Annotated in this window: 55 protein-coding genes (2 of these 55 only partly in view); 20 read left to right on the top strand and 35 right to left on the bottom strand. The window is 50.1% G+C overall.

Annotated elements, in window-relative coordinates:
- From JMI88_RS08520 to JMI88_RS08505, 4 genes are all read right to left on the bottom strand, one after another.
- Window positions 1-137, bottom strand: the beginning of a protein-coding gene (locus JMI88_RS08520; RefSeq protein ID WP_201361385.1) for a DUF8189 domain-containing protein. 2470 nt of this gene lie to the left of the window's left edge; 137 of the gene's 2607 nt are visible here — the first part of the coding sequence; it begins with the start codon at window positions 135-137; its stop codon lies off the left edge, out of view.
- Window positions 138-347: 210 nt separating this feature from the next.
- Window positions 348-1292: a VWA domain-containing protein gene (locus tag JMI88_RS08515; RefSeq protein WP_201361384.1), complete on the bottom strand. Its 945-nt coding sequence runs from the start codon at window positions 1290-1292 to the stop codon at window positions 348-350.
- Complete coding sequence (locus JMI88_RS08510; protein WP_201361383.1) at window positions 1289-2398, bottom strand: DUF58 domain-containing protein; 1110 nt, start codon at window positions 2396-2398, stop codon at window positions 1289-1291. The genes JMI88_RS08515 and JMI88_RS08510 overlap by 4 nt, the downstream gene beginning before the upstream one ends.
- On the bottom strand, window positions 2310-3329 hold the full coding sequence (locus JMI88_RS08505; protein WP_373323784.1) for an AAA family ATPase: 1020 nt from the start codon (window positions 3327-3329) through the stop codon (window positions 2310-2312). The genes JMI88_RS08510 and JMI88_RS08505 overlap by 89 nt, the downstream gene beginning before the upstream one ends.
- Window positions 3330-4053: 724 nt before the next feature.
- On the opposite strand from JMI88_RS08505, the gene JMI88_RS08500 reads away from it, so the two are divergent.
- Both JMI88_RS08500 and JMI88_RS08495 read left to right on the top strand, forming a co-directional pair.
- Entirely contained in the window at window positions 4054-5337 is a 1284-nt protein-coding gene (locus JMI88_RS08500) for an NAD(P)/FAD-dependent oxidoreductase (RefSeq protein WP_201361381.1), read from the top strand.
- 471 nt (window positions 5338-5808) lie between these two features.
- Entirely contained in the window at window positions 5809-6987 is a 1179-nt protein-coding gene (locus JMI88_RS08495) for a D-glucuronyl C5-epimerase family protein (protein WP_201361380.1), read from the top strand.
- A 64-nt stretch (window positions 6988-7051) separates the two neighbouring features.
- Here JMI88_RS08495 and JMI88_RS08490 read toward each other — a convergent pair whose 3' ends face one another.
- Together JMI88_RS08490 and JMI88_RS08485 are read right to left on the bottom strand one after the other, a co-directional pair.
- Window positions 7052-7267, bottom strand: a complete 216-nt coding sequence (locus tag JMI88_RS08490; RefSeq protein ID WP_201361379.1) for a hypothetical protein — start codon at window positions 7265-7267, stop codon at window positions 7052-7054.
- Between the two features lie 211 nt (window positions 7268-7478).
- Window positions 7479-8744 (bottom strand): acyl-CoA thioesterase/bile acid-CoA:amino acid N-acyltransferase family protein, encoded by a 1266-nt coding sequence (locus JMI88_RS08485; protein WP_201361378.1) that lies wholly within the window; start codon window positions 8742-8744, stop codon window positions 7479-7481.
- Window positions 8745-9393: 649 nt separating this feature from the next.
- On the opposite strand from JMI88_RS08485, the gene JMI88_RS08480 reads away from it, so the two are divergent.
- A complete protein-coding gene (locus tag JMI88_RS08480) occupies window positions 9394-10146 on the top strand; it encodes a 3'-5' exonuclease (protein WP_201361377.1) in 753 nt (250 codons plus the stop codon).
- A gap of 105 nt (window positions 10147-10251) precedes the next feature.
- Here the strand turns inward: JMI88_RS08480 and JMI88_RS08475 are convergent, their stop codons facing one another.
- Window positions 10252-10599 (bottom strand): hypothetical protein, encoded by a 348-nt coding sequence (locus JMI88_RS08475; RefSeq protein ID WP_201361376.1) that lies wholly within the window; start codon window positions 10597-10599, stop codon window positions 10252-10254.
- A gap of 421 nt (window positions 10600-11020) precedes the next feature.
- Here JMI88_RS08475 and JMI88_RS08470 point away from each other — a divergent pair, with 421 nt between their 5' ends.
- Genes JMI88_RS08470 through JMI88_RS08460 form a run of 3 tightly spaced genes read left to right on the top strand, consistent with a single transcriptional unit; the run spans window position 11021 to window position 14301 of the window.
- Complete coding sequence (locus tag JMI88_RS08470) at window positions 11021-12424, top strand: ABC transporter substrate-binding protein (RefSeq protein ID WP_236022865.1); 1404 nt, start codon at window positions 11021-11023, stop codon at window positions 12422-12424.
- A gap of 41 nt (window positions 12425-12465) precedes the next feature.
- Complete coding sequence (locus JMI88_RS08465) at window positions 12466-13392, top strand: carbohydrate ABC transporter permease (protein WP_236022864.1); 927 nt, start codon at window positions 12466-12468, stop codon at window positions 13390-13392.
- 3 nt (window positions 13393-13395) lie between these two features.
- Window positions 13396-14301, top strand: a complete 906-nt coding sequence (locus JMI88_RS08460; protein ID WP_201361375.1) for a carbohydrate ABC transporter permease — start codon at window positions 13396-13398, stop codon at window positions 14299-14301.
- A 385-nt stretch (window positions 14302-14686) separates the two neighbouring features.
- Here the strand turns inward: JMI88_RS08460 and JMI88_RS08455 are convergent, their stop codons facing one another.
- The 13 genes from JMI88_RS08455 to JMI88_RS08395 form a co-directional block, all read right to left on the bottom strand.
- Window positions 14687-16039: a transposase gene (locus JMI88_RS08455; RefSeq protein WP_201361374.1), complete on the bottom strand. Its 1353-nt coding sequence runs from the start codon at window positions 16037-16039 to the stop codon at window positions 14687-14689.
- A gap of 297 nt (window positions 16040-16336) precedes the next feature.
- The gene (locus JMI88_RS08450) at window positions 16337-17050 is read right to left on the bottom strand and encodes a DsbA family oxidoreductase (protein WP_201361373.1); all 714 of its coding nucleotides are present in this window, start codon (window positions 17048-17050) and stop codon (window positions 16337-16339) included.
- A 927-nt stretch (window positions 17051-17977) separates the two neighbouring features.
- On the bottom strand, window positions 17978-18424 hold the full coding sequence (locus JMI88_RS08445) for a hypothetical protein (protein WP_201361372.1): 447 nt from the start codon (window positions 18422-18424) through the stop codon (window positions 17978-17980).
- 80 nt (window positions 18425-18504) lie between these two features.
- Window positions 18505-19500 carry a tetratricopeptide repeat protein gene (locus JMI88_RS08440; protein WP_201361371.1) on the bottom strand — a complete coding sequence of 332 codons (996 nt, stop codon included), beginning with the start codon at window positions 19498-19500 and terminating at the stop codon, window positions 18505-18507.
- Window positions 19501-19663: 163 nt separating this feature from the next.
- Complete coding sequence (locus JMI88_RS08435; protein WP_201361370.1) at window positions 19664-20536, bottom strand: NAD(+)/NADH kinase; 873 nt, start codon at window positions 20534-20536, stop codon at window positions 19664-19666.
- 24 nt (window positions 20537-20560) lie between these two features.
- A complete protein-coding gene (locus JMI88_RS08430; RefSeq protein WP_201361369.1) occupies window positions 20561-21175 on the bottom strand; it encodes a hypothetical protein in 615 nt (204 codons plus the stop codon).
- A gap of 8 nt (window positions 21176-21183) precedes the next feature.
- Complete coding sequence (locus JMI88_RS08425; protein ID WP_201361368.1) at window positions 21184-21636, bottom strand: CoA-binding protein; 453 nt, start codon at window positions 21634-21636, stop codon at window positions 21184-21186.
- A gap of 87 nt (window positions 21637-21723) precedes the next feature.
- On the bottom strand, window positions 21724-22221 hold the full coding sequence (locus JMI88_RS08420; protein WP_201361367.1) for a CoA-binding protein: 498 nt from the start codon (window positions 22219-22221) through the stop codon (window positions 21724-21726).
- A 23-nt stretch (window positions 22222-22244) separates the two neighbouring features.
- Window positions 22245-23561 (bottom strand): O-acetylhomoserine aminocarboxypropyltransferase/cysteine synthase family protein, encoded by a 1317-nt coding sequence (locus JMI88_RS08415; protein ID WP_201361366.1) that lies wholly within the window; start codon window positions 23559-23561, stop codon window positions 22245-22247.
- 311 nt (window positions 23562-23872) lie between these two features.
- A complete protein-coding gene (locus tag JMI88_RS08410) occupies window positions 23873-24109 on the bottom strand; it encodes a DUF2795 domain-containing protein (RefSeq protein ID WP_201361365.1) in 237 nt (78 codons plus the stop codon).
- Window positions 24110-24387: 278 nt separating this feature from the next.
- A complete protein-coding gene (gene melA, locus JMI88_RS08405; RefSeq protein WP_201361364.1) occupies window positions 24388-25689 on the bottom strand; it encodes an alpha-galactosidase in 1302 nt (433 codons plus the stop codon).
- A 102-nt stretch (window positions 25690-25791) separates the two neighbouring features.
- The gene (locus JMI88_RS08400; protein WP_201361363.1) at window positions 25792-26850 is read right to left on the bottom strand and encodes a LacI family DNA-binding transcriptional regulator; all 1059 of its coding nucleotides are present in this window, start codon (window positions 26848-26850) and stop codon (window positions 25792-25794) included.
- A 286-nt stretch (window positions 26851-27136) separates the two neighbouring features.
- Window positions 27137-27868 (bottom strand): YczE/YyaS/YitT family protein, encoded by a 732-nt coding sequence (locus tag JMI88_RS08395; protein WP_201361362.1) that lies wholly within the window; start codon window positions 27866-27868, stop codon window positions 27137-27139.
- A gap of 202 nt (window positions 27869-28070) precedes the next feature.
- Between JMI88_RS08395 and JMI88_RS08390 the strand changes: the two genes are divergently transcribed.
- Window positions 28071-28562 carry a hypothetical protein gene (locus tag JMI88_RS08390; RefSeq protein ID WP_201361361.1) on the top strand — a complete coding sequence of 164 codons (492 nt, stop codon included), beginning with the start codon at window positions 28071-28073 and terminating at the stop codon, window positions 28560-28562.
- Between the two features lie 161 nt (window positions 28563-28723).
- Here JMI88_RS08390 and JMI88_RS08385 read toward each other — a convergent pair whose 3' ends face one another.
- The 4 genes from JMI88_RS08385 to JMI88_RS08370 form a co-directional block, all read right to left on the bottom strand.
- Complete coding sequence (locus tag JMI88_RS08385; protein WP_201361360.1) at window positions 28724-29188, bottom strand: SRPBCC family protein; 465 nt, start codon at window positions 29186-29188, stop codon at window positions 28724-28726.
- 184 nt (window positions 29189-29372) lie between these two features.
- Complete coding sequence (locus JMI88_RS08380; RefSeq protein WP_201361359.1) at window positions 29373-30350, bottom strand: DUF929 family protein; 978 nt, start codon at window positions 30348-30350, stop codon at window positions 29373-29375.
- Between the two features lie 113 nt (window positions 30351-30463).
- A complete protein-coding gene (locus tag JMI88_RS08375; protein ID WP_201361358.1) occupies window positions 30464-30991 on the bottom strand; it encodes a GNAT family N-acetyltransferase in 528 nt (175 codons plus the stop codon).
- Between the two features lie 130 nt (window positions 30992-31121).
- A complete protein-coding gene (locus JMI88_RS08370) occupies window positions 31122-31931 on the bottom strand; it encodes an AraC family transcriptional regulator (protein WP_201361357.1) in 810 nt (269 codons plus the stop codon).
- Between the two features lie 295 nt (window positions 31932-32226).
- Between JMI88_RS08370 and JMI88_RS08365 the strand changes: the two genes are divergently transcribed.
- Together JMI88_RS08365 and JMI88_RS08360 are read left to right on the top strand one after the other, a co-directional pair.
- Window positions 32227-32517, top strand: a complete 291-nt coding sequence (locus tag JMI88_RS08365) for a hypothetical protein (RefSeq protein WP_201361356.1) — start codon at window positions 32227-32229, stop codon at window positions 32515-32517.
- Entirely contained in the window at window positions 32510-33304 is a 795-nt protein-coding gene (locus JMI88_RS08360) for a phytanoyl-CoA dioxygenase family protein (RefSeq protein ID WP_201361355.1), read from the top strand. Before JMI88_RS08365 ends, JMI88_RS08360 begins: the two co-directional genes overlap by 8 nt.
- Before the next feature lie 81 nt (window positions 33305-33385).
- On the opposite strand, the gene JMI88_RS08355 is transcribed toward JMI88_RS08360, so the two are convergent.
- The gene (locus JMI88_RS08355; protein WP_201361354.1) at window positions 33386-34300 is read right to left on the bottom strand and encodes a DUF4352 domain-containing protein; all 915 of its coding nucleotides are present in this window, start codon (window positions 34298-34300) and stop codon (window positions 33386-33388) included.
- A 256-nt stretch (window positions 34301-34556) separates the two neighbouring features.
- Here JMI88_RS08355 and JMI88_RS08350 point away from each other — a divergent pair, with 256 nt between their 5' ends.
- Entirely contained in the window at window positions 34557-35768 is a 1212-nt protein-coding gene (locus JMI88_RS08350) for a class I SAM-dependent methyltransferase (protein ID WP_201361353.1), read from the top strand.
- Window positions 35769-35843: 75 nt separating this feature from the next.
- Here JMI88_RS08350 and JMI88_RS08345 read toward each other — a convergent pair whose 3' ends face one another.
- Window positions 35844-36656 carry a carbon-nitrogen hydrolase family protein gene (locus tag JMI88_RS08345; protein ID WP_201361352.1) on the bottom strand — a complete coding sequence of 271 codons (813 nt, stop codon included), beginning with the start codon at window positions 36654-36656 and terminating at the stop codon, window positions 35844-35846.
- Window positions 36657-36719: 63 nt separating this feature from the next.
- The gene (locus JMI88_RS08340; RefSeq protein WP_201361351.1) at window positions 36720-37733 is read right to left on the bottom strand and encodes a zinc-dependent alcohol dehydrogenase; all 1014 of its coding nucleotides are present in this window, start codon (window positions 37731-37733) and stop codon (window positions 36720-36722) included.
- A gap of 716 nt (window positions 37734-38449) precedes the next feature.
- On the opposite strand from JMI88_RS08340, the gene JMI88_RS08335 reads away from it, so the two are divergent.
- Genes JMI88_RS08335 through JMI88_RS08325 form a run of 3 tightly spaced genes read left to right on the top strand, consistent with a single transcriptional unit; the run spans window position 38450 to window position 41632 of the window.
- A complete protein-coding gene (locus JMI88_RS08335) occupies window positions 38450-39775 on the top strand; it encodes an extracellular solute-binding protein (protein WP_201361350.1) in 1326 nt (441 codons plus the stop codon).
- A 40-nt stretch (window positions 39776-39815) separates the two neighbouring features.
- Complete coding sequence (locus JMI88_RS08330; RefSeq protein WP_201361349.1) at window positions 39816-40757, top strand: carbohydrate ABC transporter permease; 942 nt, start codon at window positions 39816-39818, stop codon at window positions 40755-40757.
- The gene (locus JMI88_RS08325; protein WP_201361348.1) at window positions 40757-41632 is read left to right on the top strand and encodes a carbohydrate ABC transporter permease; all 876 of its coding nucleotides are present in this window, start codon (window positions 40757-40759) and stop codon (window positions 41630-41632) included. Before JMI88_RS08330 ends, JMI88_RS08325 begins: the two co-directional genes overlap by 1 nt.
- A 110-nt stretch (window positions 41633-41742) precedes the next feature.
- On the opposite strand, the gene JMI88_RS08320 is transcribed toward JMI88_RS08325, so the two are convergent.
- Window positions 41743-43137: a peroxidase family protein gene (locus JMI88_RS08320; RefSeq protein ID WP_201361347.1), complete on the bottom strand. Its 1395-nt coding sequence runs from the start codon at window positions 43135-43137 to the stop codon at window positions 41743-41745.
- 177 nt (window positions 43138-43314) lie between these two features.
- Window positions 43315-44322: an aldo/keto reductase gene (locus JMI88_RS08315; RefSeq protein WP_201361346.1), complete on the bottom strand. Its 1008-nt coding sequence runs from the start codon at window positions 44320-44322 to the stop codon at window positions 43315-43317.
- A gap of 543 nt (window positions 44323-44865) precedes the next feature.
- Between JMI88_RS08315 and JMI88_RS08310 the strand changes: the two genes are divergently transcribed.
- Both JMI88_RS08310 and JMI88_RS08305 read left to right on the top strand, forming a co-directional pair.
- Entirely contained in the window at window positions 44866-45228 is a 363-nt protein-coding gene (locus JMI88_RS08310) for an RDD family protein (RefSeq protein WP_201361345.1), read from the top strand.
- 295 nt (window positions 45229-45523) lie between these two features.
- Window positions 45524-46633, top strand: coding sequence for a CHAT domain-containing protein (locus tag JMI88_RS08305; protein ID WP_201361344.1), 1110 nt, complete (start codon window positions 45524-45526; stop codon window positions 46631-46633).
- Window positions 46634-46960: 327 nt separating this feature from the next.
- Here JMI88_RS08305 and JMI88_RS08300 read toward each other — a convergent pair whose 3' ends face one another.
- Both JMI88_RS08300 and JMI88_RS08295 read right to left on the bottom strand, forming a co-directional pair.
- Window positions 46961-47200, bottom strand: coding sequence for a hypothetical protein (locus JMI88_RS08300; RefSeq protein ID WP_201361343.1), 240 nt, complete (start codon window positions 47198-47200; stop codon window positions 46961-46963).
- Window positions 47201-47344: 144 nt separating this feature from the next.
- On the bottom strand, window positions 47345-49102 hold the full coding sequence (locus JMI88_RS08295; protein ID WP_201361342.1) for an MptA/MptB family glycosyltransferase: 1758 nt from the start codon (window positions 49100-49102) through the stop codon (window positions 47345-47347).
- A gap of 890 nt (window positions 49103-49992) precedes the next feature.
- On the opposite strand from JMI88_RS08295, the gene JMI88_RS08290 reads away from it, so the two are divergent.
- The 3 genes from JMI88_RS08290 (at window position 49993) to JMI88_RS08280 (ending at window position 51860) form a co-directional block, all read left to right on the top strand.
- Entirely contained in the window at window positions 49993-50385 is a 393-nt protein-coding gene (locus JMI88_RS08290; RefSeq protein ID WP_201361341.1) for a response regulator, read from the top strand.
- Window positions 50386-50477: 92 nt separating this feature from the next.
- Window positions 50478-50879 carry a response regulator gene (locus JMI88_RS08285; RefSeq protein ID WP_201361340.1) on the top strand — a complete coding sequence of 134 codons (402 nt, stop codon included), beginning with the start codon at window positions 50478-50480 and terminating at the stop codon, window positions 50877-50879.
- Between the two features lie 456 nt (window positions 50880-51335).
- Window positions 51336-51860 carry a zinc ribbon domain-containing protein gene (locus tag JMI88_RS08280; RefSeq protein WP_201361339.1) on the top strand — a complete coding sequence of 175 codons (525 nt, stop codon included), beginning with the start codon at window positions 51336-51338 and terminating at the stop codon, window positions 51858-51860.
- Between the two features lie 78 nt (window positions 51861-51938).
- Here the strand turns inward: JMI88_RS08280 and JMI88_RS08275 are convergent, their stop codons facing one another.
- Window positions 51939-53309 carry a cytochrome P450 gene (locus tag JMI88_RS08275; RefSeq protein ID WP_201361338.1) on the bottom strand — a complete coding sequence of 457 codons (1371 nt, stop codon included), beginning with the start codon at window positions 53307-53309 and terminating at the stop codon, window positions 51939-51941.
- A 19-nt stretch (window positions 53310-53328) separates the two neighbouring features.
- On the bottom strand, window positions 53329-53871 hold the full coding sequence (locus tag JMI88_RS08270; protein ID WP_201361337.1) for a PadR family transcriptional regulator: 543 nt from the start codon (window positions 53869-53871) through the stop codon (window positions 53329-53331).
- A gap of 277 nt (window positions 53872-54148) precedes the next feature.
- On the opposite strand from JMI88_RS08270, the gene JMI88_RS08265 reads away from it, so the two are divergent.
- Both JMI88_RS08265 and JMI88_RS08260 read left to right on the top strand, forming a co-directional pair.
- The gene (locus JMI88_RS08265; RefSeq protein WP_201361336.1) at window positions 54149-54457 is read left to right on the top strand and encodes a hypothetical protein; all 309 of its coding nucleotides are present in this window, start codon (window positions 54149-54151) and stop codon (window positions 54455-54457) included.
- Between the two features lie 297 nt (window positions 54458-54754).
- Complete coding sequence (locus JMI88_RS08260) at window positions 54755-55345, top strand: HdeD family acid-resistance protein (protein ID WP_201361335.1); 591 nt, start codon at window positions 54755-54757, stop codon at window positions 55343-55345.
- A gap of 232 nt (window positions 55346-55577) precedes the next feature.
- Here the strand turns inward: JMI88_RS08260 and JMI88_RS08255 are convergent, their stop codons facing one another.
- Window positions 55578-56600, bottom strand: a complete 1023-nt coding sequence (locus JMI88_RS08255; RefSeq protein ID WP_201361334.1) for a DUF4349 domain-containing protein — start codon at window positions 56598-56600, stop codon at window positions 55578-55580.
- A gap of 329 nt (window positions 56601-56929) precedes the next feature.
- Window positions 56930-57671, bottom strand: the 3' portion of a protein-coding gene (locus JMI88_RS08250) for a LacI family DNA-binding transcriptional regulator (protein ID WP_201361333.1). 305 nt of this gene lie beyond the right edge of the window; 742 of the gene's 1047 nt are visible here — the last part of the coding sequence; its start codon lies beyond the right edge, outside the window; it ends in the stop codon at window positions 56930-56932.

Here is a 57671-nt window from a genome sequence, read left to right as displayed (position 1 = left end):
TGCAGGCGCAACACTTTGATAGCCGCCGGTGTCTTCAGATAAACATGCTCACCCAGGTATACATCGGCGAAACCACCCTGCCCGAGCAATTCCATCAACCGATAATTCCCAAGCTTCTTACTTACATCGTAGGCCATCGCGCATCTCCTCTTGCCCATACAAGTGCGTTCTCATGCCTTTGACTATAAAAGCTAATCCTGAGTAAGGACGGCATAATGGACCGAATATCTGAATTACACAGGCAAATTCAATAATACATGAGCAATACTATCTTACCATGAAGAGACGCTGACACGACTATGCTATAAGAAAATCGGGGCATAAAGTACTATGGCCAGTCAGCTTCTTTAAGGGAAACGCTGGAACCAGCGCAGGCTAAGACAGCCGGCGAGCAGGAAAAGGACAACCCCGATGGCGCTGAGCAAGGCTGAAATCTCGATGGTTTCGGTCATCCAGCTAATCTGCGTGCTTAGATCGGTATAGATTTGCCGCAGCGTTTTAGTGGCACCAGCGTAGAAGTAGCGTCCACCAGTCTGGCTGGCAATAGCCTTCATGGTGGCTTCATCTACTCTAGATGACGGTCGGCCCTCATTGGCTGGCAATGTATTTCGCAGGCCCATCCCAACCGTATTTACTTTGATATGTTGCTGGCGCGCATGCAGAGCAGCCTGCATTGGATCAGAACCTGCGTTGTTTGCTCCATCGGAGAGCAACACAATCGTGGCCGGGATAGAGTTCCCATTGTTATCCTTTGCTTGCTGCTGCAGTTGGTCCAGCGCTGCATTCAGACCATCACCAATGGCGGTGCCACCACCGGGCAGCAAGGTATCAATAGAGCGTTGGATCAGGCCGTGGTCACTTGTGAGAGGAGCCCGTACCACCGCCTCATTATTAAAGCTGACCACGCCGATCTGTACACTGGCAGGTAAAGCATTGACAAACAGATGGGCAGCTTGCCGGGCGGCCATAATACGGCTGGGAGCCATATCAGTCGAACCCATGGAGCCTGATACATCGAACACCAGGATGACATTGGCGCGATCGAGTGGCAAGGTGATGACAGCCATTGGGCGCGCCATTCCTATAATCAGAGCAATCAGGGCGAACACAAAGATGAGGGGTGGAATATGACGCCGCATGCCGGGTCTTTTACCAGCCACGCGCTTAAGCAGGGCCAGATTGGTAAAGCGCACAGCATAGGCGCGCCGCCGCTTCTGGGCGGCCAGGTAGAGCCAGGTAAGCAATGGAATGATACCCAGAGCTATAAGACAGAGGGGCCATTGAAAGGTCATCGCACATCCCCTTTCGCGCTAGCGGCCAGCGTCACTTGTGACCGAGATTTATGCAGTTTGCACGTGCGCCTCGCCTGCAAAAAACGTATCAGACTACCAATCGCCTCTTCATCGGTACTGATCTGAAGCAGTTCGGCTCCGCACTTCACCAGGTCAGCGCGTAGCTGCTCGGTCTGCTGCCGTGCCGCCTGCATAAAACGGTCGCGCAACCGGGCGTCGGTCGTATCCACAAACAACTGCTGACCCGTTTCCGGATCTTCCAGGGTCACCAGTCCTACATCAGGTAAACAGCCTTCGCGTGGGTCAAGCAGGCGCACAGCTATTACTTCATGGCGCTGAGTCAATTTGCCGAGTGCACCCTGCCAGCCTGCGGCCGCCAGAAAATCAGAGATGATGATCACCAACGCACGACGGCGCATTACGGCCTGAGCCTTCGTCAGGGCCGCCACCAGATCGGTAGTACCTGCACCAGGTTGCTCATCCAGCTGCTGTAGCTGGCGCACACGAACCAACAACCGCTGCAGGTGCAGTTGTCCCACGGCGGGAGGAATGATGGCCACAGGCTTCACCGCAAACAGTAGCGCTCCCAGACGATTGCCAGCACGATTTAATAGCTGACCGGCCAGGGTCATAAACTCAAGTGCGCGATCCAGTTTGAGGCAGTCGGCCGTTCCCCAGCGCGTTGAGGCGCTCAAATCCAGCAAAAACCATACGTCGGCTGCTCTCTCAACATACGCCTCTCGTAGCATCGGCTGCTCAGAACGCGCCGAGATATTCCAATCGATGAAACGAATATCATCGCCGGGCTGGTAAGCGCGAATCTCTGAAAACTCAACCCCTGGACCCAGAAACGGCGAGCGCTCACTACCACCCAGAGAGCTGGCCAGTGGACGCAACAAATGCCAGTCCAGGCGGCGCAGCAGTTGGTGAGAAGGCGCAGACTGTGGTAGGGATGGCTGAACGTCCTCCTCCTCATCATCCAGCAGCAACGACTTGAAGAGATTGAAGAAGGGATGGTCAGGCCACATATCGATCTCCCAGGTCAATATGTGGTGGAGGGAAGCGCCGCAGCAGGTCTCCCACAATAACGTCGGTGGAAACGCCATCAGCCACCGCCTCATAGCTCAGCACCAGGCGGTGGCGCAACACATCTACCGCCAGGTCCGCTACATCCCGGGGCAGTGCATACGGCCGACTACGCATAAAAGCCAGCGCCCGCGCACCGGCAACTAAATTAATAGAGGCACGAGGGCTAGCGCCATAGAGCAACATATGCTGCAAATGATGCATCCCATGCAACGCCGGTTCGCGCGTTGCATGCACCAGGGTCGCCGCGTAAAACACCACATGTGGATCCACATAAATCTGATCCACCTGCTGCTGAAAGGCCCGCAGATGTTCTGGATTCAACAAGGTCTTCAGTACAATATTCGTGCCCGTCACACGCTCTACAATTACAATCTCATCCTCATAGGAGGGATAATCGACCAGCACTTTAAACATAAAGCGATCTAATTGCGCTTCAGGAAGAGGATAAGTGCCATCCGATTCGATTGGATTCTGGGTCGCCAGCACTAAAAATGGATCTGGGACAAAGTGGGTCTGCTTCCCGATCGTGACCTGGCGCTCTTGCATCACTTCCAACAGGGCCGACTGTACTTTGGCGGGCGCGCGATTGATCTCATCAGCCAGCAGGAGGTGGACAAAAATGGGGCCTAACTCCGTCACAAATTCAGCACTTTTGGCATTATAGATACGCGTCCCCACCAGGTCAGCCGGCACCAGATCCGGGGTAAACTGTACGCGCCCAAAACTCCCTCCGACAACCTGGGCCAGCGCCTTGATGGTCGCCGTCTTTGCCAGTCCTGGCACCCCTTCCAGCAGCACATGACCACGCGCCAATAAAGCTACCAGCAAACGCTCCAAAAGATGATCCTGTCCAACAATCAAACGCTTTACTTCGAACAATAGCGGCTCAATCAATGAAGGCTGAGTTGACGGAGGCGCAAAAGACCGTTGAGCGTGAGTCATAAGCATTATCCTTTTTCCCATTCTTAAAGAAAGTAAGAAAGTGTCTAACTCCCCCCATGCGGATGCGATGGCTTGCCAACCTGGGGCGCTGACGCCCTTACAGGTGTAGGTTTTTCAGGGGCGTAGCCCTTGAGGCCCCTGATGCCGCCCTGCGGGCGGCACGGGGAAGGGAAGAGTTGGGGCACAGCTTGATCATGCCCCCGGCATGCTCGCCAAACCCCCAGTCAAGGGGCTGGCCGCCCCTTGCATCCCCGCTTTCCTGGCGTGAATCCAAAAAACCTATACCTGTAAGGCGCTGACGCCCCCACTCTTTTTTTATGAGTTGTTGCAGCAAGCGCGCAATGCGCGCTTGCTGCAACAACTCATAAACATTTTTGAGCGCCGTAGGCGCGTAGCGTCATAGGTGCTGACGAGGCTGTCAGGGACATCATCTCCTCGCCTCAGCTTGAAGGCACGACAGCAAGCTTTTCAAAAAATGCGCATAGCGCATTTTTTGCCCCCAACGGGGATATCCCTCAAGCTGTTATACAACTAACATCGACAATAAATGCGCTTTATACAATTATTCTGTACATAGAAGAACAAATACATAAAATGGCAATTATGGAAACTGTGGAGCAAATAATAATGTATATATGTCAGGGATAAAGATCTCCCGCGCGACTTCATCGGAAGCAGATTCGCTAGTCCAGGTATACAGGTAGAATAGTGAAAAGAGAGGATCATTAGCATGGTAATGCAAGATTCTGAGCGCGTCATCGATTATTTATTAGTTGGTGGCGGATTAGCAGCGGCCACGGCGGCCGAAGAAATTCGTAAACAGGATAGTAAGGGTAGCATTGTACTGGTAACACAGGAAGATCATATTCCTTATCATCGACCTCCGCTTTCAAAAGAATATCTACGCGGCGAAATAAATGAAGATGGGGTCTATGGTGAGGGGGGCGTCTACGTACAGCAACCAGCATGGTATAAAGAGCAGCACATCGAGCTGCTGGAAAAAACTGAGGCAACCGCCCTGGATACTCGAGCGCGTACGGTGCAACTAAGCAATGGGCAGACCCTCAAATTCCGCACGCTACTACTGGCCACCGGCGGTCGGCCACGTCAGTTAAACCTGCCGGGAGCAGATTTACCAGGAGTATACCTGCTGCGCACACTGGATGATTCGAAGGCCATTCGCGAAAATATCAGTAAAGGAAAGCAGGTTGTCGTCATAGGTTCAGGTTTCATTGGCCTGGAAGGTGCAGCCAGCGCGCTGACCAAAGGAGCCAAAGTCACGATCGTTGAGCCTCAGGAGCGTATCTGGCCCACAATGGTCTCACCCGAAGTGTCACAATTCTTCCAGCAAAAATTCGAGCAGCAAGGAGCCACGCTGCGCTATGGTTATAGCGCGGTCGAATTTGTAGCTGGCAACAATGGTCAGATAGCCAAAGTACGCATCGCCTCTGTCAACGACAAAAGTAAAACCGAAGAAATTCCCTGCGATTTTGTGATTGCTGGCATCGGCATTCAACTCAATACCGAATTAGCCGCCTCCGGTGGATTAGAGATAGACAAGAAACATGGCATCATTGTCGATCAACACCTGGAAACACAGGTCGAGGACATCTTTGCCGCCGGCGATGTGGCAGCCTATCCAGATCCTTTCGTGGACATCATGCATTTTGAGCACTGGGATAATGCAATGGCATCGGGCCAGGTCGTCGGCGCCAATATGGTTGGAGGAGATACCCCCTATCGCCACATCCCATATTTCTTCTCCGACCAGTTCGACCTCTCCATTAACATGCTAGGCTATCCATCCAATCAGGCCCAGAGCGTCATTCGCGGCGACATGTCTAAAGGCACCTTTACCGCCCTCTATGTGGAGAAGGGCGTTCTGCGCGCCGCCTTCATGGTCAACGACGATGCCCAGATGGATCTCCTACGTGAGCTGATTGCCTCCGAGGCAAAAGTACAAAATCCACAGCAATTGGCAGATCCCCATTTTGATCTTGCCACCCTCAAATAAACGGGCCATCCCCGAGGGGCGGAATCGCTCGTCATGGGTGCAAATCGGGCGCAAAGCCCGAACCTATGGGTGCCATTTTCCTTGATGTGTTTCGATGGCCCATGTGATGGAACCTTCAAGAAGCATGATCCCAATAGGTTCGGGCCTTGCGCCCGATTTCTCGCTCCACACATGAATATGTTCAAAAAAAACGATGTCATGTTTCCATTCATCAATCAGCAGAACAACAAAAACCTCTACTTGAAACGGCGGCCGACACCCGCAAGCCAGATTATCACATTTCTTCTTACCTTTTATGGCACCCAGTACAATACAAGTAGATATAATAACCTCAGATAAAGAAGTGGTAGGTGGCTGATGCGGAAAAGGTGTAAAGCATCCCTGGTTGCTCTATTCATATTGTCTTATATTGTAAGTAGTATGCTATTCAGCATACAAACCCATGCAGCTCATGGCAAGCTAAAGAGCGGCGTGCTAGATCCAGGCATTGATCAGGTAACCAGAGAGGTCCTGCTCAATATCACCGCCAACGGCTTTAATCCCAACGCAAAAACCAAATCGCTCACGACTGGTGGCCTCTATATCAACTGGATGATGAATGATCCAACACAGATCAATAGAGTCAATCCCAACACCAACAACAATCCGCCCACCAGTCACGACATACAAACGGACCTCTTCTATCTCAACGCGCTGGCAGAATACAAATATCTGCACCCTGACGACACCCGCTACGACCTGGAGATTCAGAAGATGTCTCCCATCGTCCACTACGAGTTCTTCAACTACAATCTGCCAAAAGGGTGGGTCTACTTCTATTTATTGCGCGATGGGTTCTTCTTGAATGATCCAGTGCTCACCGAAGAAGCCAGTATGGCGGCCAGCAACTACTATACCCACTGGTATGATACAAACCTGAATCTGCTCTACAATAAGTCGCATATACCCGGTGTATACAGCGTCGAACATTCTATTACCGCCGGGGCGGCACTGATGGATGCAGGTACACGCTTGAATCAGCCAGCCTGGTTTCAGGCGGGCAAATCTACCCTGGAAATCGCTGTGGCAGCCTCATACAATTTACAATCGCACCTTTTCTATAACAACATGTCGGTGAACAGCGACGGTACCGAGGTCGTAACCAATGATCAAGCGAAACCCAGCACCCAGGGCAGCGTTGTCGAGGCCTTGATGGAAGCCTATATGCTGGTCCATGATCAGCAGTATCTGGATATAGCCAACCAGGTGTTGCAAAGTATGTTGATCGATAGCGGGCTCTGGGATCATACCAATAGAGGACTCTACTTCGCCCTGGATTTGAACGGTGGCAAGCTAGAACAGAAATATAAAGAGACCAGAGCGCAGGCCCATGCCCTGATCGGGCTCTACCGCTTTAATCAGGTTATGCGGACCTTTGGCAAGCCACAAATGTATCTGGATAAGCAGCAGCAGTTGATCTCTTTGTTGGCCAACAAGTTCTATGAGCCAACGTATCATGGCTACTTCTATCGGATGACGCCAGATTTCCAGATTTACGTCTCAAACGATGCCAATGGGCAGCCACAATCTGAGAACTACTTCACGACCGAAGCGATGGGATTAGCCCTGGATGCGCTGCAACAAACTGAAATGCCCACAGTGCCCTTCTAAACACCTCATGAGCGGACGTGTATTGCTTCTACCTCAGGAATACACGTCCACTCATCATCAAACATTACAATCGTTTGGTGACATCCTGCTGAAAAAATCCCACTACCCCCATCACAAAACCGATCACCACCAGAAACGCCTCTATACCAGGAAATAGCTTCAAGATAAAAGGAGGATTGCTGGCTGACATATTAAAGAGAGCCTGCGAAATGCTGGTGGCCAGACATACAGCCAGTAGCATCAGCAAAATGCCCATCAGCATCAGCTTGGTTGATTTCATAGTGGAATAGACCTTTCTATAAGAAATAGATGATAAAACGATAAAAAAATGGCCCAGAATCAGAGAAGTGCTCTATATGCAAGCACATCCTCATATACATATAACAACTTATATAGCAGCCTGGTCAACACTAGAATGAACCATTCGTGCTAGTAGCAGCCAACCGTTCTGTCGTATTAAGAAACAGAGTGCTATTCTGAGCAGAAAGAAACTATAAATTCTGCGCAAAAAAAGCCAGGATCTTTTCCCATGAATCTTTGAGCGCGACAGCATTGGCGGCGGCGCTCCCTCCAAAGGCCATGCCATTCTGGGGGAGATATGCCGGAGGAAAGTGAGGATAACCATAAGGAAAACAGACAAAGTGGCCGGCACCAGCATAGAGCAGGTGCTCATAGGCATAGGGGAACTGCTGCTCGCGCAGGCGCTGGACTACCATCTCGGAAAACAAGCTGGCCGGCCACATCTGATCCTCATCGCCAGAAATGAGCAAAATGGGTCCCCGGGTCTTTTCCACCGGAATGGTCGCCCTGGCCACGTTTTCTTGATCTTGCAGCGACAACATGAAGATGCTCTTGAGCTCAAAAGCGCGTCCTTTCAACCAGTTGGTCATCCAGGAGAGCCATGACCAGAAAGTGAAGCGCGGCCTGGGATAAGGAAAAGGCTCATCATGATATGTCCAGGTGGCCACGTTGCGTCCCAGACCAGCATGGGTGATACCGCTCGGCGAGCCCGCGACAACAGCTTTGATAGCCGGAAACATTGCTCCTAATAAAAGGGACAGTTCACCACCGCGCGACAGGCCAATGACGCCAATCTTTTCCGCATTCACAAAAGGCTGCGCCTGCAACCAGGCAATAGCTTTTTCAAAATATTCAAGCGGTATATTTGCCAGCGTATTGGGCAGTCCCGGGGCATTGAAATAGACCAGCGATAAAGCGGCATAGCCATGAGATGCCAGTACGGCGGCCTGATTGGGACGCAATGAGCCATCGGAACCACTTAGAATAAGCACGCCAGGATAGCATTCCGCCGCCTTAGGATGATACAGGGTACCAACGAGTCCTTGCTCGCTCAATATCACCTTCTCCACATCTGGTGAGACAAAGACACGCTCTATATCGGCCTGCGCCACCGTTTGGCTGGCAATCTCAGCCGTTAGCTGCACATGCAGTGGCTCTTCATCGCGCCAGACAAAGGTGGGCGGTATATGCCTTTTTCTCTTCACTTGCATCGACCAGAACAATCCCATCGCATCAACGCCACGATAGGTGCCGGACAGCGCCTCCTGAAGTCCGGGACGCACCTCGCCCTGCTCATCAGCCTGATAGGTAGCGTACCCATCCCACGATTGCTGATTACTATCCTGCGCCTTTGTGCGCAGCGTCACCATTTGTCCAGGTTGACAACCCGAGCAAACAATCTCTACCGGGATATCAACCAAAGCCTGCTGAGGCGTCACCTGCAATTGAACAACCATCTACTTTATATTCCTCTATCCAATGAAGTCATAGCATTATCATACAATTTGACCCGTAGCAGAGTGAAATCTATCCATAAATGAATGCTGTGCATCCTTCACAGAAAATGTATTTATATACATCTACTTGGAAAGTATTTGAAGTCCATGACGCTGGAAAGTAAAGCGCCCCCATACGGGCGGGCGCATACGCGCCCGAGCCCTTTTAGAGCGTCCCTGGGCCTGGGGAACGCAGGCGTCCCCAATCTCTTTTTTATGTTGGTGCAAAACGCGCGCTGTGCGCGCATTTTGCACCAACATAAAAACCTCTTTTGAGCTCCGCAGGAGCGTAGCGTGAGGCAAAGAGACCACGATAGGCGTGGGAATCAGACACGCTGTTATATGTTGGTGCAGCAGTCGCGCAAAGCGCGACTGCTGCACCAACATATAAAAGACTTTTTGAGCGCTGTAAGCGCGTAGCGTCAGGAGCCGAAGGCGCGAAACATATGGCTTTCAGACACTCTCTTAATAGAGACGCTGAGCCAGAACATAAATAACGCTATCGATGCGGACAAGTAGCGTTTTCACGGAATTTCTGTTTATTGCCCTGAAAAGAAGAGTATGGTATATTTCACCTAGATCATCGATTGCTTGAGAGGAGGAGAGTAAAATGGCGCTGGATAATGAGGAAAGAACCCAACAGAATGCGACGCTCAAACGCCATGGCTATCGTTGGGCAAAAGAAAATAATCAGTGGATTTTAAAAGATCCACAGGGCAAAACGACCACGCCAGAAAAAGCTATTCAGGCAATACGCAACAGAAAAGCACAACCGCTTCCTCCTCCTCCGCCAGTACAGCCAGTCAATGCCGTCGAACGACCAGCGGTACTACGATGGGCGCAACAAATTATCAGGCGCCGCCCTCTGATTCTTGCCAGCAAAACGCTTAATATCACAGGCAGCGATGAAATCATTGAACTGGCCATCGTAGATATTTATGGACAGATGGTCTTTAATTCACTCATCAAGCCGAGTCAACCTATAACAGCTATGGATGGAAATCAGCAAGGGATCGCCACCAACATGTTGGCGCAGGCGCCGACCTTTCCAGACATCTGGCCTCAGATCTATCCGCTATTGATTCAAAATGAGCTGATTATTTATAATGCGGCCTTCTATCTACGTAGCTTACGCCAGGCTGCGGCGCGTTACCAACTGGCTCTACCAGCCATTGTCTCGCACTGCATGATGGCCAAATATGCAGTATATGCCGGAGAAAAAGTTTCGGAGCGTGAATATAAGATCTATGATCTTAACGAGGCATGTGCTGAGTTTGGAATTGGGACCGGAAGCCAGCAGGCCAGCGAAAATGCTGAAGCGGTCAGGCAGTTGCTGCTGGTCCTGGCCAGCCTGGAATCCTGATAGAGAGCAGCGCAAAAAACAAGCATTCCAGCAGCGAGTGTGTTGCACCCAACCGCCGGAATGCCAGCCTATATTACAACAGCTTGCGCAACAAAGTGCCTGCAACTAACTGGGAGGAGGTTCCTCCTTTTTGCGCTTCCCAAACAACCCTCCGAGAAAACCACTGGCGCTATTTACAACACCACCCAATCGGTTCCCCGCCCCTCTCTCCAGCGTATTCAGCACTCCCGCCGCGGCTTCCTTGGCCTGGCTGGCAAACTGCTCGCCACCGGGAATCTTGGATGCATACTGGTCGATCGCTTGACGAATCTTCTGTTCAGCTGTATCGCGGGCCGCCTGAAGATGCTCTGGATTCTGCGGCTGCTGTTCAGCTGTATCGCGGGCCGCCTGAAACTGCTCTGGATTCTGCGGCTGCTCATTTGCATCTGGCGCTCTGTTCACTTCCTCTGGCATGATTCTGAAACCTCCGCTTTTATGATGGTTATCTCATCAGCGACAAAAAAAGAAATAAGCTGTACAAGACATTTTCAGATCATTTTTCACGCCACAAGCATAACATATATGATAACCATTGCGCTGTCAAGGGTCATACAATTTACAGGCAATTTTCAGCTCTCCTCCCTGCTCGAGGGCAGGGAGGAGAGCTGAAAATTGCCTGTAAATTTCATTTGGTTTTATCTAGATTTCTATTAATTATGATTATGTTCTGTTTATAGGAATTTATACAACAAATATGATAGTAAAATGAAACTTTTGTAAAATCAAAGAAATTGCTTAAGAAATATGTTAAAACCATATGCTCAAGATCGTCATATTATATGTAACCCGGTTGCCTGGCTAAGAGAGTTTGTCTGTTACCTCAAAGGAGAAGGCATTGACCAACAATCTTCAGCGCAATTTGGCACGTCGGCTCAGCCGCCGTACGGCCTTAAAAACAATAGGGTTGGGGACGACCGCCCTCACGCTCTCGGGCTGTGGCGTCATCATGGGAGCGCCCTCACCCACTCTATCTGCGCAAGGTAAAGAGGCTGCGCAGGGACGAAAAACGGTTATCGAACTCTATAATGTGTTCGGTGGCGTTGACAACGATCATTGGGTCAACCTGGCACGCAAGTTCGAGGAGGCCCAATCTGAGATCGGCATCAAAATCACCTACGCGCCCGCCGGTGGTGGTGGCGGCGGTGATAATCCCAAGCTGCTAACAGCCATCGCCGGTGGAAATCCACCCGACCTGGCACAATTAACCCCGTTCAGTACCCCGCAATGGGCCGCCCTGGGCGTAATGACCGACCTGACCCCCTATATCAAGGCAGCAGGCATAACTGGAGATGATTTCTGGCCCGCCGCCTGGAACGATATGAACTGGCAAGGGAAGGTCTGGCAGGTACAATGGGATGCCGACGCTAATTTCCCTTTCTTCTGGAACAAGCAGGTTTTTGAAGAGGTCGGGCTTGATCCCGACAAAGGCCCACAAACCATTGATGAGGTTAATGAATTCTCAAAGAAGATCAATAAGACCACCAATGGTAATATTTCCCGCATCGGCATGATACCCTGGGATAATTATGGGGCCAGCAATTCCCTGTTTACCTGGGGCTGGGCCTTTGGTGGCGAGTTCTACGATCGCGAGAAGCAGATGGTAACACCCGATAATGAGTACATTGTGAAGGCGCTGGAATGGATCGTGCAGTATGCCAAAAGCGTTGGGGGCGCTGACCATGTAGCGGTCAGTCCACCTAACCTGCAATTACATCCATTCTCGACTGGCAATGTGGGGATGGCCCCCCTGGTGGCTACCAATTATCGCGACATCGTGAAAGCCCTCCCTAACATGAAGATCGGTGCCGGGCTCTTGCCATCTCAGGGACCAGGAGCCACGCAGCCAGGCGCAGGAGGCTGGCTGGGTGGATGGAGCTTATTTATCCCCACCGGTGCGAAAAATCCCGATGCGGCCTGGGAATTCATTAAGTGGGTAAGCATCAGCGATGAAGGTACAAAAGCCCAATGGGACACGGTTGGCTTCCCACCTGGCTATAACAAAGCTCCGGTGCTACAAGAAATCAAGAATGACCCAGTAATGGCTCCATTCTATACTACTCTTATCAATGCCAAACATTCCCGGCCCGCGATTCCGGTTGGATCATTCTATGCTGGAATCCTCAACGACCTGGTTGGAGAGGCCGTATATGGCAAGATGACCCCCTTAGAGGCCCTCAGGGAAGTCAAAAAACGCACGACAAAAGAGTGGGATGATTTCAACCGCGAGCATGGCCTGTAGCCCGTAACGATGCACAGATATAGCACAACAAGGAGGTTCTGGTGTCTACAATACATGTGCAGAGTGTCCAGAAAAGAAAATGGAGTCCCCAAAAGCGCCGAAATTTCCTGTGGGGTCTCTTCTTTACCTCACCGGCCATTATCGGCCTCCTTTTATTTACTGCTTATCCGTTGATCATGTCCTTTTATTATAGTTTCACCTCGTACTCGATGTTCGGGCCATTTAAGTTTATTGGTCTGACTAACTATATCGATCTTTTTAGTGATGACAACTGGTGGAATTCACTCTACAACACTGTCTACATCCTCATTTTTTCGGTGCCGCTGGGCATCCTTGTTGCGCTTACGCTGGCGCTATTACTCAATGTCAGAACGAAAGGCATCGCCGTTTATCGCACAATCTTTTACCTGCCAAGTATTGTGCCGATCGTGGCCTCCGCCGTCGTTTTTGGCTATGTATTTAACCCTCAGTATGGTATCCTCAACAACATCTTGCAGCTATTCGGTATTACCGGACCTGGCTGGCTGTCCAGTCCCGATTGGGCCAAACCAACCCTGATCATTCTCAGCCTGTGGGGCGTTGGAAACCTGATGATCATTCTGCTGGCTGGATTGCAGGATGTACCACGCGATTTACAGGATGCAGCGCAGGTCGATGGGGCCACCGCCTGGAATCGCTTCCGCCATGTTACGCTACCATTTCTGAGTCCGCATCTGTTCTTTGCGCTGATCACAGGCTTGATCGCTGGTTTTCAATACTTCTCGCCGGTCTTTGTGCTCACCAACGGCAATGGTGATCCGGCAGGCTCCACCCTTATCGCGGCACTGTACCTCTATCAGAATGCCTTCCGCTATTTTAAGGTCGGCTATGCCAACGCGATGGGCTGGGTCCTCTTCATCATCATTTTAATCTGTACAGCAATTACCTTCCGAGTAGTTGCCAGGCGTGTCTATTATGGAGGAGCATAAATCATGGCCGTACAAGAAAATCTCTATTCAGAAGATTTAGAAGTTATCAGACCAGCCACGGCACAGCGCGATGAATCCAACCTCAAGGCTAAGCCAAGAACACAGATGCTGGCGCACATCGCTTTGATTGTGCTGAGCATTCTCTTCATCATCCCGTTTTTCTGGATGGTGACCGGATCATTAAAGATCAACGCGCAACTGAGCGCCTTCCCGATTGTCTGGTTTCCTGATCCAGTGACGCTGGAACACTATATCTATGGACTACAGGCGGTTCCTTTCGGATCTTATGTGCTCAATACATTAGTCATCTGTCTGTTCGCCGTTATCGGAGCAGTCTTCTCCTGCTCATTTGTGGCCTATGGACTATCAAGGATCGACTGGCCATTGCGCACACCGCTGTTTATCACCATCCTGGCTACCACCATGATTCCTTTTTACGTCACGATGGTACCCCTCTTCACGTTGTTCAAAGCCTGGGGATGGGTTAATACCTACCTACCATTGATCATCCCCACCTATTGCGGCATACCCATCTACATCTTCCTGCTGCGGCAGTTCTTCATGACGATTCCCAAAGAATTGTCCGAAGCGGCGCGCATCGATGGAGCTAACGAGCTGGCCATCTACTGGCAGCTGATCCTGCCACTATCCAAACCAGCCCTCGCCACAGTTGCGCTCTTCCAATTCCTGGGATCGTGGAGCGATTTCCTGGGACCCCTGATCTATCTCAGCGACTCTCAGCGCTACACTGTCTCCCTGGGCCTCTCTTTCTTCCAGGGACAGTACAGTACTGAGTTCGGCGCCTTAATGGCGGCCAGTACCGTCATGTTAATTCCTGTGATTGTGCTATTCTTTTTTGCCCAGAAAACCTTTATTCAGGGCATCACATTGACAGGTGTTAAGGGCTAGTCAGAACATAACAACCGGGTGAACAAAAAGGCCAGCGTGAAGTAAATTCAGCACTGGCCTTTTTGACTGGCCTTTTTGCATACTCATGAATAGAGCGTGTTGGGAAAGCATACTTTTGTGCCTTCGGCCCCTGACGCTACGCGCCTTCGGCGCTCAAAAGGTTTTTTATGTGTTAATGCAAAAAATGCGCACTGCGCATTTTTTGCATTAACACATAAAAAAGAGATTGGGGCGTCCGCGCCTTACAGGTATAGGTTTTTTGGATTCGCGCCAGGCAAGCAGGGATGCAAGGGGCGGTCAGCCCCTTGACTGGGGGGGTGGGGGCTGTGCCCCCATAGGTGCGAACGTAAGCAGTACATGAACAATTGAATCAACGAAAGAGACCTCATAAGGATGAGAGATACAGCGTCTGGGCCAGTTGCGTGACCGTCTCTGATTCCTGATGTACGCGGTTTTGTGGATGATACATCAGCACAGGGTGCAACTGTGACAGTGACGCTCGAATCTGCGACCACGTCCAAGTGCCCACGATCATTGTGCGTAGGCTTTGAGCGAGCAGAGCACATATCGCCCAGGTACTCACTGGTCCGGCTGCGTGCTTTGTCGGCTTGCTTGGCAATGCACGACGCACTTGGCTGACTTGCTGTTCCAGTAAGATCCAGCCTACCATCATGGCAGCCAAGACCGCTTGATTGCTTTGGAAGTGTTCACTGCGCAATCGGTGCAAACGCACCAGTTGCTTGATGCGCTTGAAGAGCAGTTCTATCTGCCAGCGCGTGCGATACAGCATCAGCACCTGCTCTGCTGACCAATGATCTGCGGGCAGAGACGTGAGCACCACCAACCAATCAGCGATCTGGATCGTCAATGCCTGGTTGGTGCTCCCATTCTTGCGTGCCTTGGCCTTGCGCTTGCTGTGCGCTCGTTTGGCCGCCTCAGGGCTCAGATGAACCGCCAGCAGGCGCATAGGCTGCTGACGCTTCCGCACCTGGAACACGACGCTGGCTTCTCCCTTGCCGGTTGGCTCCAATTGGCTCAGCCAGCCAGAGAGATCAAATGGCGTCTGGCCGTCGGCCTCAAGCAACGGCATCGTGGACCAATGCAAACGGGTCACGACATCGACCCCTTCATCCAGTTGATCGAGGATCGCTTGGCGACGACAATAGGCACTGTCACCGACAAAGATGTCTCCACGATGTCCATGGAAGTGTTTGAGCCCTTCGCCTACATGGTGATCCGTCAACAGAACCTGGTCTAACCGTTTGCCAAGCAGATCATAACTGCAGTGCAAACGGCGACTTTCTCCCGAGCGTTTCCAGGTGCGGAGATGGGTGGCATCTACCAGACGGATTCGTCCGGTGAAGTCCTTGGGCAGATCCAGTACCTCCTCTGGCTGAGTGGACACCAACAGCGTTTGCACGATCGCAAGCAACCAACTGGAGGATTGACGTGTCCGTTTGGCCCACGAACGGGCTCCATTGGTACTGAGTCCCGTGCTCACTGACCAGGTTCCGACCTCACGGAAAGAACCCAGGCAAAACACATAGGCAAAAATGCCACGCAGCAAATCGGTTGGGCACCGCAATCCATTGGCGCGTGTAAAAGCGTGATGGATGAAGGCTTGCTCATTGACGTCCGGCGGTAAAAGGGCAATGATCTCTTGCCATTGGGCATCATCCATCTGGCCCAGGGATTGCTCTGTCAGACATTTTTGCGTATGATGGGGTCGGCTTGACATGGTTTTTCTCCTTCGTCACGTTTTGGTTTTTGTAACGATACCAGAGAAAGACCGTGTTTGGCCTCTTTTTTTCGTTGTTCAAGTACTATTGTGCTTACGTTCGCACCTATGGGGCTGTGCCCCCAACTCCTCCTCTCCTCGTGCCGCCCGCAGGGCGGCATCAAGGGGCCTCAGGGGCGTAGCCCCTGAAAAACCTATACCTGTAAGGGCGTCAGCGCCCCCAGGCTGGCGAGCCATCGCATCCCGGCAGGGATGAGAATAAAACACGCGCTCTTAATGATTTTTTTGTTTTTGGTGTTATTGTTGAGGGATAACGCAGTTATCGCCTTCGCAGTAGCCGCTATCGGCGTCCGCGCTTTTGACTTTGATCAAGGGGTGGGACTCAGCCCAGGCCTGATCCAGTGCCTGTTTGAAAACCTCGGTTGGTTGTGCGCCTGAAATGCCATACTTCTCGTCAACCGCAAAGAAGGGGACGCCCTCGATGCCAAACATACGTGCGCGCTCAATGTCAGCCTTCACGTCATCAGTATAAGCATTTCCCGCCAGCACTGAACGCGCCTCTTCAGCATCGATGCCAACTTCGGAAGCAAGCTTTACCAGCGTTTCCGTGTCACCGATCGAGGCGCCCTCGGTAAAATATGCCTTTAGCAAACGCTCTTTCGCGGCATCCTGTACATTATGGCTGGCAGCCAGGTGGATCAAGCGATGAGCGTCAAAGGTATTGCTATGGCGGATATCATCCATGTGATAATCAAGGCCCACTTCAGCGGCCAGCGTGCTCACGCGCTCATTCATAGCCGCAGCCTGCTGCACGCTCACACCATATTTCTGCGCCAGCACATCTGTCATTTTCGTATCGGATGTGCGTGGAGCCGACGGATCGAGCTGATAACTGCGCCAGATTACCTCAACCTGATCTTTATGCTTAAACTCGGCCAGAGCTGCTTCAAAACGGCGTTTCCCAATATAACACCAGGGACAGGCCACATCGGACCAGATCTCTACTTTCATGTGTTCCTCCTTTCTGCTTATCACAACAATGAAGGTCCACATTTTATTCTCACCCTGACAGATATGTCACAACCACGCGATGACATATCTGTCCATAAAGGCAACCAATTTATTCTCCAATTTCATCCTGACATAGATGTCACAACCCACGCGATGACATATCTGTCTATGAAGGTCCAAACTTCATTTGCAAACTTCATCCTGACATAGATGTCACAACTATCTGATAAGACTAACAGAGCTTCTCATTATAAACATTTCTACGTACAAATCAGGACGCAAAATACTTATTTCAGGGCTTGTACCATGAGCTGGAGGCAAGTATGATAAAAAGAAATTTTTCTATGATAACACAGATTTATAAAGAATATAAGAAAACCTTTTAGCATTAGATCTGCTGCATTTACCAAACCGGACGTGTGGCAAGGGGTAAAGCGGTCAGAAATGACAGAACTCAATCAAAGAGGTCTGAGGAATCGCCGATAACATCTATGTCATACATGCCAAAGCGACTATCTGGCATGTATGACATAGATGTCAAAAAACGCTCTCTACAGAGCAATAGATTACGATATATTACAATATTGTTACAATCTATTAATGCAAAATATGTAAAAAAATACAAATCGAGCTTGAAATGAAAATTTTTGGCATTAAAAAGACATGAATGACATTTAATATCTTTTTGCCCGCTACTTCGAATTCGAATTAATAATTTAATTTATTAATCTTTAAGAGTATAAGTAACGAATTCGAATTCGAAATGACAACAATGACAAATTAAAAAACGACACCTATGTCAATCAATCAAAAATGACGGATACTTCCAACGACCACTCAGAAAAAAATCAACGTCCCATCACGCCAAAGCAACCTCGAACCTATATAATCGCCGTTATTGTCGCTTTTACATAATAGAATGAGGGTCTATCGGGAGAAGAGCTTTTTGAAGATGAAATTCAGGCTGCCGAGTACAATTACTCCGATTACAAATACTTTTAGCAATGTGCCTTTGAATAGAACTGCAATGAGTAAGGCTAGCAAGATCAGGAGCAATGGATTGCGGTACCAGAGTTGAGCAGCCCGCTTGCTCATAAAATAGATTCCGATCAGTAGGGCCAGATAGAGGGGAAGCAAGAACACGATTGGAACGTGAAATAACACTACTGGACTGATAAAAAGAACTGTCGCCGGGAGGAGGAACCAGGCATTACTATGCCATGGTGCGCTATTTCTTTTGCTGTAAGCAATCCAGCAGGCACCGATGAAGCCAGCTAGTAGTGCCACGGCGGAAACAAGCAATCTAAGTGATCCACTCCACAGAGCTGGCAGGCTGAAGGAAGATAGAACGAGCAGACCGGTAATGCTATGCATAAAGTTTTCCTTTGAATCACATGTATAATGCTATACTATACAAGCTCTTCAAGTGAAAATGCAAGCAGCTCGAAGAAATTTTAGCGTTTGGCTGCATCCAGGGCACGAAAATGCTTGATTGCTTCTACAATCGGTAGTGTACCCTGCTCAATTTCTTGTTCTTGAACTTCAAACATCAATGCGGTACTCTGTCCGGCTGCGCTCAGATGTATCCTGCATTCGAAGATTGCCGTATCCCAGTCTTGTTTGCGGGGTTGCTCGATTAACTGTGGAACAGTCGTGCTGGCCAGCGTAAATAGAGTATTGCACATGTCGGGCTCGATTTTCTGGAGCGTGGTGTGGCGCGCTAGCTGCTGGCGTCGATCCTCCCGCTCTAGCCTGGCATAACCGTCGCCGGAGAGGGCATATTTTTCATCCACCCATTTTTCAGGACTGCCACCGCGAAAGAGCTGAATACCCAATTCGATAGTGTTGTCCAGTTGGCCTGCCTCAACACGTTGTCGGAAGTGTGTTATCACATATGTCCGCCTGTGCTGGGCTGCATTTGCCCCGGCCTCAAAAGCGGCATGCGCCTCTTCAAACCGAGCCAGATCACGCAACACATTATTTTGCATATAATAAGGATCTGGCTCATCTGGATCTAATTGAATAGCCTGCTCAAAAGCCGCCAGGGCCTCGGTTTCTTGATACATTTCTGCCAGACAGAGTCCTTTATAATAATAAGCCCTGGCATTGTGTGGATCATGTAGAATGGCTTGTTCGGCGGCCTCCAGCGCCTCTGCATGAAGCTTTAATTGCCAGAGAGCGTGGCTCTTGTCTTTCCATGTAGTGGCATTGTCTGGCTTTAACTGTAGTGCCAGCTCAAATGCTTCAAGCGCGCCAACCGGATTGTCGAAACGCTGAGCCAGCAGTTCTCCTTTGAGCTGATAGAGTTGTGCGTTGTCCGGTTCTAGTTGTAGTGCTTGCTCACAGGCCGCCAGCGCCTCTTCATAATGCTTTTGTTGGATCAGGGTAGATAGAAATTTGAAGTTCTCTGGTAGGGCTGACTGGTCGTTTGAATAATTTTCACCTGTCATCGTAGCTGATCTCCTGAAATGCAAGGCAGAGACGTCTTCAAAGACACTAGATAGATCATAACATCCATCTGCAAAGTCATCAATATCTATTTACCTGCTATAATAGCTTGATAAGTAAATGCAGGTAAACAGGTGAAAAAAGCAAGGGGGCTAAACAGCCCTCTTATACTTCTGGCTGTCCTGCATGTGGCTCATCGATCACCTGTTGCGGATTGTGAATCACGCGATAAAAATGCACCGGAGGTTTGCGCCGAATAAAACGTGTGATCTGATCACTTTTTTGAATGGTCACGGTCGTGCCATCCCGCACCTCGCAGTTCCATTGTCCATCGGCTGAGAAGATTCCGTTCTGGTCATTGGTAGAGATTTGAAACTGAATGGTGGCTTGCAGTGGAACGACCAGTGCGCGATTAGACGCCAGGTGAGGCGCAATCGGATTCAGGATGCACGCTTCGACCCTGGGATGCATAATCGGGCCTCCGACAGAGAGATTGTAGGCTGTGGAGCCGGTCGCTGTTGAGAAGATGATGCCATCACCATAGAATGTGTCGAGAAATTGACCATCGATCCAGGTCTTTACATAGACACCACGGGGCCAGGTGCCGCGCGCGATCATCATATCATTCAGCGCGATAAACTCCTGTTGTCGCTCGCCTTGCTTTACCGTGGCATGGAGCATGGTTCGCTCGTCTAGCCAGATAGATTTGTCGCCATTGAGATAATACGGTAGCTCTTGTCCCAGTTCTTGCGGCTCCAACTCGGTCAGATAGCCGACGCGACCAAAATTGATACCCAGTATTGGTGTGCTCTGTGATGCACAGAGATGGGCGGCCTGCAAGATTGAACCATCGCCACCCAGGACTATTAGCATCTGGCAATGTTGTAGGTCTGGATCAGTGCATTCAAGCCCTTCCTGGTTGAGATTGATGATCACGGTTTCATAGTCATGCTGTTGCAATAGCGTAGTTAACTCAGGCACAAACTGCAGCGTCTCGGACTGAGATTCTTCGTAAAGCAGGGCAATTTTCTTCATCATATTTTCCTTTACATTCTCAAGATCTTACATACATGTAAGTATAATCCGTTCGGCCAGGGTTTCCCAAGGACGCGCTTCTAATACCGGCAGGTGCAGTCTGGTCGCGTCTGCCGTCAACCACTGGCTGTATAGCCACTTGGCCCTGGCTTCAGTTTGAAGCTCCTGTGGAGAAAATTGTGCCGTGCCCCGCGCACGTGCCTCGATATTGGCCCGTAGCCTGTCCGCGTCGGTTTCTTGCAGAAAAACCATTTGCAGTTGTCCGTGTGCCACATAGGGTTGCAACAGTGGACGCTCTACCAGTTCGGGGAGGATATTATCGCCCTCTATAATCAGCGGCGCATCGGTATCGATATGGTTAGCAACCACAATTTCAAGCGCGGGCAGCAGGGTCCGGCTACTGGCGATCAAGCCATCGCGCAACGTTTCCGCCGCCTGACGCCAGACGTGGGTGGTCTCGGCGAAGAAATATAGATCGCGTGTCGCCTGCGGGTCTGGCAGCACGACCTGGCTGTGCTGGAACGCCAGGCGCAGATCATCGACCTGCAGCCAGGGGAGTCCCAGGCGTAGCCCTGCCTGACGGGCCGCCATGGTTTTGCCTGAACCCGAGGCTCCCCCGATCAACAACACCTTCCACTTCATTGTCTTTTTCAAATGAGGGATAAGCCGCCGAAGAGGCGGGCATGTTCAACTTTGATACATCTATTCTCTACATAGAGGAGTCCGGCTGCCAGGGCGCGCCGTTTCGTCTCGTCATTGGCGATGCCCAGCTGGAGCCAGAGCGCCCTGGCACCTACGCTGGCCGCTTCATCAGCAAAAGGAGGGGTCTGTTCAGGGCGGCGAAATACATTGACGATCTCGATCTGCTCGCCCGCGGCTGCCGCATCCGCCAGCGTAGCATAGACGCGCTGGCCCAGAATCTGCTGACCTGCGTAGAGGGGATTAATCGGGATAATGTTATAGCCCGCTTCTTGCATATACGCTGACACCTCCCGGCTGGGGCGGCGCGGCTTCGCCGACAGGCCAACCACAGCAATATGGTGATAATCACCCAGAATCTTTATAAGCACATCCGGCATCACATCATAAGCCTCGTCAAACATAATCCCTCCTCGCAAAAATCCCAAAGACATCCCTATCGTAGGTGCGACCCTTGCGTCACTTGCTGCCTCTCGTATTCTCCACCATCCCTAAAGCTTACGCGACAGAATCACACCCGTATTAAGGCCGATTGTATGCAAGCCACCAAAGAAGCGCGCATGTTCCATCTTGATGCAGCGATCCTGAATAAAGACCAGTCCAGCCTCACGGGCCGTTTGGCCAGTCTCTTCATTGCGCACACCAAGCTGAAGCCAGAGTACTTTGGCGCCAATCTCAACGGCCTCAGCGACAAAAGGAGGTGTATCTTCGGCTTTGCGGAATATATCGACGATCTCGATCTGTTCACCGGCCGCTTTGGCCTCGTTTAATGAGGCATACACACGTTTGCCCAGAATGGTTTTGCCCGCATAGCGTGGATTGATGGGGATAATGTCGTAACCTTCGGCCTGCAGATAGATGCCTACAAAATGGCTTGGCCGATATGGATCGGCAGAGAGCCCCACAATCGCGACATGCCGATACTGCTTTAAAAGCTTTAAGCGCTCGTACATGTCGGGCGTAAGCGAATAAGTTGTGCTATCAGCCATTAATCTGCTCCTTTCTCTGCCCATTATGCGTTTGCTTGCGTACTGGCTGTTGCCTTACGCAGCGCTTGATCCAGATCCCAGAGGATGTCTTCGATGTTTTCCAGGCCGATCGAAAGGCGAATCAGGTCTGGCGTCACACCGCCAGCGATCAAATCTTCTTCCGATAGTTGCTGGTGCGTGGTGCTGGCCGGATGAATGATCAGGCTGCGCGCATCGCCAACGTTGGCCAGGTGGGCAAAGAGCCGGACATTATTGATGACGGCTTTGCCTGCTTCATAGCCACCTTTGACGCCAAAGGTGAAGATCGCGCCACCGCCACGGGGCAGGTAGCGTTTGGCCAGTTCATGTGAGCGGTCCTCGGGCAAACCTGAATAGCGTACCCAGTTGACGGCTGGATGCTCCTGCAAGAATTTAGCCACCTGCAATGCATTCTGGCAGTGGCGATCCATGCGCAGCGAGAGCGTCTCTAATCCCTGGAGGAAGAGAAATGAGTTGAATGGACTCAGGCTGGGACCCGTGTCGCGTACCGTTTCTACACGTGCCTTCATCACAAAGCAGAAATCGCCAAAGGTCTCGTAAAAACGTACTCCATGATAGCCGGGTGATGGATCGACGATATGGGCGAATTTCCCATTGTCCCAGGGGAATTTGCCGTTTTCGATCAAGACGCCGCCGATAGATGTGCCATGACCACCAATGAATTTAGTGGCCGAATGCACCACGATATCTGCACCATGCTCAAAGGGACGACAGAGGTAGGGGGTGGCAAAGGTATTGTCAATGACGAGTGGCACTCCCGCTTCATGAGCGATATCTGCAACGGCCCGTATATCCAGCACGTCACCACCAGGATTGCCGATGGTCTCTCCATAGAAAGCTCGCGTCTTCGGCGTGAGTGCACGCCGAAAATTTTCTGGATCGGTGCTATCGACAAAAATAGTATTGATACCCCACGTGCGCAGCGTCAGATCAAACTGCGTATGGGTACCGCCATAAAGATTGCTGGCCGCTACAAGTTCATCGCCTGGCCGTAGGAGCGTCATCATCACAGCCATTTGGGCCGCCATTCCGGATGCTGTGGCTACAGCGCCCGTGCCACCTTCGAGGGCGGCAATCCGTTCCTCAAACGCAGCGGTGGTGGGATTCATGATGCGCGTATAGATGTTGCCAAAACGCTGCAGCGCAAAGAGGTGGGCTGCATGGTCGGTATCATCAAAGATATACGACGTTGTCTGGTAGATAGGCACTGCCTGGGCCCCGGTCGTTGGATCAGGTCGTTGTCCCGCATGCAGGGCCAGCGTATCAAAACCAAAGACGTGATCACCATCGATTTCTGGCATTGTTCTATGTTCTCCTGCCGAATATATAGATATTTGCTCTACATAGCATATGAATTTTAGCGGACAAATAGCAAGTCTACACCGGATCGCAAACGACTATTTGATTGGACTATCCCGGCGCATTCTGTACTATATCATACAACCAGTTCGGGCGCGGATGTGCACGTCCGCCAGCGAGCAACACACGTCCCACGGAGGACAACTTATATCTCGGGCCAACAATAAAGCGTTATATTGCAGACAAACAATAAAAAGTAGGGGAAAAGGTGAAGTAAATATCACCTTTTCCCCTACTTAGTACCAGTGGAGAATTAGAAGTCGCGTTTGCCACCCTGAGCTTTGTTCTGATCAAATGAACCAGAATTGAGAGCCTTGCTGACCTCGCTGACAGAGTTGTACTGCTGCTGAGCATTGAGCTGACGTAGAGCATTACAAACCTGCTCATCAGCGCCCTGCTGTCGAGCAAAAGCAATGATTTCCTCGCGCTTGGCCGGGAAATGCATATTTTTCAAATGCTTCTCAATATTGAGTGATTCTGCTGTAGCCATGTGATTTCTCCTTAAAACGTTCGAAAAGATACGAACTTAACTTGCGAAATACTCCAAATTTGTAATGCAACAAATTTGGATAACTTCTGTTATTAGACTACCCCCACATAGAAGACACGCATGTTCATCCGTAAATATTTTTAAGTGATACCAGAAAGAAGTTATCAGGCATAATGCCAGAAACGTCATGCGTCACCGTCCCATAACGCAAAAAGGGGAAGGATCCCACAAAAGACACGTTCTTTTGTGGGATCCTTCCCCTTGCAGGGTTGTTGGGATTAGGAGAATGTTGGCAGGTATTCGCGCTGGGCTTCCCAGAGCTCGTCGAAAAGGGCGCTGATCTCGGCTGGCGAGCAGACAGCAGCCGTCAGGGGATCAATCATCAATGCGTAACGGGCCGCTTCTTTGTCATGGGTGAATAAGGCTTCAGTCACCAGCGAATGTACGCTCATGTGGGCTTTATTCAGGGCAGCCAGTTGCTCGGGCAGCTTGCCAAAGTGGGTTGGCTGGATACCATTGCGATCAACCAGACAGGCAACCTCGACACAACCATCAGGCAGGTTATCAATCAAGCCTTCGTTGCGCACATTACCGTAGATAACCTTGGTGCGATTCTGGGTTACCGCCTCGATAATGTCTGAACCATACTCGTGGCTACGCTTGAAGGGCAACTCTTTGGTGCCGTCTAGCAGATCTTTGATGTATTGTTCGTTATTGGCGCGCCAGGTTGGCCAGTTATTGGCATAGAAGCCTGTCTCACCAAGATAGCCAGGGCGACAATATTTTTCGATCAGCTCAGGGCGCTTGCGGAAGTAGGGCACATATTCTGAAAAGTGGCCGCTACTCTCGGTCACAAAGGCACCCAGGTGCAGCATGATTTCCAGGCGCACAGGATCTTTTTCGTAGACCTCGGGATCCTTCATGCGTTCGCGCAGGCGGGGATACATGTCTTCGCCATTATGACGCAAAACGGTAAACCAGGCATTGTGGTTGATGCCCGCGCAACGCCATTCCAGCTCTTCATATGGCACACCCAGGTAGCCAGCCAGTTGCTTAGAAGTACCCTGCACGCTATGGCACAGGCCAACGGTCTTCATGGCAGTGCCAGTCAAGGCGGCATAGGTCAGGATAGACATTGGATTGGTATAGTTCAACACCAGGGCGTCCGGACACAACTCCTCGGCATCATGCAGGATTTCCAACCATGCAGGACCTGTACGCAAAGCCTTGAAGATACCACCTGGTCCAATGGTGTCGCCAATACACTGATCAACACCGTACTTCATGGGAATATCAAAGTCGTGGCGCACATTGGCCATGCCAGCAACTTCAATCGTGTTGATGAGGAAGTTGGTGCCGGGCAGCACCTCACGCCGCTTCGTCGAAGACTCAACCTTCCAATTGCGACCACTATGCGCGACCAGCTTCTCCGCAATCTGGTGGGCCAATTCCAGACGTGCAGCATCGATATCCACCAGGGCGAATGTACCTTCCTGCAAGCCGTCGATATGCAAAATATCGGTCATCAGCTGGCGTGCAAAGACCGTACTACCCGCACCCATAAAAGTAATTTTCGTCATTGTTGAAAACTCCTTGCTCCCCTGGAGCTAGTTCATTCCATTGAACGTATTAAATTTTGCTACCCAACCATCATCATTGACCAGCCAGGCCATAAGCGTACTTTACTCAGGTAATGCGGCAGAGCCGGTGGAGGCGCGCGTAATCAGTTGGGTAGGAATAATGATTGGTGATAGCACGGGCGCATCGTGCTCGTCCTCAGACTCAATCATGCTGATGAGCCGTTGGATAGCACCTTGCACCATCGCAGAGCGATCCTGGCGAATCGTTGTCAGGGGTGGCTCGGTATAGCGGCAAAGATCCACATCGTCGAATCCAACCACAGACACATCGCCCGGCACATGTAATCCATGCTGGTGTAAAGCGCGCAAAACGCCGATTGCCATCAAATCACTGCCCGCCACAATGGCGGTAAAGTCTCGTGGCTGCCGCTCTTGCAGCAAGGTCAAGGTCGTCTGATACGCTTCCTCGGTATTCCAGCCCGACGCATATACCAGTTGTTCATCAACCGGCAAGCCAGCCTGCTGCAGAGCCTGGCGATAGCCGGTCAGACGCGCAGATCCAATCGGGCCATCCGTTCCCGATATGAGCGTCACAATGCGCTGATGCCCCAGTTGAATCAGATGCTCGGTAGCTTGCCTTGACCCATCCAGGTTATCAGAAGTCACATACGTAGAATTCCGTCCCTGGCTGAGGCTATCAATAAACACGGTCGGAATCTCTGCCTCCAACAACGCTTTAACGCGCTCATCGGCAGGATTCATCGCGATAGCAAGGATGCCAGCCACATGGCGCATCTGCAAACTACGGATATAGTTTTTCGCTGCATACGGTGAAGAAGGAAGAAGCAAATCATAGCGAGCGGCAGCGATCTCTTGCTCGACATCACGCAGCAAATCCAGATAAAAATAATGCTGCGTCTCGCCAAAGCTGGAGAACACGGTCGATTTCTGGTCGCCATAGAAAAGACAGAGCGCGATCGTCCGTGAGCGCTGTCGCACCAGGCTCTGGGCCACCACATCAGGCTCATAGCCAAGCGAGATAATCGCCTCTTGAATGCGCTTTCTCGCTTCCGCGCTAACACGTGGAGACCCGTTAAGTGCTCGCGAAACTGTGGCTCGCGACACACCAGCCATCCGAGCAACCTGCTCACTTGTAACCATTCACTCTACCTCCATGAACCAGTGTACACGTGTACATGTACACGTGTACACAGAATGACATAAAAAAGCCTTTCTGTCAAGCCTTTCGAGAATTTTAAAAAAAATCAGGGAATAGCACCAGTTCTGCCAGTTTCTTCTTTGAACGGACTGGCAGAACACAGTTGAAAGTAGCTACACGGTATCTGGTTTCAGCAGAGCAGCTAATGGATACGGTGTCACTCTATACTGATAACTATAAAACAAATTTACGAGTAGTGTATCCCTATATTTATGTATTTTTTGTGCACTAAGCTGGATTGCCGTATGAAGGCTGCAGGGCGTCATCATCGGCGGGTGGCAGGATAATTTCGGTCTTTACGGGCGTGGCCGCCAGCCGTTCCAACCAGTTGGTAAAATGCAGCTTTTTAAGCAACGTAAGGCTCAACTCAAAGGCAGGTCCGATGCCCAGGGCAAAGATCAATGTTCCCAGGCCGACGGTGCCACCTAACAAAAAGCCGATCAGCAAGACGGTGCATTCAATGGCGGTACGCACTATAGATACGCGCAACTTCGTCAACGCGTGCAGGCGCAACATCAAACCATCGCGTGGACCAGCCCCCATGCGAGGAGCAATATAGAGCGCGGTTCCCATACCAATAATAGCCACACCCAGCACATTTACAACCACCCTCAATACCCAGGATGTGTGCCCAAGGTCCGGCAGCCAGCCCAATCTGATATTTAAATCCGTAAATGCGCCGATCAAGAGCATATTTAAGACTGTACCAACGCCGGGCATCACCTTCAGGCATAGACCCAGGATAATAATAGCGGCCCCCACCACAATACTCGCCGTTCCAAAGGAAAGAGGCGTATGGAAGCTAATGCCCTGGTGAAATACATCCCAGGGATCCAGACCAAAATCTGAGCGATACAGAAATACAATTCCAGTTGAATAAAAAAACAGACCAACGACAAGCACCACGAAGCGCACCAGATACTGCCAGCAAAGAAATGTGCGCCAGGAAAACCTATGCATGAAAAAACATCCTTTTTGATAAGCAGGGTTGCATCAATAAAAATACGACTTATATTCAACTATAGAAAACTCGACACCAGGATACAACAGCCAAACAGGAACTCAGGCAACAGCCAATCCAAAATATTATCCCTTCCATTTTTGGGCCATATAGATGATAATAGATACAACGAGCAAATAACAAAGGAAGGTCGTATTGCAGATGTCTACAAAAGTGCGGGCAAACTTGAGCGGAGCACTCTATTCCCTTACACTGGTCATCCTGGCGATTGTTACAACAGTGATCGCACTTTATGTTTCCAACCGCAACTTCAACAATGTCCTGATCAATATCAGTGCCTTTGCTGGGGCCATCATAGCAACCATGATCCATACATTTCTCTGGTTATTTGCTATTCTGAGTCCACGCAAACCAACGCGCCCCAGAGGAATCTTGATTGGCCTCGGCACCGGTTTGTTGATTTATCCCATCATCACAAGCACGCTAGCCCTGATTTTCTCGCACCAGGGCAATCTGGCTACCTGGGCCTGGGTAGCGCTGATCATGATGCTCTCCAGCGGCTGGCTGATCGCCGTCATCTATGCCGTTGTGGATTACATCATGGTCTCACGTCTCCAAAAAATGATGGAGGACGCCCAGATTTCTGCTACCGCTCCAAACGATGCCGAAGAGCACGAAACATCCATCAACTAAATTGCTTTTTGGATGCGTTTTCGGGTGTAAGGATTCAATCGAGCGCAAGGCTCCAATCGGGCGCAAGGCCCGAACCTATGGGGGGAATATTTTCGGGCCTCGGGCGAGAAATCGGGCGCAAGGCCCGAACCTATGGAGGTGCGTTTTCGGGCGGTGAGGGATCAGGAGACACGAGCATCCATGTAGCTTTTCATTGCCGACAGGATACGCTCATTCTCGGCACGAATAAGTCGTAGCAGCGTCGCTTGCAGCAAAAAGAACAGGCCATGCGCGTGCAAGATAAGCTCCCGCGTGACGCGCGTACCTTCCGCCACCGGCTGTAACGTGTAGCGAATGGTAATATCCAATCCGCTGGCCAGCCAGGAACGCCGCTGTGGATTGGTGACCTGATGGAAGACAATACGTTTTGCTGGCTCCAACTCAACAATTTCACCCTGCATCACACTGGATTGACCACGATCAACGTAGGTTGTACCTGGCCGAACAGGATAATCTGAGGTCAGTACGGTCTCTGCATACATATTCGAGGAGGGCAGCCAGACTTTATAACCGGGCAGGTCCAGCAACAACTGATAGATGGGATCTGGCTGGCGCTGAATAGTGGTTTGAAAACGTAATTTTGGCATTGACGCTATCCTTGTTATTGACTTGAGAGAGCATTGAAATTCTCCACTTAAAAAGTATCACAGTTGGCTTCTCGCCATCCACCTTTGAACGTGACGCTACGCGCAGAACACAAGCGAAAAGACAACAGCATCTCTCTACTCTGCTCAGGATGCCTATCTATACAGCATATGCCAGCCTGATATGTTAGCTGTTCCGGCGCACATCTCTCTCAGATACCTGCCCGACCTGCGCCAGTTGTGTAGGACTGATGCCTGTGACGCTAGCTGTGGGCAGCGACTGCTCAAGCGATGGAATGGGATCTGCGGTACATACGTTGGCAGGTTGATTATTGGTGGCCTTACAGATGGCTGCCGTGAGCATATTGGCCGCACCCACAATGCCACGCGAGATATCGCTATTGGGATCGTTAACCGCGGTGGCAATATCCTGGTATGACTTCCCGGTCAGGACTGTACCAGAATAGTATGCGCCCACTGAGATGTATTGATTTCCAATCGACATAAATGGAATGCCCGATTGTTGTACATATGGAGGTTTGGCATATTGATTGACTATCTTCTGATCGTCGGGCGATAAGGTTTCCAGTGGGTTTGGATTAGGATTGGTGTTATCTGCAATCTCTTTAGACTCAAAGTCGATATAGTTGCTGTGGTAGCTCGACTTATAAAATGAGAAGGTCGGCACCTGGCTTTCCGCCGATAAAATCGGCGTCAAAGGGCTAAAGGAGCCAAAACGACTTAACGATGTAACGATCGCCCAGCGCTGAGCCGCGCAAATAGGACAATACTCGCCGCCCATGTAAAAAATCTCGGGCTTGCCGTTGGGTCCCTTCAACACAGGTGTGTTCTTGATGGCAGTCAATTGACCATTAAAGGTTCCTTTATCCACATGCGTAAAAACGTCTGGCTTAATGGTTGTGATGGTCTTAAAAGCCGTATCGCTACCGACTTTTGATTGCTCCGCCTCGTAATTAGCAATAAAAATGAAGGCACCCACAATCACTGCTACCATGAGCACAATGCCACCGACCAGCCACCAACTCGATCTGTTCGACCTCTGCTGGCGACCACGCAACTGCTGTGCTGATCTGGATTGCGAGGAACGCTGCTGGCGCATCTGCTCACGACGTTTAGAAGCCGAAAGTTGTTTCTGTTTAGCCATATATATCCCTTACTTTACAAGATTTTTGCAGACACACATGCAAATATCTATTGCAACACAATTGGGTAGAACTCTTACCAGGAATTAGGAAGGAATCCTGAGGAGAGCCATGTTTATTGTTGAGCTACCTGCCACTCCTCTTTAGTGAGGCTCCATCGTAGCATATCTCCATCGGGAACCAGGCGCTTCATTCCCAGCTTTTCCAGCACACGAATAGAACCCTGGTTATCATACAGGCAATCAGCAATTACTTTATATATGTCGCTCCGCTCAAAGGCCCAGGCTATCAGGGCGCGCGCCATCTCGGTTGCATAGCCTTGATTCTGATAGGCAGGTAAAATATTATAGCCAATATCTACCGTTCCCTCTTCATCAGGACCACCCTTCAATCCCATAGCCCCAATCAACACACGCTCCTCACCCTCCAGCATGATAGCGCCATCCCAGGCTTCGTGGCCGGGCTCGCGCTCAAAACCATCTAGTAATAGCGGCAATATCGGCTCAAAATCAGGACCCGGCCAATCCGTCGGAACTTTAGCATCCAGAACCCTAGCCAGCTCGCTACGATTATATAAAAAGAGTCTGATCAAAGACGCAGTCAAAGGCACCAGAGATAAGCGTGAGGATCGTACACGCATCATGTCAAGTATTCCTCTCTCAAATTTATCAATGTAACCACGCTGGTAAAAGCACGCTATCTACAACGCCTGAAGTATACTATATCTTCAGCTATCCTGCACAGAATAGCCCTTAAAATAAGGCCCCAGGAACTTAACTCCCCAACAATCCTTTACGGTAGGCAGCAGGCGAGACGCCTGTGTGGCGCGTAAAGATACGTGAGAAATAATGCCGGCTACCAAAACCATGGCGAGCGGCTATCTGCTCAATGCTAGCGTTGGTCAGCAAGAGTTGCTGCTCCGCTCGCTTGACACGCTGTAACTGGATATAGGCATTTGGCGTCTGACCCACGCATTCGCGAAAGCGACGACTGAAATAATCGACATTCATATGACAAAGCGCGGCCAGATCTTTACAAAGCAGCGGCTCAGCCAGGTGGGCATCAACGTATTCGATGGCAGGTAGCACCGGCTCTAAAGCATTGGTCAGCTGAAAGTAACGCTGCAAAGTAGCTGGCGCTATCTGCTGTAAATATTGTGTCAGCCCGGTGTATAGAATCGCTTTCAGGCGAATTTCCAGGATCAGACCCTCCTGTTGTGGTCCCGTCATCTCCTGAATACAGCTATGGACCATTTGCCGCAGCGACAGAGAAGCAGGCAGGCAGATCGGGGCAGCAAAAATTTCACGATAAATAATTGGCGAGAGGCCCAGTACATCAAAGTGCACAAAGAAATGCCTGAGCGGATGGGCCAGTTGAGCACTAAAACGAACCTCCGCTGGAATCACATAAAGTTGCTCGCCAGCCAGAGGATAAGGGGTTCCTTGATAATCGAGCAGCGCCCCATCACGATCATTCATGTAGAAACGCCAGAAGTGGCTCTGCACGCGCGGCAACTGCCACTGTGCTGGTCTCAACAACAATACCTGATAATTGAGCAGGCGAATATGAATCGTATCAGTCATCTATCTACACATCTCCTGGATAACCATAGTCAGTGATGAAAAATATTTAGCAACGCCGCTCACTTACGGCTAGCTACGCTGCCACCGGCTTATCCCTATGAACAGCATGTACTACAAAAAATTATACAAGCAAATGCAGTCTGACAGTGTGACAAAAATCAAAAAGTCGGGATGAGACACAAAAAGCTCGGATCTCAGGATAGGATTTCATGGATAGAAAAGGTTATCTTTAAAGCAGATTAAGTTGCGGTATTCTCTACATAGTAAAGAGGAACATGATGAGGAGGTCTCGAAGATGAGTGAGTTGCGACAACAAATACTCATACTCCATCTAACGTCGTCCGACCTGGCATCCAGGACGGTTGCCTGGGCGCTTTATGATGGGGCCAGCGCAGAAGATGCGCTGCCCATGCAGTCTGGTGATGAAAAAGAGCCACCCTATGCATCGGTGTTGGCCGCGATGCGTGCGGGCTGGAACGTGATCCAACTGGCAGCGCTCCCGCAGATAATCCCTGGCCATGAACATGAAAGCAGTTACCTCCCGTACGAATACGTTTTGGAACGAAAGGTGGCCATCAATGAGTAATGTAGAACGACATCATCTGCTTACAGCGGAACAAATGGCACGCTTTGTCACCGATGGCTTTCTAATCGTTGAGGATATCGTTCCCCAGGATTTGAATACGGCGGTACTGGAAGCGGAAAAAAATTGGGATGGGCCAGGCTATAATTTCTGGCATCAGACCGAAGTGCTGCGACAGGTTTTTGAAGAGCCACAGGTAAAGGGAGCCATCCAGAGCTTTGTGGGCGTCAACCCGGTCTATGACCATTCATTCCTACATATTGTCAGGGCCCACCATCTTAAAGCCCAGGAATGGCATGCAGACTCAATTATCGATGTGCGCCCATACGCATTCGATGTGCAGGCATTCTATTTTGCCCACGACGCTCCAGTTGAGATGGGTCCAACGCTGGTTTTGCCGGGTTCGCATCTGCGCAAAACCAACACGGCTAGCATCGCACGTTATAAAAATATTATAGGACAGCGCCAACTTGAAGCCAGAGGCGGCACCATTGTCTTTATGCACCATGGTATCTGGCACTGCGCCCAACCCAATCGAACCGATCAGACCCGCTATGTCTTTAAGCTGCGCTTACGCCCAGGTCAGGTACAACGCGGACTGTTTAACACTGACAACTATAAGAGTCCTGATGTTGAACAGATCATTAGAAAAGGCTACCAGGCATGGCAGGGCAATGAAGCGCGACTCGAACATATGCAGCGCGCCAAACTCTGGCGCTACGTGACCGGAGACGACAATATCGATGTCTCCTTTGAAAACGCACTGACACGCATGTCGATTCAAGCTTAAAACAGGCAAGCCAAAAGGCCAAACAAAAAGTGTTGCAGAAAGTGCGCATTTGCGCGCTTTCTGCAACACTTTTTGTTTGCCTTATAAACCTAATTTCCACTTGGCCTGACCAGGATCAGTGGCAAAGGAGTTAAACAGTGGCTCCCAGCTAATCATAGCGCCATGGTCGTTGGTCGGCACCTCAAATACGAGGTTACCTTCAATAGACTGGCCAGGATTGAGGTCGCCAAAGCTCAGTTGATTATCATAGCCATTAGGCACAATATATGAGTGAGTCGTCGACTTACCATCTGAGGTCAATAGCTTGAAGTCAAGCGGGTTATAGTGCCGCTTCTCACTGCTGGTGTTATCAATTTTGACGTGGATTTGCACAAACTGGGTGCCAGCCTTAGCTTGAGCATAATCATCATTTGGAATAGTACGCACCTGGGACATCGTACAATTCACATTCTGCAATGTACGTACCTGGCCAGAGTCCCCACCTGTCGTAGTCTGCCCGCCGGAATTTGTCGTAGTAGGAGTGGCATCAGTGGATGAGGTGCTTGTAGCTGTCGTGTGGGCAAGATTCGTTATGGCATTTGAAAAAATCGCGCAGGACGCAATCAGGGCAACCAGCAGGACGCCGACAATACCCAGCGTAATCCAGAGCCAGGTGCGATTCTTCTTAGGCGCAGGCGGATAGCCAGGATATTGTGGTGCTCCAACGGGAGGAGCATAAGGATTCGGAGCAGAATATCCCCCTCCCAGATTTTGCTGCCCACTCGGCGTGGGATAAGGCGACTGGGGACTATAAGGAGACTGCTGTAGATAGTCAGGTGAGCTATTGCCAGCCGTCGAAGGTGTCGGATAAGAAGGCGAAGAATAGCCCTGATTCCCAGGATAAGCCGGCGGGGCCAGCTGTGTGGGATCATACGGTGGTGGTGCAGCCTGCGTCGGGTCATACTGTGGATATTGAGTATAGTTGTTTTGCTGCGGCTGCTCAGGATTTTGGTTCATAAGAAAGTTATAATCCTCTCCAATAATAACAAAGCAACATGATTTTCGAACGGCGCAACCATACATTGTCATGTTTCAATCACTTCGTAGTATAACTGAAGATAGTAATGAAGACAAGCAAATTACAAAGTATAGCACAGATAGCTATTGCATAGTGCTGCAATGTACTATAACTTTCTAACGTTAATATTTGCCGCCTTTCTATTCCCGAAGAGATGAGATAAAATTGAAATCAATATATACTGAGGTGAAAGTTTTGGTATCTGCAACGGTCTGGTGGGAAACCCTTTTTTCTGTACTCGCTATATTAGAGAACATCGATATTAACTATACTTTGGTAGAATCTTCCGCTCTGTTTGCGCAAGGCGTCGTGCTACAAGAGAAGCCAATTCACGCTCAGACTGCGCCCAATGGTCTGGAGCTATCGATTCAATGGGACCTCATGCAGCGTGTTGCTGAGGCATTCGGAGTGCGGGAGAAGCCAGAGCGCCAGGCAGGCTGCGAAAGCTTTCATGTGCCCTATCAGGGTCTGACGGTGACGTTCTATAGCTATCTCAATACGGTTGTAGTGACCGATCCAGACCGCCTGCAACTACAGCATATGAACAGAACGGTCTGGGTCAAAGCATTGGATTATTATCTGCATGCATATCCCGAGGATCATCCAGTAACCCTGGCCGTACAAAGGTATTTTCAACAACTCCAGCAGCACAACAGCGCGCTCAATCAAAGCGCGTGGAATCAGGCGGCCTATGACGCCTGGGTACAGCGCCATGGTCCGCCACAAGTCCAGGCAGCACGCATCCAGAAAGATCCACAGACGCGGCTGGCCTCGCTCAATAAATATCTACCGCCCATCGCAGGCAAAAAAGTCATCAACCTGCTCGGTTCGCATGGCACCAAAGCTATCGCGCTGGCCATACTGGGAGCACAGGTCACGATTGTTGATATGTCGCAGGAGAACGCACACTATGCGCGTGAAGTCGCCGCCGCGGCCAGAGTCCAGTTGCGCTACCTCGTCACAGATGTCCTCAAGCTATCCCCCCAGGAGTTAGATGGCAGCTATGATCTCGTCTTTATGGAACTGGGCATCCTGCATTATTTTGTGGACCTGGCACCTCTGGCCCGGATAGTGCAGCAATTACTGCGCTCTGGCGGTCGCCTGATCTTGCAGGATTTCCATCCTGTTTCGACTAAATTGCTCAGCTCAAAAGGGAAAAAGCATAAAGTGAGCGGCAATTATTTTGACAAAAGCCTGCATGCCACCGACGTGGCCTTTAGCAAACATCTAACCGAAAAAGATGCGACAGATATCCAGCAAGTCTATCAGCGCTACTGGAATCTAGGTGAAATTATCACCGCCTTTGCGGCGACGGGCCTGGTCATTCAGCGTCTGGACGAGGAGCCGAACAGCAAGATCGATGATATGGGGATTCCCAAAACGTTCACCCTGGTTGCCGAACGATAGGTTCGAGGCTTGCCCTCGATTTCTGGTTGCCGAATAATAATCCCCACGTGGGTTCGGCGCTTGCCATCGATTTCTTCATTGTCGAACGAACAGGTCCGGCCGACGATGCGTCAGTGCGGGCAATGTCTGGCGAGCGACGTCCAGGCGCTGTGGATCCATGTCAGAATAAAGCATGCATTCTCCCTCGTTGCCCTCTGCCAGCACAACGCCCAGAGGATCAATCAGCAAAGAGCGGCCCAGATAGTTATTGCCCACCTGATCACAGGAGAACATATAAGCGGTATTTTCAATCGCCCGCGCCGCCACCAGATGCTGCCAATGCGTCTCTTTCAAGGCGCCCATCACCCAGGCCGAAGGCATTACAAAGAAATCGACCCCCTGCTCAGCCTGATAGCGCGCAATTTCAGGAAAACGTAGCTCATAGCACACAAACAGTCCCATGCGTCCAAAAGGAGTCTCTAGCGGCGTAAATAGCTGCTCACCGGCCGCAAAAACCTCCGACTCGCGAAAGCCAAACGCATCATAGAGATGAGTCTTGCGATAAAAAGAGACCAGGCTGCCATAATTATCAATTACGACGGTGGTATTGTATGTTCTGTTGGCGACCTTATGCGCCGTCTCTAACATGCCGCTTATCACCCAGATGCCGGCCTCGGTCGCCGCCTGGCGCAGACCAGAAACATAGGCACCATCCAGCGATTGAGAGACGCTATGCGCGTAGGCAGCATTAAAATTCTCTTTCGTCAGCAGAGCCATAAATATTTCAGGAAAAATAATCAGTTGAGCGCCAGCATTGGAGGCCTGCCTGATAGCCGCGCTGGCGCGGACCAGATTTTGCGCAGGGTCAACCTGAGATGACAACTGGGCAACGGCAATACGTGTAACCATCTTATCTCATCCTCCTTGTGCAGGCTGGCCCCGGTCCTAATTATGAGGCCAGCCTGATGATAGCTAGAGACGAGTCCAATCAAAGAGTACTCCCATAGCGGTTGCCCGCTCCTCACGTAACATGCGATACGCCTCAACAGCATCTGCGGGAGCATAACGATGAGTAATTAAATCATTGACACGCATATCACCACGTCCAACATAATCAAAAAATAACTCGCCCATGCGCAGATGGGTCCAATAAGCATGATCGGTTGAAGCGGCAGGAGGATTATTATCATGGGCGCCCACAATAGTCAGGCCGCGGGTCACAACATCTCCGGTGAGCTGCTGGGCCGCGGGCGTACCGGTATCGCCCAGCAAAACAACGCGACCTAAATTGCGCGCCAGGCCCAGGGCCAGGGGAAACACCGGAGCAGCACCCGTTACGTCGTAGACGACATTGACGCCCCGACCCTCGGTAAGAGCCAGCACATGCTCTCGTGCCTGGTCCACTCCCATTGGTAGGATCGTCATTGCCCCATGGCTACGAGCCATCTCCAGGCGCTTCTCAGCTACATCGATCGCGATAATCTGTTGTGCTCCTAGAAGCCTGGCATACTGCACGACCAGTTGTCCCAGCAGCCCTAATCCAATCACCGCCACTGTGTCGCCCAGTTGATGCTGTGCTCTGCGCACGCCATTCTGCACAATCGTAGCCAGGTGAAACCAGGTGGCATCCTCATCGGACACGGCATCTGGAATGCGATACAATGGCTCCTTCGCCGGCACCACCTTGTACTGACTATGGCTCTGTCTGATAGCGATGCGCTCACCCTCACGTACGTGTTGCACATCCTTGCCGACCGCAGCCACACGCCCAACCAGGCTATAGCCCGCATGGAATGGATATTTGACCCAGCGATCCCAGTGTGTGCCCGGATCAAACAGCCGTCCCAGGCAAATACCCTCGGTACCAGTGCTGATCAGAGACGTTGTAGCCTGGAGCAAAAATTCATCTGGACCCAGTTCGGGCAGCAATTCATCATAAATTTCAACCTGATTTTTTCCAGTGAAGACAATATTTCGTGATTGCACGCGACAACTCCTGACTGCTCTTTATACAATACTTTTATTCTTAATAACTACCAATATAACATATCTGCCATATTTATCTGTACAGATCTTTTTAAGAGCCAGGAACTACAAATAATTTCGATACTACAAATGAACATTTAAAAAGTTTGAAGCAACTCCAAAAATTAATACAACGTTGTATCGAAATTTTTAAATAATTATGTTACAATTACCTCGACAGACGAAAGTGTTCCCGATTGAAAAAAACATCGAGAAATATTTACAAATAGAGCGACCCGATCGGGAATGGCAGATAAAGCTCATGAGTGCTGAGTGGCTTATCTTTATCCTTACATCGAGCAGAGATAAGCAATGAAAGTTCAGTCAACCATAGTGCCATTCATGCAATGGCCACATTCGTCTTGAGGGGATGCTATATGCAAACATCACAGAACCGGAGCCTACTATCCCACACGTCAATGGAGACGCCAGCATTATGGAACGGTACACAGGAATATCCTTCCACCACTCCATACCGAACCTCTTTTATGCCACCGCCAAGCTTTTACGTTGCCCGCGACAAACGATGATACCTACCAGGGTCCTTTTTTCAGCAACGATATCTGGTGCAGGCATGATGTCTAGCGGACAAACAGTCAACATAATGAGACTGTTTTCAACTTTGATGCCTTAATGACAACTGTAAACGCTCATTTATCCCAGGAAAGGAACTAACGATGATGTATGAGCCAGGCACGAAGTCAGAGAGAAAAAATGGAGGGCGCATGAAACGGCGAGCCTTCCTCGAAAAATCTCTGGCACTAGGCGTTGGTGGTAGCGCAGCGATCTCGCTGCTGAGCGCATGCGGCACATCTGCCAATGCCGCAGCTGGTGTTACCTATTGGAACCTCTTTGGTGGCGGCGATGGTGCACGCATGATTCAAATGCAAGACATGTTCACCAAAAGCCATCCCGATATCGCGTTAAAGGCTGTTACCCTGGCGTGGGGACAACCCTACTATACCAAAGTCGCCATGTCAGCGGCTGGTGGCAGGGCACCCGACGTTGGCATCTGCCACCTTTCACGGCTCTCCACTTTTGCCGCCATGAACTTTCTGGACCCATTCGATATAGACCTGCTCGGACAGGTAGGCATCACCGAACAAAACTTCCTGCCTGAGGTCTGGCAGCGCGCGACATACAACGGCAAGCTCTATGCTTTGCCATTGGATACGCATCCCTATGTGATGTACTACAACACTGACGTCTGCAAAAAGGCCGGCCTGTTAGATGCCGACAACAACCTTAAGCCAATGCAGGGACCAGATCAGCTGATCAGCGCATTCAAAGCAGCCCAGAGCGTCACCGGCTTTACGGGCATAGCATTCCTGGATTCCTGGCGGCTCTTCGATTCGCTGTATGGTCAATTGGGCGGTAAAATCCTTTCCCCTGATGCCAAAGAGATTGTGCTGGATGATGATAAGGCCGAACAGGCCCTGAATTTTATGGCCGATCTGACGCTGAAATCGAAGGTAATGCCAGCCAACATTGATTCAGTGGCCGTCTTTGGTAGCGGTAAATCTGGCTTCCTCTGGAATGGTGAATGGGAAGTAACAACCTTTATTACTCAGAAAACTCCCTTCAACATGATCCCATTCCCTAATGTCTTCGGCAATACACACGTCTGGGGCGACTCGCATTCCTTTATTTTGCCCCATCAGGCCTATCCTGATAAAGGTCGGCAACGCTCGGCCTACGAGTTTATGGCCAGCATGCTCAAAGAAGGTCAGGTCTGGGCCGAAGGTGGGCATATCCCCGCTTATCTACCAGTCGCCACTAGCGATGCATACAAACAGCTCAAACCTCAATCCAACTATGCCAATGCGGCCGCCGATGTCGTTGCCGATCCGGCAGCCTGGTTTAGTGGCGCGGGCTCTGAATTCGAAACTCAGGCCAATGGCGCATTCCAGACGATTCTACTGGGTCAATTAACTCCCAAACAGGGCATCCAACAATTCAAAAAGGCTATCCAAAAGCTCATTAACACACCGTCACCAATTTGATGCTAAGGCAAGTTTCTTTACTCAATGAAAGGCATAACACATGTCTGAAATGCTTATTCAACAAGAGGCAGCCCAATCTGCCAGGCAAGCTCGTACGGCGCCTCAAGGTAAGGTCAACTGGCGCACCCAATTGACGGGATGGAGCTTTGTGCTTCCTTTCCTGATTGGCTATGCAATTTTTACGCTCTGGCCAGTCGTGCTCGGTTTTCGCATGAGCTTCTATAACTGGAGCTTAAACGGCGTAACGCGTTTTCTGGGATTGGGAAACTACCAGGAGTTGTTGGGCGATGCCGATTTCTGGAGTTCGCTCTGGCACACCCTCTATTTCACTGTTTTGAGCACTCCTATCCTTGTGATTCTGGCTTTTTTTCTAGCTCTGCTAGCTAATCGGCAAATGCCTGGTCGCTGGCTCTTCCGCACAGCTTTTTTTATTCCGGTGGCATTGCCTATCGCAGTAACCGCTATCATCTGGAACTGGCTCTATCAGCCCGGCTTTGGTCTGATCAATAATATCCTAGCCGGCATTGGCCTGGGACCGGTTGACTGGCTCAATGATGCCCATGTCGCCATGATCTCGATCGTTATTATGACCGTCTGGTGGACGGTGGGTAGCAACTTCCTACTCTACCTGGCTGGACTGCAACAGGTGCCGGCGGAACTCTATGAAGCGGCCGCGATCGACGGCGCCGGATCATGGGCAAAAACCATCTCGATTACCTTGCCGCAATTAAGCCGCATCACGATGCTGGTGGTCATTCTACAGGTCATCGCCTCCCTGCAAGTCTTTGGTCAGATGTACCTGCTCACCGGCGGCGGCCCCAACTTCGCGACGCGCTCCGTGGTGGAGTACATGTATGAGACGGGCTTCTCATCCTTCCGCATGGGCTTTGCGTCCGCGGCATCCTATATTCTCTTTATCCTGATGCTGGTCATCACCATTCTGCAATTCACCCTGTTCCAGCGTCCACAGAGGAGGGCATAATGGCCACACAGAGCATACAAGACACCAACACAGCAACGACCAGGCGCCCAATGAATATGTCGCGCAAAGTAACCAGCCGGGTCGCCTTTGTCATTCTGCTAATCTTCGCCATTCTCTGGCTACTGCCAATTGCCTGGGTACTGGATACCTCGTTTAAGCCAGAGGGCGAAACGACGATCCTGCCGTTGACATGGCTATCATCAGCCTTCAATATCCAGGCCTATATCAGCGTGCTCTCGACCGGCGATCTGCCGCGCTGGTACTTTAATAGCGTCCTCACCTCGGTCATCATTGCCGTGGCCGTAGTGCTGCTGGCCAGCATGGCATCTTTCTCCATCTCGCGCATCCCCTTCAAAGGGCGCTCAGTCGTCTTCTGGATCATTCTCTGTGGCCTGATGATTCCCGGACAGGTCTTGCTGGTCCCTTTGTTCTCGCTCATGCAGTCGTTCCAGATGATCGATACCTATTGGGGCATTATTCTGCCTCAGATCTTCTCACCTTTCGCGGTCTTTATCTTCAAACAATTCTTTGATGGTATCCCGCACGAATACGAGGAGGCAGCGCGCATGGATGGTGCCAGTCCGTGGCGCATCTACTGGCAGATCTGGATGCCCCTGTCACGGCCGGCCATCGCCACCATCGCCATCTCAACCTTCGTGGCCGCCTGGAACAACTTCATCTGGCCCTTCCTGGTCGTCACCGGAACAGACATGATGACCATCCCGGTTGGGCTGGCCACCGTCCAGACTTCCTACGGTATCCGCTATGCCCAGATTATGGCCTCCGCCATCCTGGGTGGTCTACCCGCCGTCATCGTCTTTGTCATCTTCCAGCGTCAGATCGTCGCCGGTCTTGCAGGCGGTCTGAAGGATTAAACGCAAAAAAAAATTGTATAGGTTGGGACTTGCTCCCAACCTATACGATCTTCTTTTTGCAAAAGTAATATCAAGCATCCATTTCATGTACGGTTGCTCCTCAACAATCACTATGCGACACCAGCAAACATCAACAGAGCGGCCATGCTGAACTGTTGTGGTAGTGCGGCTGGAAACGTTGGGATCCATCCTTTAGGAGCATGCCAGTACGATGTGGGATCATAGAGCAACAGACCCAGCAAGACCTCGGCGATAATACGGCCTCCTACTGGACCCATGTATTCACCGTGATGATATACTTCAGCCTCTTTAAGCAGGTAATACCAGAGTGGAGTCTCGCCCTGCCAACCTAGCTTTCTCAATCCAACCTCCTCCGGCGTCAATGGGCGTACATGCATCAAACCAGCAATCGCTTCACCTGATGGTAAATCTAGTGCCTCGCCACGCTCAAGATCTCGATAGGCCAGTGACTTTTGCTCAGGAATATCCGTCTCGCCCACCACACGTACAGGTAGATCCATCAAGGAATGGGCGATCCAACTATTGATACGCTTACTTGCCTGTGGAGCAAGGCTGCCAGGAATAGAAAAATAGTAAGACCACTCAAGGGCGCGCGTATGGTCAACCGGGCAGGTACCAGCACAGTCGGGAAAGACCTGCCCGCTCGCTCCCCGGCTATTGAGCAAATAGCGGGATCGAATCTGGCTATGTCCAAAACGGTAAGCGGCATCCGCGAACTCGACGGGAATGTAAGCCTGCTCGCCGGGGGCTGCAGCAAAAAAGCGCGGCCCAACCTCTAGTATATCCTCGACCAGATCCTCACCAACAGTCAAAGGAAGGAACTCATGTACAATAATCCATTGGTAGTGCCAGCGCACCAGGCGTCGGGCTTCATCAAACACGGCCGCCGCTGGCGTGCCTTGCAAACGCAAGTGATCCACTACGCGATTATGAAACTTAAGCAAAGCCAGGTGCAATTGTGAAATAAACAGATGCACGTCATTGCGCGGGTCCGCCACTAACGCCCGTCCCTGCCGATTACGCGGCACGTCATCGGGATTACCAGCATCGTTAATACCCAGCAAGAATTTGTCTGAATCATCTAAATCGTAAAGAAAAGGATCACCAGACGGACCGGCACCATAAATGCATTCTAGATCCAGTCGTGGTTGACGGAAATTGCGCAATTCTTTCAAGCGCGCGTGATGAAGAAGGAGGCTACGATCAGCAGTAATGTCATGAGCAATAAATTGGCCCAGAAAAGTAAAACCAGCTGGAATACGAGGATTATCAGTCAGGCTTTCCTGGTCGCCGGATGAGCGAGCGGCAAGATCCATTACCGAACCAGCTCGACCTAGTTTCAGCAATAGGGCTTCGTCTACAGCCAGAGGCGGCAAGTCAGCGAACAGGCGACCATATTTACTCTGGCTACCTTCAACTGTTTGAGCATGGGGAGAGAGTGCGCTTTTGAGATGGGGGCTGATGACACAGCTGTGCATGTTCATATTGAGCTTCCTTTCGAAATAGCCTGCCAACGCTAAAGGAAAACCTCCAATATAACGTCACACAGAGCAATTTCGGGGATGCCAGATATTTGTGCACCCCGAAATTACTCTTACTAGATTATGTACAGTACAGGCCTCATTACTATATAGTAAGGCCTATTTAGTGAATTGATAATGTTAACGCCTGGCGATTTCTTTGTCGCGAATACGCGGCAAGTTATACCAGAGATCGTCGCAGGCGCGCAATTCTTCTTCATCCAGGGTCAATCCGACGCCGCCCAGACTCTCTTTGAGCTGTTCGGGCCGGCTGGTGCCGAGGATAGCTGAGGTGACCGCCGGTTGAGACAGTACCCAGGCCACGGCCACGTTGGTCAGCTGTTTGTTACGTCCCTTCATAAATTCTGAGAGCTGTTTCACCTGCTCGTGCAGCGCTTCATTCCAGTAGCGGCGGCGATACAAATCATTGGGATTCTTCGACTTGAAGCGCGTCCCCGTCTCGGCCTCTGGCTTTTCCACATAACGGCCAGTCAGTACGCCAGCGGCCAGCGGATTATATACGATCACACCAACGCCGTGCTCCTGGCACAATGGCAACAGCTCATCCTCAATCATGCGAAAGGCCATATTGTAGCGCGGCTGCACACACACAATGCGTTCCAGGCCATTGACCTTGCTGGTCCAAAGAGCATCGGCCAGACGCCAGGCGGGGAAATTCGAGCACCCCACGTAACGCACCTTACCGGCGCGCACCAGGTCATCCATTGCGCGCAGGGACTCTTCAATCGGCGTCCCGGCATCAAACTGGTGCATCTGGTACAGATCGATATAATCAGTTTTCAGACGCTTCAAGCTGGCCTCGCAGGCTGCGATGATATGGCGGCAACTCAATCCCTGATCATTAGGATTGGATCCCATCTTGCCATAACACTTGGTAGCCAGCACGATCCGGTCGCGAGCATTACGCTCGCGCAGCCAGTTACCCACAATCTCTTCGGTCACACCCACCAACGCCTTCTCGCCACCGGGATAAACATCAGCCGTATCAAAGAAATTGACCCCACCCTGCTCAGCTGTATCCATGATCTCAAACGCCGTCGCCTGGTCCGCCTGATTGCCAAATGTCATCGTGCCCAGGCAAACCTCACTCACCTTCAGGCCCGTGCCACCTAGACGTTTAATTTGCATAATTTGCAACTCCTTTGCTTAAATACTTTACGCATAAACTATAAACCCTCTCATATCACTGGGGCGCTATCTTATTTTACACTAATTAGTCAGCGTATACGTATAAGCTCGTTGCGCGGACTCAACGGATAACCCCATCAAGCATCAATACATACATCGTGCGATATTCAGGCAGGATGGTAAAACCCGAAACCTCAACAGTATATACTGAGAAAAAGGCATTCAAACTCGAGAATAAAGATTGATGGGTATAATTTCAATGATGGGTATATCGCTATACTTTATATAGAGTAGCCCATATAAAAACTTCAAGGCACACGATTATCATACTTATGCATAAAGATAGATATAGGTTTCCCTTTACACATAAATATATTTTTATACAAAAATGGCTTTCACTAAATATGCATGTGTGCGGGAAGATTAATGACATAAGATGATACAATCGATATTATTGACAATATAGCTATATTAATGTACTCTAGAAGAAGAGCTTATGTATCATTTTTCAGTTTTAAGCTGGAAAAGCATTGGAGGTTTTAGATGCAAGCACCATATGCAGAACAGGCAAACACCCCGGCATATGCCGGCGTAGGAATCCGCTTTCTAGCCGTGCTCATCGACGCAATTATCCTCGGTATCGTTGGAAGTATAATTACTATGCTTTTAAGCAGGCAAGCAGCTATTGCAGGCATCTTAGAAGCACTAATATTCTTCCTTTACTTTATTATCATGGAAGCAACTAGCGGCGCTACGCTGGGCAAGAAAGCACTTGGCCTGCGCGTTGTTCGCGAAGATGGAGCTCCCATCAGCTGGACAGAGTCGATCATTCGCAACTTGCTGCGCATTATTGATGGCTTGTTTGCCTATCTCGTAGGTGCCATCTTCATCTGGACCTCCCCCTGAAGCAGCGTCTGGGCGACAAAGCAGCTCATACATTAGTTGTCAAAACCCGCTAAGCCATATAATTCGATTTCATTAATAAAGAGTGACAGAGGTTTTTCTTTGTCACTCTTTTTGTGTGCGCAAAATAAACACTGATCAGATTTTATGACTGAAAAAGCTTCTGCTGCTTTATTCACGCTGCAACGCAAAACCATTATGCATTACATTTATATACGCAAATTCTTGACTTCACATCCTCTGTGGCCTACAATAATGCTGCAAATTCAGCATCATAGTCTTTGAGAGGAAAATACTCGTGGATAACAATGAAATTGTCAAAATACTCTTCCTGGCTGCCTCCCCAAATAACGCGGCTCTTCTAGAATTAGATAAAGAGATTCGCTCTATCAAAGAAAATATTCGAGCCAGTAAATATGCCAATAATTTTAGAATAGAGGATACCTGGGCTGTCCGTGACAATGATCTTTTGTTTCAGATGAACTTACATACTCCGCAGATAGTTCACTTTAGTGGACATGGCACAAAAACTGGAGAATTGTTGGTCGAAAGAGAGGATAGATCCTCCACGCTCATTTCAGCTCAAGCACTGCAATCATTATTTCGCAACTTCAAAAACTCCACACGTATGGTAATCTTGAACGCCTGTAACTCTCACATTCAGGCACAAATGGTCGCTGAAGATATCGATTTTGTCATTGGCATGAGCCAACCAATAGGAGACAATACAGCCATCGTATTTATTTCCGCTTTTTACTCAGCATTAGGGTTCGGGCATTCAATCCAACATGCATTTAATCAAGCATTAAGCCAGTTACAAATAAAAAATATAAAGAAAGAACACATTCCCAGGCTGTTTACCCGCACAGGTGTTGACGCCAGCACTACCACATGGAAAGAACTACTCGCCTCAAGCAAGCAGCCGATATCAGCACCAGCAATAAATAGACCTATATCTATCTTCATTTCTTACGCGCCTGAGGATGATAAATTCAGGCAAGACTTAGAGAAACACTTTAGCGTGCTGAGAAGAAATAAAACTATTACTATCACGAATGTAGAGAGCACACTAGGTGGGCAGCTAGGTGAGGACAAATTAGTTGAGTACCTCAATGCGGCGGATATAGTTTTACTGTTAATCAGTCCTGATTTTATGTCTTCGGACAGTCTGTATGATAATGAACTAAAGCCTGCGATGAACAGGCGCCAACGAGGCCTCACGTGGGTCATCCCGATTATTGTTAGAAAAACTGCCGATTGGGAGAGCGACGAGTTTTTCGGTAAACTTCTGACATTGCCGCGTAACAAAAAGCCAGTCTCTCTCTGGAGCGATCGAGATAGCGCAATGGCATCGATTGTTCAAGAGGTGCGGCGCGTAATCGATGAAATAAAAGCGCAACGCTCGTAGAGCATATGGCAAGGCATCCGCTACCCGAAACGCAATCCCATCCATGCGACCATGCCTCTTTAACCCGCTCGTGTTTAAGATGCGTTCGTACATGTGCGGGTTACGTTACGTGTTGCGGGCGAGCATGCCGGCGGCTTGCTCCAAATGGCTTGGTCAAATTTGACCTGATACGGTTGCATGGATACAATGATAGCTGTACAGCTCACCCTGCGTCCACAACCCCAGAAAGTCTGAAAAATAGTCCATGGTGCAAAAAATGTGTCTGGACACATTTTTTGCACCATGGACTATCCATAAATACAAATTTAGAATATAAAATGAGAGGAATTAGTGAGCTACGGCCTCTAGTCCGGATACATAGCCTTCGGATTCTCTGGCTACATGTAAGACCCAGAATAGCTCGCGCACAGTGTGGGTGCGCGCAAAAGCATTCCAGCCCTGCTCGCTGCCAACTATGGTTGAGCTGGGAAGCCATTCAAAAGCAGCATACTCTCGTTGACGTGCAAATTCTAGTAGCGCCTCACGCACACGACATTCTTCACAATTTCCACATGTGCAAATTTTCATAAATACAGAACACCCTTTACATAATATTTATTAACCATCAAAATTCTATCATGCAAGCCACGATAAAGGAACCTATCGGGACTGTTGTACGCGCATAAAAATAGCTGCCCACGTGGGCAGCTATTTTTATGCGCGTACAACATATTACCTGGTTGCGACACTGGTATCTTCAGATTCCGAGGGCGCGGGTAACTCTTCTGTCTTTGGCGCGGACTTGTGCCGCGCACGGATATAGAAATAGACAGCCAGCGCAGCGATAATCGGTGGCGCCATCATCAAAACATAGCGTATAGCCAGCTGATAGCCGCTGAGATGGAAGAAGGCCAGATTCATGTAAGTAAGGACGGCACTGGCGGAGAAAACGAAGCAGAAAGCCACCAGCGCACGCGTAAAACGTCCCGTCGAAAAGGCCAGCATGATCGGGGCCAGCGCAACCAGCCAGACTACGTACCAGGAATAGAACCAGGGAGTAACAATCAGAATAATGGTCATGGTTGTCAGGCTACCTACCACCAGGGTACGCATCGAGGGTGAGCGCCAGGTATACCAGGCACCCGCAAGCACTGCCACACCCATCACCAGGATATCAACTTTACTCCAGAAGCCACGATTGGCCAGCGCATGAGCAACAAAAGTGACCACTGGAATCGAAGTATGGGGGTGCACATATAGCCAGTTCATCGCCACACGCATCAAAGAATTTTGCGCCCCACTGGAAGATGGCGGCGTACCGAAACTGCGCACGATCTCGCTCAATCCATGACCAATCCAGAAGGGTAAATATGCAGCTAGCGTAATCGCAACAAAGAGCGCACCGGCGATGACGACATTTTTCAAGGCAGCCCCCCAGGGCATTTCCCGCGCTATCTTACGTGGCGCACCCAACGTTTTAGCGGCCAGCACAAACAAGAAAAGGATGATCACCGGGATCGAGGTAAACTTTACCAGCACGGCCAGCGTCAACACCACCAGCGCCGGCCAATAATGCTTGAATCGGGTAAAGCCAAGCTGATTGGCGCGAAAGCAGAGTAAGAAGCCATACAACAGCAACGTACTCATGAAAACATCGTTATGAGCCCCAAGAGGTCCCTCAAACAGCATCAAAGGATTCAAAGCGTAGAGGAACATTCCCAGCGTCACGGTACGTTCCGAGCGCCCATTCATACGTAAAATGCGTCCAATCAACAACACATTCAACACATGGCAGGCGAGCCCCAGGCATCGATAAATATAAAAGTAAGGTAGTGGGTTATCACCAAAAATAAGCGAGAGCAGTCCGGCCAGATAGACCCAGATGGGTCCATAGGCGGATGGCGCGTCGCTCCAGCCGTCGATATGTGTCAGCAGATCGTTATAAGCAACCTGTCTGGGAGTAGAAAAATATGGATTCGCGCCATGCGCCCCCACCAGATTGCCGTAATCAGCATACACAAAGAGATCTTTTGAAGCCATACCAGGAGTCAGGACAAAAATCACGCCCGCGATAATAGCGCCAATCCACATCCAGCGGCGCACTACTCGCATCTGCTCGTCGCTAGCACGCCTGGCAATAAAGTAGGCAGCTACTGTATAAATGACAAAAGTCAGCGCCAGCAGCAACAAAACCTCGAGGTTGCCCGTCAGATAGATCGCCACATTATCCGCATGGGAAAAATGCATCGGCAGCCAACGCCCCCAACCAGTTAAAAATGGCATCGCTAGTGGTGTAAAATTGTGTGGGGTCGCAATATCCTCCGTCAAACCTGTATAGCCTACGTTCTTCAGGCGAGCAATAGGCGTGGTGCTTAGCAAAATGCATACGACAAAAGCCAGTACACAAAAGATCATAAACCATGGTCGAGCTTTTTTTTGACCCGCTAACTGATTTGGTATTGGTTGCCCTGTTTCTATCGTTTTACTCATAATAATTATTCTACACTCAATATGTCTACATCTTCAGATGCTCGCAACACAGGTTGCACAAACGCTACACTTGTCTAATACGAGAGAGGAATCATGGAGGTAACCGTTTCACACGAAAAAGGTACCAAGCCTATCGGCGCTATTTATCTATCTGAACCATCGGCAGCAGACATAATACTACAGCGGTTATTGCTGGCAGCGATACTCAACAATAGTTTCGCTAATTATATCTAAATGCATTTACCAGTCTCAACCATCCAGGCCTTGACACAAACATAACATAAATACACTGCCATGTACATAGAAAGACCCAAAAGCTTAAAGCGGGCCTGAAAGCCATAGGGTTCGCGCCTTCGGCCCCTGACACGAGCGCCTGCGGCGCTCAAACAGTTTTATTCAGGCAATGGTGCAAAAAAGGCGCGCTGGGCGCGCCTTTTTTGCACCATTGCCTGAGACTGTGTCAGACTCCCACGCCCATCGTGATCTCTCCGCCTCACGCTACGCTCCTGCGGAGCTCAAAAGAGGTTTTTATGTTGGTGCAAAAAGTGCGCTGTGCGCACTTTTTGCACCAACATAAAAAAGAGATTGGGGACGCCTGCGTTCCCCAGGCTCGGGGGCGCTTTGATTCCCAGCACGCTGGGAATCAAACACATTCTGAATAAAAAAGTGCGGCCGCGCATGCGGACGCCCGTACAGGGGTGCTTTGCTCGCCGTACACGGCGAAACAAGCACTTTTTGAAGAAAGATCTATATAAACCTGACACAAAAGGCTCAATAACTATCTTCTCGATTAAGCTATGTATTATAATAAATTATCTTAGCCATTTCTCTGCACACAATGAGCTCAATTTTGGCACATTGTATGTGCATTCCAATTATGAGGTATCAACGTGGCCACACGAATTCTTGTTATTGAAGATGAACCAGATATTTTAGAACTTTATCGCTTGCTCCTCGAAGGCGAGGGGTACGAAATATATACAACTGATACCATATATACTGATCTTACTGAAGTAGAGCATATTCAGCCGCACTTAATTGTTCTAGATTTAATGATTGGATTCAAACAAGAAGGATGGACATTTTTTGAATTGCTTCAAAAGCATACCCAGACCGCATCAATTCCTCTTATGCTCTGTACGGCCGCAGAACATGAATTGCAAGACAAGATCGATGCATTAAAGACGCCCACCATCGATATTGTATTCAAGCCATTCGATGTCGAAGAGCTCTTACAGGTTGTAAAAAAGTTGCTCGCGCTGCCCCCAACCCCGACGTCCTAAGCAACACACCAGACGCCTTTGCGGCGACATTAAAAGAAGCCAGTAAAGCAGTTTTTTTATTTCCGAACTGAAGCGCATCCGGGAGGAGATTTGTGCCTCATTTTGAGTTACAGAAAAACGAAGAAATAAAACATACGCAAACGACGATAGTCATTGTTGAGGATGACAACGCGATTGGCTTATTCCTCACATTAGCCTTTTCCGAGGAGACACCTTATCGATCGATTCTTGTCCCAACGGCCGAACGGGCACTGAGGGTGATCGAAACGGTCAAACCAGACCTGTTCATTCTAGACTATCAACTTCCTGAAATGGATGGCTTGCAGCTCTCTCGTGAACTTCGCATGCAACAGGCCTTCTACGACACTCCAATTATCCTGATGAGTGCAAATCTCCCACGAGGAGCGTTTGCACAACTCAAGGTGATCGGCATCGCCAAACCATTCGATCTGGACGAACTATTAGATACTGTCAATCGACTTCTCAATCAATAATAAAGATGAACAATTAAAACACATTCCAGTCATTATCTGGACATCTTCAGCAGACGATGAAAGGATCACCGCTTGTTTCCAGCAGGGAGCTAATAGCTATATGATCAAGCCAGGCCGGCGAGAGAATTTTTTGCAAAACGCGGAATTTTTACAGGCTTATTGCAGCAAACCTCAAAATCAGACATCCACACACCAACACTGACAAGAAATATACTTCCTCCTCAGAGGCACCCTGTGAGCCGGCAAACAGGCTTCTGAGCAGATTGTAACTGCCCCTAATTACTCAAGCTAAATTGTGACCTGATTCACATCGCAACCTTGTCGTATTGACCAGCAGGTATTTTGCATGTAATATATTCATCAACAGCATAAGGTGACAATCACTCAAATGTGTAGAGACAAATGAAATATTCACGCTCCTGACTTTACAGGCTTATCTGATCTGGAGGTACAACGTTGACTCAAGCGCCTTATATAATAGAGGCAACTATTACGCTGGCATCGATCAGCCTTATCTATATCGCCCTGTTCTTCTGTGGCCTGGTCGTTTTTCTGCTCTCTCTCATAATACTTCAGTGGGCCAGAAGCAAGCAGTGTTCCGTCTGTTTAAAACGTCTGCGCCGCAGCGACAACTATTGCCACTATTGCGGTACCGCAACCCATCCAATTGTCACATCGGGTCGCCAGGGCACCTATGTGCCACAAACCATGCCCTGGCAGGCACCTCCCTCAACATCCAATTACAGACCAGCCACAGCATGGCCAGCGGCTAGCAATCCAGGTGTCATTGAAACGCCCCTGCAGTCGCCCATGCTAGCCGCCACACCCGTCAGATATACCGACAGCTATCACACCACCAGTGATGAGCCGGATTATCTATGTCCCACCTGTAATGGTCCACTCCATTTAAGCGACACGTTCTGTGGTAATTGCGGAGGTCGCCTGGTGCCCACCGTCAACCAGATACGCCAACATTCGTAGGCGCGCCTCTTGCGGGCGCTTTTGCCCGTAGGTGCGCCCCTTGCGGGCGCTTTTGCCCTTCAGGCACGAAAAAACCAATCACGAGGAGTGCCGCAGCGCATCGACTTTGATACGAAAGTTCTTGCCCGGTGCGGGCGTAGGATCATGTTCAATGGATAGCTGATAATCCACGGGATCCATACTCAATTGATAGCGATGAAATAGCGTCGCCATCGTCACCATGATCTCTATTTCAGCGATGCCGGCTCCCAGACAGGTGTGATTTCCCAGCCCAAAGGGAAAATAAGCGCCGCGCTGGCGATGCTCATTCCGAGGCTCGCGATAGCGATCGATATCAAAGCGTTCGGGCTCAGGATACAACTCTGGCAAAAAGTGCGACACAGTCATGGCCACAAACACATCGTCGCCGGGCGACAACTGATAGCCAGCATAGCTCAACGGCTGCGCCACGCGCGCACGATGACCGGTCGCCACCGGATACAAGCGCAGCGTCTCCATCGCCGCTCCATGTAACGTAGTCAACTGCTTAAGAGTCTCCCAACTAAAATCGCACCGTGACCAGGCAGCATCCACTTCTTGCAAGACCCGATCAAGAACATCCGGATTCTTCAATAACGCATAAGTCATAAAACTACAGGTATTGGCAACCGTATCCAGACCCACCAGAAAGGGTCCCAGGCCAGCCAGTTCCAGCGCTGACTCAGGATAGTGCTCAGGGTCCTGCGCCGCCCGCTCTAAGATTTCATCAATCATATCAGGCTTGCCACTCACGCGCGGATGGCGGCGATGTTCCTCAAGCACGGCCCGACCGAGTTCAAGTACACGCTCCTTAGCACGTAGAAACTCCGGCGCAGACAGCGCCTGTCTGGCCTGCTCGTCCTCTCCGAAGGCACTTTTAATCGAGGTATCCAGATACGCAATAAAATCTTGCAGATACTCGCCAGGTCCAAAGTGAACCAGCAGTTGACCCAGTTGCTCCGAAACAATACGCTGCATGGCCGGTCGGACCGCGATACTGGTTCCAGGTTGCCAGGATTGTGTATGGGCTATGGTAATATCTACCATATCGGCCAGTTGATCCAATACCCGGGTTCGTGAATAGGTGCGGCTCGCCTGGGCGCGGCGCTGCTTGTTCGCCTGGCCATCGCGCGCCATGCTCCTGTCAGTGGTACCTTCGATGTGCATGGCAGCATCAAACTCCTGCCATTGTTCTTGCGTGGTGAAGAACTCGTCTTCATAGCGAGCAATAAAAGCATTGGCATCTGGGCCGGCCAGAACGATCAGGGGTCGGCCAGAACTGCGTTGGGGAAGGCGGAAAATGGGTCCAAGCTTACGATACTGCTCAACAAAGATATTATGTGCGCCACGCAGGTCTTCGGGATTAACCATTGGTGCCAGAGGGGCATCGGTCACGCCCGCTTTCCACTCTATAGCTAGCTGCTCAGTCATCTGTTCACCTCTCAAACAGTTAGCAAGATTGATGCTCTAGCTGAGACAAAAATTCTTGCTTCAAGCTATCGATCCATACCAGTTCATTCTGTATCTGCTGCAATTGAAACTGCAGCAAACGGCGAGCATAGGGGCGCTTCTCCATCTCTTCAGTCGCCCGCAGCATCGTATTCATATGCTGCATATGTTTTTCGACAGATTGCGCCCTCATGGTCAGAATATCGACACAAACCGCTGGATCTAACCATTCAAAAAAAGCCACACGCACCATAAACTCAGCATTATCGCTCAAACTTTCTGGCGTATATTCACGCAGAAGAGCTTCTAACACCTCCATGCCCCGATCAGTTAGCTGATAGATATGGCGATCCGGCTTTCCCTCCTGATGCAACACCTGGCGCTGTACCGCTCCCATATCTTCGAAGCGTCGCAATGCTGGATATAAAATCTTATTATTTAATGAGATCGACTGTCCCAGAACACGCTGAACGCTCTTCTTCAGCTCATAACCGTGCTGTGGCCGTACCCGCAGCATCGTTAATATCAGGATATCAGAGTACATGATTCCCTTTCGCTGCCATTTTTATAGGATACAAACATCTAAGTTCTTTACTCATAGGTGATGATAACCTAAAAAATAGAGAAAGTCAAGAGTTTTATTGGAATGGGACGCAAAATAAGCTTGAAGAGAAAGAGTATTTTTGGTTAATTATTGGTGGTAGAGCGTTTATTTAGGCGTTTAAATCGTCTAAATAAATGAAGGCGGATGTGAATAAAAACCACACTGAACGCACCGCATTTAGCACTACCGGAAATGATGGTAAGGGAGAATAAAGAAGATGAGTGACTCTCGTGCAACATTTAGAGAAGCCCGTTTGCGGCATAATATCACACTTCACCAATTGATTAAAGACACCAACATCGATCCGCGGGCAGTCATTTTGCTGGATCAGCAGAATCAGGGAACGCCCGAGCATATCGACCGACTCCTGGCATCCCTTTCGCGTCTATCAGGCACAGAATACTCACGGCGCACAAAAAATATTCGTGCACTCACGTTTAAACTGCATCCAGATTATGAAAGTATCACACCAGATGAAACTGCCGCACAGCTCGCGGCAGAACTCCATCCAACCAATGATAAGTAACAAATCATGTCTGTGTCCGGCATAGTTGAACAAATCCAACCAGGCATACATCTTTTGGTGGACCCAACCTTACCTCTCGGCTATTATACTTGTTAGGAAATATTGCATACCACCACTGTCCGGTGGACAGAAAAAAAGCAGAGAGGCAAGGTTCAGGAGTATGTTCACAACTATGCTATTACATGCTAAACCCTGATACACTGACGGCTTGTACCATACGTGGCTGACCTGGGAAGCGCGTTCATGCGCTACATCACAAGAGGCACCGGTTACATAGCCACGGGAGAAATATATAAAATGAACGCAGAACCGAGCATACTTAACGAGGTCGCCCGTAACTGGTGGGTCACAGCTATACGAGGAGCATTAGCCATCATCTTCGGCCTGGCCGCCTTCTTTTTTCCACGCATGACCCTGTTCTTGCTGACCTATCTCTTTGCCGCCTTTTGTCTGCTAGATGGCATCTTCGCAATCGTTACAGGCTTTCAAGCGCGCCGCTTGCTACGGCACACCACCTGGGCCCCCCTACTCGAGGGCTTCTTCAGCATCGCGATTGGCCTGATCGCCCTGCTCCTTCCAGCCATTATGATCACAGTATTTATATACATGATCGCTGGCTGGGCCATTGTTACGGGTATACTCAAAATTATAGCGGCATTTCGTCAGAAGGAGCAGATTGCTCCCGAGTGGCCGCTGGCGCTGGTAGGGTTGATCTCAATTATCTTCGGAATTATCTTCTGTCTCAGGCCACACCTGGGCATCCGCATTGTCCTGTGGATGATCGGTACGTTTGCGCTGGTGATCGGGGTCGCCCTCCTCTTCCAGGCCTTCCAGACACACTCGTTGAAAACAGACAACCATCCACCAGAGTTTTTTGAAAACATTTAGGCACATGCGCGCCCGAGCCATTTTTAGAGTGTGTCTGAAAGCCAGATGTTTCGCGCCTTCGGCCCCTGACGATTCGCACCTTCGGTGCTCAAAACGGTTGTAATTGGTGGTGCAGAAAATGTGCTGTGCACATTTTCTGCACCACCAATTACAAAGGATGCGGGCGCGCATGCGCCCGCCCGTACGGGGGCGCTTTACTACCCATCGCCATGGACTTCAGACACGCTCTGAATCAGGTATGTGGCTGTGGCGGCAGCGGTGGTTTATAGGTAGCCAGGAGCGGCGAAACGATACGGCCAATAGCTACGCGGTATTTCCTGATCAACCAGGCCACAAGCACAACCGGAACTACATAAATGCTGAACGCCAGCAACCAGATTAGAAACGTCAGCAAGGCACGTCCAAAGCTCAAAGAAGCGGTGAAAGCCTCGCCAAAGGAGCCGCTAAACGACCAGTCAGTATTGGTCTGTGGAGCGGGATCAGGTATATTGGGGATGATAGGCTGCAGGTACAGGTTGACGGTATAAAAAGTAACCTGGCTGGATAATAATTTTAAGTGCGCCTCCGCGGTCTCAATATTACCTTCGACCTCAGACAACTTTTGGTCGATCGTCACAATATCACTGACCGCCTGAGCTTGACTCAATAGCGTTAACAGGCGTGCCTGCTCTCCCTTATAATTCTTAATCCGCGATTGCGTATCGACATAATCATTCGAGACATCTTGCACCGTCTCTTTAAACCCAACTAATTTACCACCGGTTGACCCCTGAACATTGTAGTCGCGCAGGTAGCTATAAATTTGAGGGTATAAAGTGGCCTGGACCGAAAAAGTTAGCGAGACATTATAGTATTTGTCGCCAACCTGTGTATAATCAGCTCCAGCTGAAGAAGAACGAGGATCGGTAGTAGCAATCCAGGACTGAATATCGCTGGCAACTTTGCGCGTATCCTTAACCTGCATGGTCACATTCAATGTTTTAATCAAATATTGAGGACCAGCATCCGCCGAGGAAGACTGTGAGTTTCCAGACTTGTTCTTTTGAGCGCTCGTCGAGGAAGAACCTGAATTGGTAGAACTACTACCACTGGCATTATTAGCTGAATGATCAGCTGGCCGTTGCGCCGTCGGCATAGAGGATGAGGTATTGCTAGTAGCAGATCCAGCAGAACCACACGCAGCCAGCCAGAGGGCCAGTAACATAACACAAGCAAACAGTAATAACTTTTGATGAGACACCCATGTGCGCAACATAAACCTACTCCTTTAGAGGATATGTATTGGTCGGGTAAGCAAAACAATAGTGAAGTGTCCTTTAAGAATCATTCGCCATCATATTGAATGAGAATACATTAAACTTACTCTACTGAAGAGACGTTAAAAGCCTTCCAGGAGTTCCCTCTACACCGGATGTATCAATAATTACGCTGCTTCCCATTCTAAATCTCTCAAGAGAGAAGCCCATCCCCAATAGGTTCGGGCCTTGCGCCCGATTTCTCGTCGATACCCGAAAAACGCCCCTCATAGGTTCGGGCCTTGCGCCCGATTTCTCCCTCGACGCACGTAAATGTTCTATTTTTGAATTAAAGGTATTCGGGGCAGGGTCCGGTAGATTGGCGCACCACCAGGCGAGTAGACAGGGAGGTATGGATAGCGTCCAGGCGGGCTTCGGCCCGGTTACGAAAGAGCACATCGACGCCGGTATAGCCAAGCTCATAACGCGGCTGATGGACAGTTGTTAAAGTGGGAGTAACAAATGAGGCAAAGCGTGCGTCATCAAAGCCAACCACCGAGAGGTCACGAGGAACAGAGAGGCCCTGCTCGGCAGCGGCACGCAACACGCCCACGGCCATATCATCACTAAAAGCAAAAATAGCGGTCGGCCGTTCTGGCAGGCTGAGCAGTTCCATGGCAGCCTGATAGCCACCTTCAAGGGTAAAATCGCTCTCGCGAATTAAAGCAGGATCATGTGGCAGGCCGGTTGCAAACATTACGGCTTGATAGCCTGCCAGGCGATCAATGCTCATGCACCAGCGCGTATCACCGACCAGAAGACCAATCCGGCGATGTCCTAATGACAGGAGATGCTTGGTGGCCGCACGAGCACCACCAATGTTGGCCCCGGTAACAGTTGGAATATCATCGCTCAAGGGAGTGCGGGGATCAATTACGACAAAAGGGAAACCAGCGTGACATAGTTCCAGCAACTCAGCATCCGACTCTTTTGGTAGCACCAGCAAAGCCGCATCCATACCTTCCACCTGCAAACGCTCCAGCAACGACGGTTCCGGTCTACAACAAGAAGAACGCGAGCAAAAAGACAAT

Source organism: Dictyobacter formicarum (assembly GCF_016587435.1).
Note: the sequence above shows the minus strand (reverse complement) of the source record. Positions and strands in the feature narration are given on the sequence as shown.

What these genes read in the sequence shown, in the direction of transcription:
- JMI88_RS08315 (WP_201361346.1), bottom strand. Translation starts at nt 44,322, where the DNA reads ATGCAAATTAAACGTCTAGGTGGCACGGGCCTGAAGGTGAGTGAGGTT.
- JMI88_RS08275 (WP_201361338.1), bottom strand. Translation starts at nt 53,309, where the DNA reads ATGACTGAGCAGCTAGCTATAGAGTGGAAAGCGGGCGTGACCGATGCC.
- JMI88_RS08420 (WP_201361367.1), bottom strand. Translation starts at nt 22,221, where the DNA reads ATGGCTGATAGCACAACTTATTCGCTTACGCCCGACATGTACGAGCGC.
- JMI88_RS08295 (WP_201361342.1), bottom strand. Translation starts at nt 49,102, where the DNA reads ATGAGTAAAACGATAGAAACAGGGCAACCAATACCAAATCAGTTAGCG.
- JMI88_RS08485 (WP_201361378.1), bottom strand. Translation starts at nt 8,744, where the DNA reads ATGGTTGTTCAATTGCAGGTGACGCCTCAGCAGGCTTTGGTTGATATC.
- JMI88_RS08460 (WP_201361375.1), top strand. Translation starts at nt 13,396, where the DNA reads ATGGCCGTACAAGAAAATCTCTATTCAGAAGATTTAGAAGTTATCAGA.
- JMI88_RS08395 (WP_201361362.1), bottom strand. Translation starts at nt 27,868, where the DNA reads ATGCATAGGTTTTCCTGGCGCACATTTCTTTGCTGGCAGTATCTGGTG.
- melA (WP_201361364.1), bottom strand. Translation starts at nt 25,689, where the DNA reads ATGACGAAAATTACTTTTATGGGTGCGGGTAGTACGGTCTTTGCACGC.
- JMI88_RS08375 (WP_201361358.1), bottom strand. Translation starts at nt 30,991, where the DNA reads ATGATGCGTGTACGATCCTCACGCTTATCTCTGGTGCCTTTGACTGCG.
- JMI88_RS08490 (WP_201361379.1), bottom strand. Translation starts at nt 7,267, where the DNA reads ATGAAATCAACCAAGCTGATGCTGATGGGCATTTTGCTGATGCTACTG.
- JMI88_RS08385 (WP_201361360.1), bottom strand. Translation starts at nt 29,188, where the DNA reads ATGCCAAAATTACGTTTTCAAACCACTATTCAGCGCCAGCCAGATCCC.
- JMI88_RS08410 (WP_201361365.1), bottom strand. Translation starts at nt 24,109, where the DNA reads ATGGCTACAGCAGAATCACTCAATATTGAGAAGCATTTGAAAAATATG.
- JMI88_RS08450 (WP_201361373.1), bottom strand. Translation starts at nt 17,050, where the DNA reads ATGAAAGTAGAGATCTGGTCCGATGTGGCCTGTCCCTGGTGTTATATT.
- JMI88_RS08270 (WP_201361337.1), bottom strand. Translation starts at nt 53,871, where the DNA reads ATGTACTCTGATATCCTGATATTAACGATGCTGCGGGTACGGCCACAG.
- JMI88_RS08430 (WP_201361369.1), bottom strand. Translation starts at nt 21,175, where the DNA reads ATGAAGTGGAAGGTGTTGTTGATCGGGGGAGCCTCGGGTTCAGGCAAA.
- JMI88_RS08330 (WP_201361349.1), top strand. Translation starts at nt 39,816, where the DNA reads ATGTCTGAAATGCTTATTCAACAAGAGGCAGCCCAATCTGCCAGGCAA.
- JMI88_RS08320 (WP_201361347.1), bottom strand. Translation starts at nt 43,137, where the DNA reads ATGAACATGCACAGCTGTGTCATCAGCCCCCATCTCAAAAGCGCACTC.
- JMI88_RS08515 (WP_201361384.1), bottom strand. Translation starts at nt 1,292, where the DNA reads ATGACCTTTCAATGGCCCCTCTGTCTTATAGCTCTGGGTATCATTCCA.
- JMI88_RS08500 (WP_201361381.1), top strand. Translation starts at nt 4,054, where the DNA reads ATGGTAATGCAAGATTCTGAGCGCGTCATCGATTATTTATTAGTTGGT.
- JMI88_RS08475 (WP_201361376.1), bottom strand. Translation starts at nt 10,599, where the DNA reads ATGCCAGAGGAAGTGAACAGAGCGCCAGATGCAAATGAGCAGCCGCAG.
- JMI88_RS08300 (WP_201361343.1), bottom strand. Translation starts at nt 47,200, where the DNA reads ATGAAAATTTGCACATGTGGAAATTGTGAAGAATGTCGTGTGCGTGAG.
- JMI88_RS08440 (WP_201361371.1), bottom strand. Translation starts at nt 19,500, where the DNA reads ATGACAGGTGAAAATTATTCAAACGACCAGTCAGCCCTACCAGAGAAC.
- JMI88_RS08345 (WP_201361352.1), bottom strand. Translation starts at nt 36,656, where the DNA reads ATGGTTACACGTATTGCCGTTGCCCAGTTGTCATCTCAGGTTGACCCT.
- JMI88_RS08360 (WP_201361355.1), top strand. Translation starts at nt 32,510, where the DNA reads ATGAGTAATGTAGAACGACATCATCTGCTTACAGCGGAACAAATGGCA.
- JMI88_RS08390 (WP_201361361.1), top strand. Translation starts at nt 28,071, where the DNA reads ATGTCTACAAAAGTGCGGGCAAACTTGAGCGGAGCACTCTATTCCCTT.
- JMI88_RS08435 (WP_201361370.1), bottom strand. Translation starts at nt 20,536, where the DNA reads ATGATGAAGAAAATTGCCCTGCTTTACGAAGAATCTCAGTCCGAGACG.
- JMI88_RS08310 (WP_201361345.1), top strand. Translation starts at nt 44,866, where the DNA reads ATGCAAGCACCATATGCAGAACAGGCAAACACCCCGGCATATGCCGGC.
- JMI88_RS08380 (WP_201361359.1), bottom strand. Translation starts at nt 30,350, where the DNA reads ATGGCTAAACAGAAACAACTTTCGGCTTCTAAACGTCGTGAGCAGATG.
- JMI88_RS08370 (WP_201361357.1), bottom strand. Translation starts at nt 31,931, where the DNA reads ATGACTGATACGATTCATATTCGCCTGCTCAATTATCAGGTATTGTTG.
- JMI88_RS08260 (WP_201361335.1), top strand. Translation starts at nt 54,755, where the DNA reads ATGAACGCAGAACCGAGCATACTTAACGAGGTCGCCCGTAACTGGTGG.
- JMI88_RS08355 (WP_201361354.1), bottom strand. Translation starts at nt 34,300, where the DNA reads ATGAACCAAAATCCTGAGCAGCCGCAGCAAAACAACTATACTCAATAT.
- JMI88_RS08505 (WP_373323784.1), bottom strand. Translation starts at nt 3,329, where the DNA reads ATGCTTATGACTCACGCTCAACGGTCTTTTGCGCCTCCGTCAACTCAG.
- JMI88_RS08265 (WP_201361336.1), top strand. Translation starts at nt 54,149, where the DNA reads ATGAGTGACTCTCGTGCAACATTTAGAGAAGCCCGTTTGCGGCATAAT.
- JMI88_RS08325 (WP_201361348.1), top strand. Translation starts at nt 40,757, where the DNA reads ATGGCCACACAGAGCATACAAGACACCAACACAGCAACGACCAGGCGC.
- JMI88_RS08415 (WP_201361366.1), bottom strand. Translation starts at nt 23,561, where the DNA reads ATGCCAGAAATCGATGGTGATCACGTCTTTGGTTTTGATACGCTGGCC.
- JMI88_RS08400 (WP_201361363.1), bottom strand. Translation starts at nt 26,850, where the DNA reads ATGGTTACAAGTGAGCAGGTTGCTCGGATGGCTGGTGTGTCGCGAGCC.
- JMI88_RS08255 (WP_201361334.1), bottom strand. Translation starts at nt 56,600, where the DNA reads ATGTTGCGCACATGGGTGTCTCATCAAAAGTTATTACTGTTTGCTTGT.
- JMI88_RS08480 (WP_201361377.1), top strand. Translation starts at nt 9,394, where the DNA reads ATGGCGCTGGATAATGAGGAAAGAACCCAACAGAATGCGACGCTCAAA.
- JMI88_RS08455 (WP_201361374.1), bottom strand. Translation starts at nt 16,039, where the DNA reads ATGTCAAGCCGACCCCATCATACGCAAAAATGTCTGACAGAGCAATCC.
- JMI88_RS08365 (WP_201361356.1), top strand. Translation starts at nt 32,227, where the DNA reads ATGAGTGAGTTGCGACAACAAATACTCATACTCCATCTAACGTCGTCC.
- JMI88_RS08445 (WP_201361372.1), bottom strand. Translation starts at nt 18,424, where the DNA reads ATGCATAGCATTACCGGTCTGCTCGTTCTATCTTCCTTCAGCCTGCCA.
- JMI88_RS08425 (WP_201361368.1), bottom strand. Translation starts at nt 21,636, where the DNA reads ATGTTTGACGAGGCTTATGATGTGATGCCGGATGTGCTTATAAAGATT.
- JMI88_RS08510 (WP_201361383.1), bottom strand. Translation starts at nt 2,398, where the DNA reads ATGGCGTTTCCACCGACGTTATTGTGGGAGACCTGCTGCGGCGCTTCC.
- JMI88_RS08335 (WP_201361350.1), top strand. Translation starts at nt 38,450, where the DNA reads ATGATGTATGAGCCAGGCACGAAGTCAGAGAGAAAAAATGGAGGGCGC.